Source organism: Clostridium sp. NkU-1 (genome assembly GCA_001312405.1).
Window position 1 is genome coordinate 56611 of the sequence record BBDR01000005.1, and the last position, 55343, is coordinate 111953.

Genomic DNA, 55343 nt, shown 5'->3' on the forward strand with positions numbered 1-55343 from the left:
CTTCCCCTTTTACTCATAGAAAGAATGGTCCGATTTCGGACAGCCGAACAGGCAGCTCTATTAGAAGAGAAAAAAAGCGGGAAAAACAAAGGAAAAAACATTGCGGCCCCGCCATCCCATGCCTGATGATGTAATGGCAGAGCTTCAGAAAGAAAATTTAACTGAGGCTTACGAGGCTTGATGAACTGCGTTCCGGTGATGCCTATATGGGCATGGCTTATTCTCCTAAAAAAAGTACAAAGACCGGCTCTTCCTGACCGGTCTTTTTTAATTCTCGGACCATTTCTTAATAATTCTTAATTCCCCTGAATTTCATTGTTATTCTATCCATAAATGATATAATTCTTCATATTAAAATAATAGAAAAGGAGGCTGCAGTTCCATGAATATATCACAGCAGATACTGGTAGTGGATGACGATGCAGACATCCGGGAGGTCCTTCGCATTCATTTGGAAAACAATGGCTATTCCGTATGGCCAGCAGCAAATGGAAATGATGCGGTCGCAGCCGTCACAGGCAATCCTGATATTGATCTTATTATTTTAGACATCATGATGCCCGGCTTATCAGGAATCGATGCCTGTACCCAGATCCGCCGGATATCTTCTGCTCCCGTGTTGTTTTTGACCGCAAAATCAAAGGAAAGCGATAAAAGGCTGGCTTATGAAAACGGGGGCGACGATTATCTTGTAAAACCATTTTCACAGGCGGAGCTGCTCATGAAGGTCCGGTCTCTTTTAAGAAGATATGTTGTCTATAAAGGGAAAGGAGCCCCCCTCTCCGGCATTTCTGAAATCCGCCTGCAGGATATCCTGATCGACACAGCAGGCCATTTTGTTTACCGGGAAAATCAAAAAATTGAGCTTACGGACACAGAATTCCAGGTTTTGATGTATCTGGTCCGGAACAGGGGAAAAGCCAAAGACGCACAGGCGATCTACGAGGGCGTATGGAACGATAAGTTCCTCCCTTCTTCCACCAATACGGTCATGGTACACATTTTAAAGCTCAGGAAAAAACTGGAACTGGATTTTAATAATCCTGCCATCATACGAACCGTTTGGGGAAAGGGCTATCAGATCGATGAAGCATAAATGGATCTCATCTTTGCGGTATAAACAAATATTTGTATTGATCTTCGGAGCGGTCATCAGCTTTGGGATGTACTTTGCCGCCCTGGCCTTTGGCGATTATCTGGTGTCCAGGAACCATATGAATGAAGATGCCGCCTGGAAACGGCTGACCAATTATCAAAACTCTTTTGAAAATTACATTAATAAATACCATGTATCCGTGAAAAACGTAAGGTCCATTTCCAAATGGGTGAAGAACCATAAATACGTTTACGTGACCATTTTTAACGGCGATGAGATCATCTACGAATCCGGCTTCTGGAATGATGCCTACACGTCCTATGAGCCACCGGTTCCATTGAGGAAAACATCAGGGAGGCCACGCGGGATATCAGATTCAGCGACGGCATTTATTCTGTATCCATCATCGATTCTTCGGAAATAAAATGGTATAACCTGGTATTCTATGTTTCATGGGGAGTTTTTTTTCCTGTTTCTGTTTGTAATCCTGATCATCTATAACCACCGGATCATCGCAAGAATCATGCTTCTGTCAAAAGAAGTATCCCTGATTGAAAAAGGGGATTTGGAGCAGCCGATTTATTATAAAGGAAATGATGAGATTTCCCTTCTGGCAAGAAACGCGGATAACATGAGAAATTCCATTATTACAAGATATAAAAGCGAAAAGGAAGCCTGGGAGGCAAACAGTGAACTGATCACTTCCATATCCCATGACATACGAACGCCTCTTACATCCCTGATCGGCTACCTGGAAATACTGGACTCAAAAAGCTACCATTCGGAAGAACAGCTTGATAAATACATAAAAAGCTGCAGGGAAAAATCCATTCAGTTAAAAGACTTATCCGACCGGCTGTTCCAGTATTTTCTTGTCTTCGGCAAGGAACGGATCTTCATGCAGATGGAGACATTTGATGCAAAGATCCTGCTCCAGCAGCTATTTATGGAGCACGTGTTTGACCTTGGCAATCTTGGATTTGATGTAAAAACTGAATTTGCAGAACAGCCCTGCAGCATAACTGCTGATATCCAATATTTAAGGCGGTTGTTTGATAACCTGTTTTCCAATGTCAAAAAAATATGCCGGCGGGGATGGGCCGGTCATTGTTAAAAGCTATATAGACGGCAATGACCTGATCATCACCATTTCCAATGAGATCCGCAAGGACAGCGTGTTTTTGGAAAGCACCAACATTGGACTGAAAACCTGCCAGAAAATAGCAGAACAAATGAACGGTACCTTTGAGATACAAAAAAACCGGACAAATTTCAAAGTCCGTATATCGTTTCCAATGGAACCAGTCTGAGAGGAGTAAAACCTATGAGAAACGTACTGGAGTATCTTGAACACTCAGCAAACATCTATCCGGAAAAGATTGCTGCACAAGACCTGGAAAAAAGCTGCTCCTATAAGGAACTGTTATTAAACGCCAAACGGATCGGCAGCTTTCTTTCCGGTTTTGAATCGCCGGGAAGCCCTGTTGTGGTTTTTATGGATAAAAGCGTAGAAGCATTGACCGCTTTCATGGGAATTGTATATGCCGGGTGTTTCTATGTCCTGATCAGTCCGGCACAGCCGGCTCCCCGAATCCGGCAAATTCTTCATGTGCTGAATACAGGTTCCATCATTACCATGAGGAATAACGGGGTCCTGCCGGAAGGCGTGGATTTTTCCAGCAATCTGTTTGATTACCATGAGATTGTAAAAAGCGAAATAAAAGAAGAAAACTTGAAGCTGATCCGCAGCCTGTCCCTGGATATAGATCCGCTGTACTGCAACTTTACTTCCGGTTCCACCGGCGTTCCAAAGGGCGTATTGGTCAGCCACCGGTCAGTCATTGATTTTATGGAATATTTTCCTTCCATGTTTGGCATAACCGGGGAGGATATTATCGGAAACCAGGCCCCCTTTGACTTTGATGTGTCTGTTAAGGATATTTATTCCACTCTTAAAGTGGGAGCCACCATGGTCATCATCCCAAAGAAATTATTCTCCATTCCCACGGAGCTTCTTGACTTCCTGTGGGAACGCCAGGTAACAACCCTGATCTGGGCGGTTTCCGCTCTGTGCCTGATCACCCAATTAAAGGGCTTCACCTATAAGGTTCCCTCCAGAATCAATAAGGTCTTATTCAGCGGCGAGGCAATGCCTGTGAAGCATTTAACGATCTGGCAGAAATACCTTCCTGATTCACGTTATGTAAACCTGTACGGACCTACGGAAATCACATGCAACTGTACCTACTACCCTGTGGACCGGATATTTGAAGCTCATGAAACCCTTCCCATAGGAAAGGCATTTCCCAATGAAAAGGTCTTCCTTCTGGATCAGGATGACAAACTGGTCACAGAAAAAGACCGGATTGGAGAGCTTTGCGTATCTGGAACAGCTCTGGCGTTGGGGTATTATAACAATCCGGAACAGACCAAACGGGCATTTGTCCAGAATCCCCTTAACACGCATTGCCTGGAAACGATTTACCGGACAGGGGATCTGGCTTTCTATCATGAAAACGGGGAGCTTTGCTTTGCCGGGCGTAAGGACTTCCAGATCAAGCATATGGGACACCGCATTGAATTGGAAGAAATCGAAACCGTCATAAACAGCTATCCTCTTATTCAGCGGGCCTGCTGCGTCTTTGATGAAGAAAAAAACAGGGTCATTGCATTTTACGTGGGCGATATGGAAGGAAGGGAAATTTCAGTGGGGCTGAGGGAATCCCTGCCAATTTATATGATTCCATCTGCATTTTATTCCCTTCCGGAATTACCGGTTACTGCAAACGGAAAAATGGACAGAAAAAAAATTATTGGAACTATGTAAAGGAAAACGGCCATGAACGAGAAAAAGTTTGAACACGCCATTCATGAATATAAAACTCCCTTCTACATTTTTGATACAGATATCCTGGCCATGCAGGTGAGAAAAATCAGAGATGTTCTTGGAGAGGACGTAGAATTATGCTATGCCATGAAGGCCAATCCATTTGTCATCAAGGATTTAGAAGAAATGGTGGATTCCTTTGAGGTCTGCTCTCCCGGTGAATTCGCCATCTGCGAAAGAGCCGGTATTAACATGGGGAAAGTCGTTATGTCTGGCGTACATAAGAGGCCTGAGGACGTGGAATATGCCTTAAAACACTATGGAGATAAGATCATTTATACTGCTGAATCTCTCTCCCACTGGCAGATTCTTACTGCTTATTCAGAAAACCTTCGTATCCCCATACGGGTCCTCCTCCGCCTGACCTCTGGAAACCAGTTCGGCATGGATGAAAGCCTGATCCGGCAAATCATTGCAGGCGGCACCCATGAATTTATAACAATTGAGGGGATCCAGTACTTTTCCGGTACACAAAAGAAATCCATAACGAAACTGGAAAACGAGCTTCAAATGCTGGACCACTTTTGCCGGGAATTAAACCAGGATCACGGCTTTACCGTCAAAAGACTGGAGTATGGGCCCGGACTTCCCATCTGCTACTTTGAAGAAGAGAAAAATGAAGAGGAGCAGATGTTAAACGGCCTCGCCGGGGTCATCAAAAAGCTTACCTTCGGCGGCAGGGTCGCATTGGAGATGGGCAGATTCCTCACTGCTCCCTGTGGTTCTTACGTGACCAGCGTGGTAGATATGAAGATAAACAAAGGAGAGCCTTACTGTATCGTTGATGGCGGTATCCACCAGCTAAATTATTATGGGCAAATGCTTGCCATGAAAAAGCCATCCATCCTTCATTTTAATCAACGGGAAGGAGAAAGAAGGGAATGGACGGTCTGCGGCTCTCTTTGCACGGTAAATGATGTGCTTGTAAAGCAATGCTCCTTTCAAAACCTTCACACAGGAGACCAGCTCATTTTCCAAAAGACCGGCGCTTATTCGGTAACAGAAGGCATGTCCTTATTTTTAAGCCGGGATTTGCCTCAGATCCTTCTCTATTCTGCAAAAGAAAATTTCCGTGTTGCAAGACCATACGTTCAAACGGATGTTTTAAATTATTTTAAACCTAAGGAGACGAAATTATGGAACAATTATTAGAAATCTTAAATGACATCAACCCAAGTATTGACTACGAAACAGAAACAAGGCTCATTGACGGTGGGCTTTTAGACTCATTTTCCATTCTCTCCCTCATCCCGGAGCTTGAAGATGCATTTTGCATCGAGATCACTCCCATAGATATGGTACCCGCTAATTTTAACTCTGCAAAGGCAATGTGGATATGATCCATCGATTAAAAGAGGAATAAAGGATGGCTTACAATTCACTCCTGTACCTCTTCATCTTTTTGCCGGTTGTATTGCTGGCCTACCAGCTTGCGCCCCAAAGCTTCCGTTATAAAGTACTGCTGATTGCCAGTTATGTTTTCTTCCTTTCCTTTAGCGGAAAACTGCTGGCATATCTGCTTTTTTCTACCCTTTCCATTCACCACATGGGCCTATGGCTTGCTTCCTGCAAAAAAAGACTATATGTCCGCAGCTTACGCCCCGGAAGATAAAAAGGCAAAAAAAGCTGCCTATGAGGCCAAACGCCGCAGGGTCTTATGGCTTGGAATCGGATTGCAGCTTAGCATTTTATTGATTTTAAAATACTCTGGTTTCTTTTTTTGAAAACCTCAACCTGGTATTAAAAGCAATATCCTTTCCAAGGCTTCTGCCTTCCATGAAATTCGCCCTGCCCATTGGGATTTCTTTTTACACCCTGCAGGCGGTTTCGTATCTGATCGATGTTTATTATGAAAAAATAGAGGCTGATGACAATTTAGGCAGACTGGCCTTGTACCTCTCCTTTTTTCCAACCCTTTTGGAAGGCCCGGTCTGCCGCTATTCTCAGACTGCCAAAGTCCTCTGCCAGGGGAAGCCATTGGAATACAAGAACGTTACCTACGGCCTTCAGCGGCTGATGTGGGGATTATTTAAAAAACTGGTAATTGCAGACCGTCTTAATCTGCTTGTGGAAACGATCTTTGATACTCCCAATCATTACGGCGGGATCATCGCCATTGCCGGAGCCATTTTATATACCTTTCAGCTATATGCGGATTTTTCAGGCTGTATTGACATGACCATCGGTACCGGAGAAATGTTTGGGATCACCATACCCGAAAATTTCCGCCAGCCTTTTTTTCTCCAAAACTGCATCGGAATTCTGGAGACGCTGGCATATCACCCTTGGTGCCTGGTTAAAGGATTATATTTTTTATCCCATATCCTTAACTAAGTTCGTCAAGAACCTGGGAAAGAAATCCCGGGCTAAATTCGGAAAGCATTTAGGCAGATCATTTCCTCTTCTGCCGCCCTGTTTGGCGTGTGGATCTTAAACGGGCTGTGGCACGGAACCGGGTGGAATTATATTTTCTTCGGAATGTATTATTTTGTTCTCATTCTATTGGGGAATCTGCTGGAACCGGCCATTCAAAGGTTGACTAATGCTTTAAGGATCAACCGGAACTCTGCCTTGTACAGAAGCTTTCAAACAGTAAAGCTGCTTGTAATCGTGTTTACGGGAGAACTTTTCTTCCGTGCAAATGGCCTGACAGCCGGAATGAATATGTTTCGGTCCATTTTCGCCGGCTTTCACTGGTCAGCGGTCACAGACGGCTCCTTGCTTAAGCTTGGACTGTCCCTTCCTGATTTTATTGCCGTATTTTTAGGTTTTATTGCGGTATACACAGTGGGATTGATCCATGAACAGGGGATCTCCATCCGTGACAGGATTTCCGGCTGGAATATGTTTGCCCGCTGGAGCTTTCTTTACGCTGCTATCCTTCTTATCATTGTTTTGGGAGCTTACGGCGACGGATACTTACCTGCAAAACTTATTTATGCCGGATTTTAAGGGGTGATGAAATGAAAAGCAAAAACAGAATCAAATCAATTTTATTTTTAACCGGACTTTTTTATTTTATTGTACATTACCTCCTACCTGCTCCTCCCCTACAATAACATGGGAGATAGCCTTTATAAAAAGGCAAACGGCATTCTAAAGGAGCCAAAAGACACCATAGATTATGTGGCGGTCGGAGACAGTGAATGCAGCGCCAGCATTTCTCCCATGGAGGTCTGGAATGCTTACGGCTATTCCGGATATAACTGCGGTGTTCCAAGCCAGCAATTACAGGATACTTACTACTTGCTGGAACGGCTGCTTAAAAACCAGCAGCCAAAAGTTGTTTTCCTGGAAACCAATGCATTTTACCGGGATTTTAAATATATCAACACCCTTGAAACTTCCATTGAAGAAACCGTGAAAAAAATATTTCCCATTTATAAATACCATGACAACTGGAAATATTTTCACTTTTACATGCTGAAAACCATAGGCCATAAGGTAAAGCTGGATTCTGCCACTGTTTATAAGGGATATCAATACAGTGCAATCGTAAATCCTTACAAAAGCGGGCCATATGTTACGGAAACAGAGGATGTTTATGTGATCGACGAACAGCCTTTGTTATACTTAAATAAAATCGTAAACCTGTGCAGGGATAAAGATATCCAACTGATCCTCTACAGCGCACCGTCGCCAAAGTGCTGGTCCTACGCCAAGCACAATGCAGCCGCAGACTTTGCAAACGAAAAACAGCTGACTTACATTGACTTAAATTTAGATATCGATACCCTGGGCATTGACTGGGCAAAAGACTCCCGTGATGACGGGGATCACCTAAACTACTTTGGAGCAAAAAAAGTGTCGGACTATATGGGTAAATTCTTGTCAGACCACACGGACCTGACTGATCACCGGAAAGAAGAACGGTTTGCAGGCTGGAACAAAGAGCTGAACAATTATCTTAAGCTTACGGAACAGAATTAACTCTTAAAGAGCATTGGGCAGCCGGAAAACAGGCTGTTTCCAATGCTCTTTTGTCACTATTTCTGTATGTAGCAGGACATGAAATCCGCCAGCTTGTTGCATGCCATTTTCAGCTGTTTTAATTCCGGGAGGTAAACGACCCGGAAATGATCCGGTTTTTCCCAGTGGAACCCGCCTCCATGAGTCAGCAGGATCTTCTTATCCTTTAAAAAGTCTAATACAAACCTTTCATCATCATAAATGTTAAATTTACCGGTATCGATCTTCGGGAACATGTAAAAGGCTGCTTTGGGCTTTACCACCGAAATTCCCGGAATCTCATTTAGCGCCTGATACGTGTATTCTCTCTGTTCGTATATTCTCCCGCCCGGTACCATCAGTTTTTCAGTTTCTTCTTCCATCTCCAGCGCATCCTCGATCACGGACTGGGCCGGGACATTGGAGCAAAGCCGCATGGAGGATAACAGGTTTATCCCTTCCACATAGCCTTTTGCAAAGGATTTATCGCCGCAAAGGCTCATCCAGCCGCAGCGGTATCCTGCGATCAAATGGGATTTAGAAAGGCCATTGAACGTAATGGTCAAAAGGTCCGGTGCCAGGGAGGCAATGGATACATGCTCTAAACCGTCAAAGACAAGCCTGTCATAAATTTCATCTGCAAAAATGATCAGCCCATGTTTCCGGCTTATTTCCACGATCTCCTCCAGGATTTCCTTTGGATACAGAGTACCCGTAGGATTGTTGGGGTTAATGATGACGATGCCCTTGGTCCTGCTTGTGATTTTGTTTTTTATATCGTTGATATCCGGGTACCAGTCTGCCTTTTCATCGCACGTATAATGGATGGCAGTTCCGCCTGAAAGAGTTACGGATGCAGTCCATAACGGATAGTCGGGAGAAGGGACCAAAATCTCATCCCCGCAGTTTAACAGCCCCTGCATGCTTAAGGTGATCAGCTCGCTTACGCCGTTTCCCGTGTATACATCATCCACAGTGACCTGGTCAATCCCTTTTTTTTCTTACAGTATTTGACGATTGCCCTTCTGGCAGAAAGAAGCCCCTTGGAATCCGAGTACCCTTCTGTATGGGACAAATTTTCGTTCATTCGTTTAAGCAGCTCCTCCGGCGCACGAAAACCAAAGGGGGCCGGATTCCCGATATTTAACTTTAATATATCAATTCCCTGGTCAATCATCCGGTTCGCTTCATCCATGACCGGACCTCTGATATCATAACACACATGATCTAACTTACTGGATTTTTCAAAATTCCTCATCACTGCTCTCCTCTTTCTAAGTAATTTAATAGATGAAGGTAATAAAAAAACGCCCTAAACGTCAAAACGTTTAGGCGAATATACAATCCGTGTTACCACCTAAATTCAGAGAAATCTCTGCACTCTCTACGATACCATCATATCGTGTCCCTGTAACGTGGGAATACGTTGAAGCCTACTAAACCATCTTCCTGGAATCAGGGAACATCGTTATTCGGTCCAAAGCTCCGAGACTGCTTCGATATACTAAAATAAAGATTCGCACCAACCATCTTCTCTCTGAAATTCATTGTATATGTACTATTTCTCTTCATTGCCTTTTCACTATTTCCGCAATAATAACACAGGCAGAAGGAATTGTCAATTACTAAAATATTTTAGCATCACCATAGACTGACCCTGTCTCAAATTTCCCCATCTGCAGGAAACCGGATTCCTCCCCTGCGTCTTGCAGTTGTCTGGATCTCGCTTACAAGCAGGGTGTGGTCCAGAAGCTGATAGCATTTTTCCAGATCATTGCCGCTGATCATATCCTGAAATTCCATGAATTCATTTATCATGCGGTGGTCAAAGCTGTCTTCATTTACAAAGGATTTTGTATCATCATTCATGATGATTTCAAAGCTTCTGCAGATGCTGGCAGGCGTATCCTGATGGATGACCCCTTTCTCCCCCTGGATATAATTTGCAACAGGAGCCTTGCAGTCCTTGGCGCCGACGCAGGTGCATTTAAATGTGCCGTAGTCCAATATCAGTATCCCGGAAGTATCGATCCCTCTCTCCACATTTGGGAAATATTCCACCTTAAGCGGCCTGCCGAATAATCCTGCAGCGTAATGGATGTTATAAATATTAATATCCATGAGCGCGCCGCCGGAACGCGCGGGATCAAAGGCAGGCAAAATAAGGCCTTCTTTAAAGCTGTCATATCTTCTGGAATACTGGGAATAGTTTAACTGCACGATTTTTATATTTCCCAGGGACGGCAGCAGTTCTTTTACTTTTTTTATAATTTGGCAGAAAAAGAGTTGTGACCGCTTCAAATAAAAACAGCCTCTTCTCTCTTGCCAGCCCGCTTAATATCAGGGCCTCCTCAAAGGTTGATGTAAAGGGTTTTTCAACAATCACATGCTTACCTGCCTCCAGTGCCTCTTTCGTATACTGGAAGTGCAAATGATTGGGCAGAGCCACATAAACCGTATCCACACCGCTGTTTAGGAAGTCCTGATAATCCGTAAAAATATGCTTTATATCATATTTTTCTCCAAGCTCCCTTCCCACATCCTCACTTCTTTTCGTACAGCAAATGGCCGTCAGCTCCACCTTAGCTAAATAATGAACGATTGGCAGAAACTCCTTCACAATCATTCCTGATCCAACGATACCTAATTTCATGCTTAACACCTCTCAAGTACAATCTAAAGTTTCTTTCATCCCCTTTTGCCTTGCCCTGTCCAATGCCCGCCGGACACATATGGGAACAGCCAGAGGCGGCTTAAATGACCCTTCTTAATTCTCCTGTTACAGAATCTATTACCAATCCGTATACCATGATCTCCTCCGGGACAAAGGGATGGCTGCGTATCAGCTCTACGGACTTTTTGATGGATAAATCCAAATCTTTAAATCCTCCCAGCCATGAATCAAAATCAATGCCATAGTATTTTACCATGTCAATATCCTTTTGTACGATTCCCCGATGTTTCATTTTTTTCTATGATTTTCTTGCTGTCCGTATGTCTGGCTCCGCAATCAGTATGTCCGATTACAAGGATTTCCTTGACATCCAGTTCATAAATTCCAATCAGCAGGCTTCTCATGGCACTTCCAAATGGGTGGGAAATAATTCCCCCGGCATTTTTAATGATTTTTGCATCCCCGTTTTTAATCCCCAGGGCTAAGGGCAATAATTCCGTTAATCTTGTGTCCATACAGGATACGATCGCGATCTTTTTATGGGGGAATTTGTCGGTAATATATTTTTCATAGCCTTTGTTTTCAACAAATTCTTTATTATATTGCAGTATTTCATTAATCATCTTTTATCCTTCACTCTTCTTCCGTATTATTTATTCCGTCCTGGCATTAAAACAGCTTCAGATATTCTCCGTATCCTTCTTTCTCCATATTTTCTTTGGGAATGAATCTTAAAGAAGCGCTGTTAATGCAATAGCGCAGTCCTCCCCGGTCTATGGGACCATCTTCAAATACATGGCCCAAATGGGCATCTCCCAGCTTGCTTCTCACCTCTGTACGGAGCATTCCATATCTCCGGTCCTCAATGTCCTTTATGGACTCTGAATCAATTGGCTTGGAAAAGCTTGGCCAGCCGCAGCCTGATTCAAACTTATCGGTTGACATAAAAAGCGGTTCCCCTGTTGTAATATCCACATAAATTCCATCTTCGAATTTATCAAAGTATTCATTTTTAAAGGGAGACTCTGTAGCGCTGTTCTGCGTGACTTCAAACTGCAGGTCAGTCAGGCTTTCTCTCAATTCACCCTTGGTTTTTATTTCGTATTTTTTTGCTTTTATCCTCTGCCTTCTTTGCCTTTTCAAATTTATCCGCACCAATATGGCAGTATCCGCCCGGGTTTTTATCCAGATATTTCTGGTGGTATTCCTCAGCCCTGTAGTAGGAGGTAAGCGGCTTAACTTCAATCGCTATTTTCTCTTTATAATTTCTCTGAAGCTCATTTATGGAATCCCGGATCACCGGCTCATCTCTGCCATCTGTGAAATAGATTCCTGTCCGGTACTGTGAACCAACATCGCCGCCCTGGCGGTTCACGCTTACTGGATTGATCACATCATAATAAAGCTGCAGCAGATAGGGCAGTCCTATTACGCTGTCGTCATATTCCACCTTCACGGTTTCCGCATGCCCGGTATCATGGCTGCACACTTCCTTATAAGTTGGATTTTCAGTATTTCCATTGGCATATCCCACCTCAGTAAACAGGATGCCCGGAATATTTTCCAGGTACTTTTCTGTTCCCCAAAAGCAGCCGCCTGCCAGATAAATTTCTTTCTTCATAGGAATCACCTCTCTTGAAAATATAAATAACCGCCAGTTACTCTGTCGTGGAATCATCTGATATGATATTGCTCCATCAGATTCACCGCCGACCTAAGGATCTGCGCCGTCATGCCCCATATAATCCAATTTTCATATTTGTAAAATAAGACGTCATAAGTTCCTTTTACCCAAGGGTATTTTACCCCTCCCGGTATCCACTCATACGGAAAATCCTCCGGTGGCTCTGAGATCAGTTTGCTCACAAATCTCTCCGGTTTCTGACTGCGGAAAAATCCAGCGGGATTTTTATGATCTCATCTACTTCATCCCTGCTGAATGTATCCTGATAATCGCTTATAACGCCAATAAAAGGATGGATCATCAGGTTAAAGGGTGACAGATAAATATCTCCCGGACCCATCACCTCAATCTGCCGGGGCAATATGTTCAGCTCTTCAACGGTCTCACGCACCGCACATTCTTTAAGGGTTTCCCCGGCTTCAAGCTTTCCACCTGGAAAACAAACCTCTCCTGGCTGGCGTTTTAACTCATTGGACCTTTTTTTCAAATAATAAATAAGTGACCCCTGAAATGCGGATCAGGGGAATCAGCACCGCATACTTTCTGAATTTTTCTTCTCCGATCATTCCAGGACGCCGGATTGAAAATTGTTCTTTCTCCAAAATAATGGCCTCCCTCCGTTTGCAGATTGGTCCAGGCATGGATTAATCCAAAAATCATGTAATAAAAGCTAAATAAATTTTACACTAATTTTTATATAATAACAATAGTTATTCCTACTTATACACTATATAATCATCCTTTTTTTTCATATCATTGGCCGGTAACCTAATGCAGAACAAACCTATCATTGCCATGATACAGGACAGGAATTTGTTCCTATTCGCTCCCTTTTATGCAAAACCGCCAAAGGTAGTCTCTGGCTTCCTCTGCATAGTCAACTCCCACACGTTTTGTTGCTATGATATTGAAATTTTCGTCTGTACCTTCCTCAAAATATACCTGATCGCCGCATAAGTCTATGCCATTAAAGCTTCTATCCAATGATAATGCAATGCACAGTTTTCCCGGCCCGTTTATGAGACCCTTTCGCTGGCTTTTAGAAAGCTGTTCATACTCTTTTCCAAATCTCTTTTGGGCCATCAGCTGGATTCCCTCTACTGGCTCGGCAGCCCTTATTAAAACTGCCTGCGGAATTCCCTTCTCCCTTGTCACCACATTGAAGCAGCTGTACATCCCATAGATAAGAAACATATAGACAAAACCGGGATCTCCATACATTACTTCCACCCTTGCGTCCTCTTTCCTCCGTAAGAATGGGCAGCCTTATCTTCAATGCCCATATATGCCTCTGCCTCCACGATCTTGGCAGCGATTCTCTGGCCTTCCCATTCGTGGACAAGTACCTTTCCCAATATTTCCCTGGCGACCAGGATTGAATCCCTGTTATAGAATTCTCTGTCTAGTTTTTTTCATCCCATTGGCCTTCCTTTCGAATGTTAGTGATGATGAATTTTGAAAGCAGGTTATGATCCTCCTATTTGAACATTGCGCTGGAATTTAATACTGAAGTACTGTATACAAAAAGCACGTCCTGATCGTCAAAGGTTATATAATCACTGATCAGGTCACTGGAAATATATCGTATATCGATCATGGTCACTTTTGAATACCCGTCAAGCAAAAGGGGCGCCAGGCTGCTGCCAAAGGAATCCCGGAATATCACCAGCTCTTTCCCGTTTTTTACGGAGGGATTGCTGATTTCCAAAAGGGCCGCCGCACCGGATAAATACACATCATACGGATCATTTCCCGAAAGCTTTTCAACATCATACACTGCCGTGGTTTTTCCTGTCTCCCAATTATATACGGTACAGTCATCTATAAGATCACTGGTAAGGTATTTCAGCTTATCCGGTTTCATCGGCAGGGCGGAGTGCCCATAATATACTCCGTAAAAAGGCCGTTCCGTTTCTATTTCCGCATATTCTCCTGATTTTTCTTTCTCTTCTCCTAAAGTACTCTTTATTTTATCCGTCACCCTGGTAAGCCGCTCCTGCTTCCAGTGAATATCCGTCTTATAATAATCATCAATTTCCAGAAGATCTGATATATCGATATACTCCGCAAAGTCTGTATCTGCTTTCATCATTTCAAATAGTTTCGAATAGTCCATAGAGGGATAGCCATTTGCCTTTGAAAGAAAATATCCCTTATCAGGAACAATGGTAAGATAAACGTTTACATTCCTGCCCTCCATGTATTTTTCATAAAGATACCGGAATTTATCCGCTGCTCTTTCAATGGAGGCTTCATTCAAAGGGTATTCCATTTTTACGGCGTACCCATCCTGAATATAGATGCCGTTATTATCCTTCTGTCCCAATGGATAAAACCTGACATACGCCTTTATGGTACGAAATAAAAACCGGCAGGGAAACTGGTCTTTGGCGTATTGCTCAAAATCCTCCATAAAATCTACCGTAACCAGGCTTTTAAGTGTAAATTCCGGAAAACCTGCCAGCTTTCTTCTTTCACTGGCTGATATGTCATGGGTTGGTGAAAGCCATGAAGAAAGCGCCAGAAGAAACCATAGGGTTCCTGTCAGAATCACTATAATCCGATTGATTTTTTTATCTTTCATTCCTGCCCTCCTTAAAAGCGAAAATACAGAAATGGATTAAAAGAAGCATCGATTAAGTATGCCGTTGTCAGTAAAAGCAGCAGCACGCATACAAAAGGCTCTGCCCCGGTAAGGAAAATCCCTCCGCATGGCGTTTCACGAATGCGGCCTATAACCCTTTTTGGCAAATCAGTGCTTCCTGTTACAGCTATTGCAAATATGATAAAATAGCTTCTTAAGTAATAGGCTGACTGGATTCCTGTTAACGGCAGTCCGCTCATCCCGAACATGGAACGAAGCCGTTCCGCTGATGTACCCAGATCAGGAGCGTCAAATATGACAAAGCTTATAATTACAAGAAGCATGACATAAAGGTGGGAAATGCTTTCCGGCATTTTCTTAAGGAAACTGCCAAACCACAGCTTCTCAATCATCAGGAGAAAGGCAAAGAACAATCCCCATATGATAAAATTCCATGCGGCACCGTGCCATAAGCCGGTCAGCATCCATACCAGAAAGATATTAAAGAGCCAGCGCATCCTGCCAACACGGTTTCCTCCTAAGGGAATATACAGATAATCCCTAAACCAGGTTCCCAGAGACATATGCCACCTGCGCCAGAATTCAGTAATACTTTTGGAAATAAACGGATAATTGAAATTTTCCTGAAAATCAAAGCCAAACAACTTGCCTAAGCCAATTGCCATATCACTGTATCCGGAAAAATCAAAATAAATCTGTAAAGTAAAGGCTCCTGCATAAAGCCAGTAAAATAATACGTTTCGCTCCTGGGAATCTGCAAAGATTTTGCACAATTCCCCAAGGGAATTGGCGATCAGGACCTTTTTTTGAAATTCCAAATAAAAACCTGCGAATTCCTATGCGGGCTTTTATAAAGCTATGTTCCCTACGGTCAAGAGCCTGTGCAATATCGGTATATCTTACAATAGGGCCTGCGATCAGCTGAGGAAAAAATGCCACATAGGTGGCCAATGATAATAAGTTCTTCTGTGCTTTTGTGTTTTTACGGTAAACATCTATGGTATAGCTAAGAATTTGAAAGGTATAAAAGCTGATGCCAATAGGAAGAACAACTTTTAACATTGGGACTGAAAATCCGGTCAGGGAATTGACGTTTGCAATAAAAAAATCGGCATATTTAAAATACCCCAGCATTCCCAGAGAAAAGACCACCGAAACAAGCAGCCATCTCCTTCCCCAAACCGAACCGGAGCACCGCTCTATAAGCAAACCAAGAATGTAATTCACCAGTATGGATATGACCATAAATATGATGTATTTAGGCTCTCCCCAGCCGTAAAATATGAGGGAAGAAAAAAAGCAGCACACCGTTTTTCATTTTCTTCGGACAAACAAAGTACACACCTATGACCAAAGGCAAAAAAATAATATAAAAATGTTATACTTGAAAATACCATGCTCTCACCCGGCGGCCCTTCTGATTTCTTTCGTGTTTCAATACTTCTTCTGCGGCTGATCATACTGCTGATCACACTGTTTTGTTTTATCTGATATTATTTTGATAAGGTAAGATCAAAATCCGTACCGCACATTTCCTTAAAGGCATCCACAATCTGCTGGGAGGTTACAGTATCCTTCATGGTGGAAGCAACCATAACAAGCATTACCAGATCATTGTGGGTAACAATCTGAAGATCATCTGCCATGACACAAATCCACTTTCTCTGATCAATTCCATCCCGCATTCCCTTTGCAACGGCTTCCGCATCGGCAGCATCATTTACACGGGCGAGCACCAGGGAATATGCCTGTGAACTGATAAGCGCTTCGGATACAACGGCTTCCTTTACTTTAGACGCATCCTCCAGGCCCATGTTGTATTTCACCATATCCTTGTTTGCTAAATCAATGGATGTATTTTCCACATTCAGATCAACCTTTGCTTTTTCGTAAATCGTTCCAATGACTGAGGTCAAATCTCCTTTCAGGCTTCCGGCTCTTTGCCGCCTCCCTCTGCCTTCCTGCAGCCGGTGACTAAGACCATAAGCATGGCCGCTAAAATAAAAATCGCTGATATTTTAATTCTCATCTTCATATTTTTCTCCTTTATTTAATAGTCAAGCGGATATTCGCAATCCACGACCCTGCTTGCTCACAACGTGCCCCGCTCCGCCGGGTATAACCCAATAGCAGCTATTGCTGCTTGTCAGATGGAGTAAGTCCCCAAAAACTCCATTTCCCGCTGGATTCTATTTCCCTTAAATAAAAATCGTCCTTTTTGAGGACGAACCAGATCTTTATCTGCATCATGTGACTTTGATCCTTGTTATTTTTTTACTTTTCCGCTTTAAATATACCATGAAAGCAGACTCCCGCATAGTAAAAGATTTCCCGACCGGTTTTCCCTTAATACAAAAAAACCCAGCATATGCTGTTCATATGCCGGGTTCCATGATCATTTGTTTTAGCGTTCCATAAGAGAATGCATGATATTAAGAATATTCTGCTTACTCATTGGTTCCGCATGTCCCATCACGCAGATATCAAAATCAAATCCTTCCATCGACGTAATTAAGGAACGCAGTTTTTCTTTATCTAAGCAGGAGTTATTGTAATAATCCACCCCAACCGCATCTCCAATAAATAATACTCTTTCCTGAGGTATCAATATGCATACACAATCCTCACTATGGGGAGATACCACATGATGAAGCTCTGCAGTTATATCTCCCAGATCTATTTCCATCGATTCACCAAATGAAAGATCGGAGGTTTCCACACGTATCTCTGAAAGCAGCGGATATTCCTTGCGGATACAGGTATCGGCAAATTCAATCTCAACCTTTGCTTCCAGCCTTTTTTTCATTTCAGTATCCGTCCATTCCCACTTCGCCATTTCCTCTAATTTAACATTTGTGTTTTTATGAGCAATCGTAATCCCTTCCACCGCATGCATACCAAATGTATGATCCAATGCCAATGGGTAACCGCCGTAATGCCTGGTTTTCTTAATCCTTCCCTGCACAGCGCTTCATAAAATAATTCAACATGTTTTTGGGAATTACCTGCGTCTATCATGAAAGAATATTTCTGTCCATTTATATATCCAAGAACCGGCCTGTCGGCCTCTTTATCAAACATGCTGTAAAAAAACACGATCTGTCAGCTGTCTAAATTCCACAAAAATCCTCCTGACTATTAAACTCTTATATCTACGTGCTGGCCTTTCGCCTGATATTCAGACGGTTGTAAATACATTGAGTTTATATTATCCAAGGGTTTTTCACCATCTGCATCCTCTATGGAACTCCATGTTTACTTCTTCCGTCCCCTGTTTATTATCTTCGGCCTTTGTTTCCTTTGTTACCTTTTCTTCTTCTGCTTTTTCCAATGTTGTTTTAATGTCAGAAGTACGCTTCATCATATCATAAGAGGCATCTTTTATGCGTTCATTCACCTTTGCAAGTTCAGCTTCCTTTCTTTCTGTAGAGCCTCTTCCTTGATCCGTTTTTATTTCTCTTTCCAATACACCGGCTCTGCCTTCCATACCTGTTTTCACGGATTGAGTTACGTTTGCCTGCTTTATTGAGGTATCAGCACGAACCATCGTTTGCATGAAATCAGTTCCCATCGTATGGAAATCCTGCTTATCCCTATCGGGAGAAGCATTTCAGGACCATTAACTTTAGCAGCTGCCTTTTCCCGCTTTTCCTGTTGAATTTCCACTTTTCTTTGGGACAGCTGTTTATTTAAATCCTGAAGCTGCTGCTGCAATTCCTTTTGCCTGTTCATTTTCTCTTCCAAAGATATTTTTTTTCATTATTGGCCAGGCTTTGCAACTGCTTTTGCACATCTTCAATTTGGTCCTGAATCGACTTCAGTCTGCTGTCCTGATTTCCGCTATTGATATTCTGCACCTGACCATAACTGGCCGAATGACCTGATGTAATGTTTGTAATTGTCATGACAAAATCCCCCTATAAATTCTTTTGTAAATACTGCTTATTAATTGATCCCTGCCAGCTTGTAAACCTTCAGCCCTGACTGCTCTGCATGAACCGATCAGCTTTTCTTTATCATGCAGAGATATTGTAAACAGGGAATTCTTTAAGGCAATTTGGCTTATATCCAAATCTTTATTTCCATTCCGGCACGTAACCGAAGGCTTATAATGGTTTACCAAATGTTTATGTTTTCTGTAAAAACATCTTTTCCATCTTTTTCCGCTACAATCCTTAGCTTTGATGGAACAAAACTTTTTCCTTTATATTCAGGAGTACAGGCATATTCATTTATCTTATCTTGTCTTAATAAATCCTCAACCATATTGTCGTATCTATCTTTTATCTCTACTACAACAGGCGGCACAAAAAGTCTGTTTCTCGCAGATTCTTCTCCATTAAAACGCAATGGCATTAAATACAGTGGCCGTAATACTCCCTGGTTTGTTAATTCTATGGCTTTTTCAATAGAATCAATTTCTGAAAAATCTGGTTTTACTTTCTTTTTCTGTTTAAATCCATCAAATAATCCCATAATTTAATACCTCTAAACAAATATCGGCTTTCTTTCTTAATATATAACCTTTTTATGCCTTTATTTTGTTTTTATTACAAGAATGAATGCGCGTATCTAACCGATAAAGTGGAATTTAATTCATAGCCAGACTAAAAGTTCATAATCCATATGTTCTCCTGCAACTTCAGGATTATCAGGATTAATCCTTTTTCGTACAAGTTGAAAACCCATACTTTCATAATTTTTTTTGCGCTGGAATCCTAAAATAAGTCCGTAAGAAACAACCGCTGTCAGTATTATCGTTAACTTTGATAATATTCCATTAGCTCCGACGCAATGGCCGCCAGCCTTTTTTTCAGGCTCTCAGGTTCTATAATCTGAATGGCTTTTCCATAGGATAAAAGAAAATATGGCACATATCCATTCATAACTCTGTCATCAAGTAAAAAAACAGCCTGGTTTAAAGTCCTCTCTTTTAGGTAATGGCCTAAAAACCAGTGAATGCACAAGTCGTCCAAGGCCTCTGACCTGCCCTTGATCACGACTGAAACCATCTTGTCCTTATCCACCAAATCAGGCAGTAGATTCTGTAAAAAGAATTCCCTGGCAGAAAAAGCTTCCGGCCGTTTAAAAGTCATTTCTGTCCGCTTTATCTGTAAAATCCGTTCAGCCCGGAAGCTGCGGATTTTATTCCTCAAGTGGCAAAATCCGATGGTATACCATTTATTGTTCCAATAGATTATACCATAAGGATCAATCACCCTTTGTCTGGATTCTTCCTCACGGCCTGTACGATATTCAATTTCCACGGAATACTCGTTTGCAACAGCCCTCTCCAATTCTACCAATTTCAGCTTGACAGACGAATCAATATCACGGCTTATTACTTCAAAACCGGTTAAATGCCGCTTGAGAATGGTTTCCTGTTCCTGGTTTGAATACTTTTTCAGTTTTTTCGGTTGCCCTTTTTAATGCCTCACTAAAAGGGCATCCTGCTTCTTTTGCAAATACGGCGGCATGGAGAATGGCCTTTTGTTCCTCAACATCAAAAAATAAAGGCGCATTGATAAAATCATTGAGCAGGCTATACCCGCCATTCTGACCTGCATCGGATACAATCGGCACCCCGCTGGCACAAAGAGAGTCAATGTAACGGTAAACAGTCCGTATATTGATCTCCAGCCTTTCCGCTATTTGTTTTGCAGTAATTTTGGCTCCTGAATTCAGCATCCAGAGAATCGCCAGCATATTATCGTTTTTTAGACATAGCCTAACCTCATTTACTCCCTTTTTATAATTTATCATTAGAATCACAGCCCCGTTTTTTTCCCTCTGTAATTAATTTACACAATAAGTATTAAAATTACAAATAAAAACTAATGATCATGATATATATTTACACGCCTGAGCATACTACGCAGCCACTGGCCCTATCCTTGTGCAGCAATCTTCTTAGCCCCACACCCAAAAGCGTTATGCTGCGCCGGCTTACTGCTCTTGGCCGCCCCATTTTGTTATATTAAGGAAAGGTTTCCAATATATTACTACTGTAATGATATCATGAGGTATAATCAATGGCTGTTCCATTAAATCAAGTAGTAAATCCTACAAATGAACAACGGCACGAAATGATCAGAAATTCATTAGAATCGGCTGGCCGGCCGGAAGATTACGAATATATTGTTAATTTACTGAGTCCTCCCCCGGATATCACAAGCTATGCATCACCGGGAGAACTGAAAGGAGTAAGAATTGGCGTCATCGGCGGAGGCCTGGCCGGCTTATCCGCTGCTTTCGAGCTTCGTAAGCTGGGAGCCGATATTACAATTCTGGAAGCCAATGACAACAGAATCGGAGGAAGAGTTTATACCTATTATTTTGATCCGGAAGGAAAATACTACAATGAATTCGGAGCTCACAGAATTCCGGCAACTCATGAAACAACCTGGCACTATATGAATTTGTTTGGACTTAACACCTTGCCTCTGTCAGTAAGGCAGCGCAACAATTTTTTATACGTACATAATACCCGTTTAAGAACATCAGACTCCATCCAGCAGATGCTTTATCCCTTATATGATTTGACTCCTCAGGAAAGAAGCACTCCCTGGGCAGAGCTTGATGATTATGCCTTTTTGTATCTGATGATGCAGCTCCCGCCTGATATCAGGTCAGAGCTAATACAAATTTTACCGGAATATTCTCCGGAATATCTGACTCTCACAAACTATACTGTCCGGCAGACTTTAGAAAATCTGGGATTAAGCCAGGGAGCCATCAGCCTGATCTCAGGGGTCAGTCCAGGTACCGGTGCCCTGCTCAACATCAGTTATGATGAAATCACCCAGGAGGAATATACCCTTGATTACCGCAACACCTATACCATTGAAGGCGGAATCGTAAACCTGCCATATGCCTTTCTCCAATCCTTTCTGTCAGACAATCCGCCCCAGTATCAAGATATTCCAGCTTCCCAGCTTGGTACGGTTACTTATCGTCCCGGCCAGACGGTTACAGGCATTTATCAGCCGCAGAACAGTAGTCAAATACTCCTGGTACAACGCAATGTGAAGAGTCTTAAGAGAACTGCCGATGCTTTTGATTACGTTGTATGTACGATTCCCTACTCCACGCTGAGAGAGGTTGAAATCAAACCATTTTTCAGTAATCCTAAGATGCAGGCCATTTTAGAGCTCAACTATATTAATTCGCAAAAAAACACTTTTTATGTGCAATAAACGTTTTTGGGAACAGGATACGGATTACGGACGAATGGTGGGTGGTTTTTCCCAGACAGATCTGCCGATTCAGTACATCTTCTATCCGGGAGATCATATTCTTTGCCCCGATGTTTCCTCCTGCTCCCCATATGAACCCGGGGTGCTGGTAGCTTCATATAATTATCATTTAAATGCAACAAGAGTAGGTAACATGGAAGAATTACTCCGGTATGAACTCATAAAGGAGAATGTGGAAGAAGTTCACGGATTGCCAAGGGGATTCTTAGATTCCATTGTGGAAGACCACAAGACAGTGGTGTGGGATAATCAGCCCTACAACCGGGGCGGTTTTGCCGCGACGCTCCCAGGCCAGAAAAAAATTATTTGCCTATGAGATGCTGAAACCTGAATTCAATCAAAGGATCTACTTTGCCGGTGAACACCTGTCCACAAAACATGGGTGGATGCAAGGGGCATTGTATACCGGTAAGGAAGCCGCTAATCAGCTGGCAAATTGGTTTCACAGCCAGCTTTCATAATATTATGAAATGGCAGAGGCTGTGCTTCAAAACCAGGGTGAGTTGGTTTTGCAGCACAGCCTTTCCCTGCCTCATCGGGTGACTAAGTTATCACTTAAGAAACAGATTCATAACTTTTACCGTTTGTTCTTTATTTCCATAGGTCATTTTCACCCTGTCCACTTCAATATACCCCATCTCACACCAAAATTTATGCCCTTTGTGGTTCTCTTCTACCACCCCAATCCGTAATGCTCTGCCATGTTCTTCCAAAACCCAGTCTTTTATAAAGTCATGCAATCTTCTTCCCAAACCGCTTCCTCTTACATTTGGGTCGAGCATAAGTAAACCTATGATCATTCCCCGGCTGCTTTATAATCTTTAACCATATCAATTACCGCAATTAAAACACCATTCTTTTTATAAACTCCAAAAACATACTTATCCTTCCGTGTTTTTCCCGGCGGCAAATCAAACAAGATGCTGTTTCCTGCATCTTTTCCAGGCGGCCTGCCTTCCGTTAGTTCAAAAAAATCCGAACATCTTTCGCAAAGATCTTGTACATCAGGCTCAGCCTTTCCCGTCAGTAAACGGATATTGTATTCATGTTGTCCTATTCTTTTATTTCCTATCAAAAGTAACCCTCCTTTCCTATATTTCAACAAAAAACATGTATTTGCTATGTTTCAGGGATATAAAAAATGTGTATTTTATCGGAAGCGGGTATACTTCCTCTGCCCTCTCCCAGCTATAAAAACCGCCTGACTTTTTTTACAGTATGCCGCGTATTTTTCACCGTATATTTCTTTTAACGACTGTTCCTCAAGAAGGATTTGCCGGTTGAAAAGCCATATTCCTGTAAAAACATAAATCAAGATTATCCAATTGGGAATAATTAAAAATATTCCTATCAGAACCAATCCAAATGCCGTGTAAATGGGATTGCGGCTTATGGAAAAGGCACCTGTGGTAACAAGCTCTCCCGGATGGTCTTCATCAAGGCCCACACGAAAGCTTTTTCCAAATGAAATCAGAGCATAGATAAACAGTAAAATGCCTATTATGCATACAGCCACGCCTATCCAGCCGGTAACTTCATGATTAAACAATTCACCCCCTGTTTCAGGCAGACCAAAAGCGCTTGCAAATACCATGTAGAATAGCAGAAATGCAAATGGCAGGATCAGAAAATCCTTCTTATCCTTCCCGCCAAATTGAATGGCTTTAATTCCAAGCCTTTTTAATTGGAACGTCCGTGCTATAACAAGTATTACAAGAGAAACCAGGGTTGCTGCTGCAATATATCTCACTATAGATTTCACTCCTTTTCTAAACCCATCACAGTGCACCGCTCAGTCAGAACAAGCAGGGTTGTTTTACTTTCCAATGGATCACGTTCACCTTGTTTATTAGTCCACCGTCCCTTATTTTCAATCGGCTTCCTCCCTGACCAACCTTTACTTCAAGATAAATACAAACCGCAAAAATAACAATTAAAAAAACAACAGGCAGAACCATCATCAGCTTCTCACTTATTATAGACACCATGGTAAGCTGAATACAGGTAAATAAAAGCATTACCAGAAATCCGATAGCATATAGGTAAATGCTCATTATGCCCTGAAATGCCTGAGTTCTTTGGTAATTCCGCTGATGCCTGGACCTGCCGATGCCAAAGTTGATTCCTGCAAACAGCAGGCCCATTAAAAGCTGGATCAATGGCATAACAGCAAACGTCCCGATGGATTTTGCAGCGTAGCGGTCCACTTCTCCGGCAATGTTGTAATGCATGGGGATTTGCCCAGGCAAAGAAGGATATTTCACTACTGCCGCAAAAACGGCAATGGCAATAGGAACAAGATATAAAAGATACCACGCAGTGCCAATGGTTTTATCAGACCCTTCACTGATCTCTGCAGCTGTCCCGGCATCCAGCTCCCAATCACTTGCCTGTTTCATAGCCTTGACCTCTGAACGCATGAAAAAAAATATATGAAATAACTGACAGCAATATACAGAAATACGCTGCCAAGCTGAATCCACACTGCCCTTTCTGCCGGCATCCAGATATAAAAAGCAGTACTTCCAATTCCCAAAAGCAAACCAGCCGCAAGACTGCTTATGCTGTAATTGCGCCGCAATAATTTGATCTTTGGATCATCATACTCGCTTTCAGGAATGGAAATACCAAAGCAGATATTTTTTCGCATAAAATATGGGGTAAAGGCAGTAGCCGTTAATACAAGAACCCATGCGAGCCCCATAAGCCCTATTATAAAAATCAAACTCTCATTCAAGGCAATTTCCTCCTTCTATGCTCTTCTTAAAACAGTTGTCATACATTAAATCTGACTTTTTGTCGTGGTGACTGCCATCAGTACCATCCCACCTTTTTGCCCAAAACCAGTCTCCCACAGCTCATAAAAAGACAGCCAGCGAAATCCTCCATAGGTTGCAATTTTTACATAAAATTCTTCTTCGAATTCTTCATACCCCACAAGCATAAACCAATGCCAGACCAGATCCTTAAAATTAATATTTTTATGCCGCAGCAGCAAGAAAGGGATTGGGATTCCCTTGTCAATCCGGCTTATGATTTCCATGGCTGCCTCCTTTCCGGGAACCTCTCCCGGACAGCCTGTCAGCCGTATATCCTGATCTCCCACATCTTTTAAATATTTATAAAAGCCGTCCATAAACAATTCCAGCGTATTGATTCCCTGAAAGCGGGGCTTTAGATAGGGCTTCATTATCTTAGAAAAATTTATATAATCTTTTTTTATCAAGTTTTTGTATATCATAGGGATACAGATGGGCTTTATTGTCATGGAGCGCCATATTGATGCAGGCATCGCATGCTGCCGCAGCCCCACAGCCTCCCAGATGCATCATTGGGTCCCGGAACCAATCCTGATTTCCGCCAAAGGAATTTCCGACTCTAAAATAGGGCAATTCTTTTTTCATCTTTTCTCCTCACTTCATTTATATTATAGAAGAATTATAGTACCAGTATTATGTTTCGTAAAGAAAAACAATGTTTTATAAACAAATGACTGCTCAGACTGCGGACATAGCAGCATTATAACACCCATGGGACATGCAGGTGATCTTCCAGGCAATATAAAAAGTCCATGTTTTTCAATATACGAAAAACACGGACCTGTTTTTTGGCTTTAAGCCTGCCGCCATTCTGCTGCTGTCTGCCAAGGTTTACTTTCAGCCAGTTTATGAAAGGTAAAACGCATTTAATAATGATCCCTTCTTAAAATATGTTTACACCCGATATAAGTCAGTCCAAAATAAATGCCATAAATAACAAGGATAAATAATGCCGGAATAAGGATACTGTCCATCATAGTCACACGTTTGAAGGCCTTCATCAAATCATTTACAGCAGTAAGCCCAACAATGGAGTGAGCTATGCCAAGCATAAGAGGCAGTAAAAAGTAAGATAGTATTTGTACAAACAATGCTCTGTCCAGCATTTTCTTTTCGGCCCCCAACTTCCTTAACAGTGCATAACGTTCCTTGTTATCCGCTGCCTGGGCAAGCTGCTGGATTGCAAGAATTGCAGCGCAGGCAACCATAAACACAATGCCAAGATAAATGGCTAAAAAGGATATAATGGCTTTCGCGGCAATGGACGAGGCATAGATCTCTTCTCTGCTTGAATAGTACCAAAAACCTTTCTCCTGATAATCCTCGCTGTTACTATATTGCTTTAGCTTTTCCTGAAGTTCCTTTGATCCTTCTTCTGTTTTGCATGTAATGTTAAGCACATGATCCGATGACTTATGGAAAATTTCAGAAAAGGTATCGTTTACAACAAATATGATACCTGAATCACTGTTGGAAAGTTTTATGTTTTGCACTTCCCCCTTTGGCATGAGAGTATTATCTCCAAGGGAAATTGTTACATTCCTGTCAAGGAACTGCTGTGCAATTTGCTGGTAGACGTCGCCGGAAGCAATGATGAAATACTCATTTTCAAGAAAATCGGCTTTTTCCTTTCCCTGCATTTCTAAAAACTTCTGGTAATCAGAAAACATAACAAAATCAAGAGCTCGTGTTCCCATATCAAAAGACAGGGAAGACTCCTCTACCGGAAGATCCTTGAAACAAAGGTCACCGCGTAAAACACTATATTCATGACGAATGGCATCAATATTTTTTATTGACAAAGGCAAGCTCTCATATATGGTACTATGATTTCCTTCCTCCTTGCTGCCATAAAAGCTGACATCATAAGGTGCAGTATTTTTTAAATCGGCTGACAAAATATTTTTCATGCTGTAACCGGTTGAAAAAAATACCGATTACCAAAAGCAATACAATGCTGACCACTGATATGGATATAAAATTTGTGTTGATCTTACTGGTGAGCTGACGGGTCACAAACATGGTCAGGCCTTTATAATACAGTTTCTTATTTGATTGTACCAGCTTTGTAAGGATTCCCGAAAGAGAAAAGAAAAACAGCAGGGAGCCAACCGTTCCTAAAATAATAGAGCAAAGGAAAATATGATTAATATTGATAATTCCATTTGTCAAAATCAATGCATATGCGGTTCCTAAGAAAACAATGGATACCAGGAAAACCAGTACAGCTACTCTGGTACTTCTGATTTTAAAGCTTTCATTTTTCCGTCCGCCATAAATCAAGTCAATCAGTTTATATTTGCTGACTGCAATTGTATTAAAAATAATTACCGTTAAAAAAATAACTGCGAAATAAAGGATGCTTTTCACCGCTGCATCTGGTGAAAATATGAATTTATAGGCGGTCATATCCGCCTCAAATATTTTTGCAGTAAACACAGACATGAACTGGGAGCCGAAAACACCGATTACCAGGCCGGCAATTAAAGCAAGGAGTCCCATGAGAAATGTTTCAAATACAAAAATGGAAGATATCTTGCCTTTGCTCATGCCCAGGGTCATGTAAATACCCATTTCCTTTTTACGGCGCCTGATGAAAAAAACTATTTGCATACACAATCAAAAAGCCCAGGATCACTGCAACGAATACGGAAATAAAGGATAATATCTTTTTAAGTGCAATCATGGAAGCGTTCACTTCTTCTGTCACTGCCATAATTTCCTGCTGTGCATAGATGGAGTTAAACATATAAAAAATAGAAACGCCAAACACAAGCGTAAAAAAAAGTATACCGTGTAATCCTGCATGCTTTTTCCGACATTTTTAAAAACAAGCTTACTCAGCACTTAAATCACCTCCAAGAAGGGCCATAACCTCCATAATCCGGTCAAAAAAATTCCTTACGTGATTCCTTTCCCCGGATCAGCTCATTAAACAGCTTACCGTCTTTGATGAACAAAATGCGCTTGCAATAGCTGGCGGTAAAAGCATCATGGGTCACCATCAAAATGGCGGCATTGATCTGTTCATTGAGATTTTTGAAGCTTTCCAGGAGCATCTTTGCAGATTTAGAATCCAGAGCCCCGGTAGGTTCATCAGCAAGAATCAGGCTTGGATTGGTAATGATAGCCCTTGCTGCGGCTACACGCTGCTTTTGGCCTCCTGACATCTGATACGGATACTTATGCAATACCTCTGTGATGTTTAAAAGGGAGGCGGCCTGGTGGATCCGCTCATCCATATCTTCTGCCGGAGCTTTCATAATTGCCAGGGCCAGGGCAATATTTTCATGGGCAGTCAGGGTATCCAGAAGATTAAAGTCCTGAAAGATAAAGCCAAGCTTTTCACGTCTGAACTTTGACAATGCCTCCGCTTTCATCTCAGTCACATCTGTTCCGTCAATATAAATATGACCGGAAGTCGCATCATCAATGGTGGAAACACAATTAAGAATGGTGGTTTTTCCGCTTCCCGACGCCCCATGATCCCGATATATTCCCCTTCTGTAATAGTAAAGCTGATATTGTCAACAGCCTTTGTAACATTCCCTTTATTACCGTAATATTTCTGAAGATTTTCAACCTTTAAGATTGTATTCATAGTGTCCATCCTCTCCTCTAGTATTTAGAAATTATATTGGCTAAAATCGTTAAAATATAGATATGGGCCGGATAAAAAGCGTAAAAGAAATATTTCATTCCACGGCCCTTCTGTTTATTGTAGAGCAGCATAAACGGCAAAGCAAATACCATGTACCACTGAATATTATCCAAGAACAGGCTTGTCACACCGATCTCAGGGTTATAAGCCGCTGCAAAGACCAACAAACTGAGCAGGAAATAAAAGATACCTATTTTCTTTTTATCCTGGTTGCATAAATATAATCCGACGCCCAAAACGACCATCATAATACCGCCTTCGCAGAATATGAGGGATGGAACGAAGCGCATGATCCATCTTGTTATAAAGAATAAGTCAGGGTTGGACATGGTCATAAAAACTATGATACTGCTGAAAACAGGAATAAGCATTAAAAATATATATTTTAGAAACGGACGATTCTCTTTCTTACACATGGAAATCCTCTGCATACTGAATATGATCAGACATATTATAAATAATGTGGAAAATATATTATTTATAAGAATACCTCCATTAGGCAATTGGAAGTATGTGTTGACCAGATTATTGCCAAAGTCCATAAATATAAATCCAATCCATAAGCGTATTAAATATTTTACCGGATTTCTTGTGTATCTCATACCATTGGCCGTAGCAAAAATAAATAAAGGTGCTGATAGTCTGCCCAGTATTGTAAACCATAAGGGAATGGGTAAAACACCTGTAAAAGTATAGTGAATATGGTCAAACACCATCAGCACCAAAGCTATTATTTTAATCTGAAAACTATTTAATCCTTTTTGTAACATTTATGATCTCCTTTTCTTTATTTAACTTATATTTATTATAATTTCATCCGCCCCTGCAGCGCCATTGATTTCGCTTACAGGAAACGAACATTTTTGTCACTTTTCATTATTCCGTATAAGCAATGAGCATAGCGCCGCAAAGCGGCATTTGGCGAATGCAGCAGGATCATGGATCCTTGCGCCTATTATACCGGGATCCCTTTATAAGCATTAGGGTTGTAATTATTCGGACTTTTAATCGTCCATACAAGTGCTTTGATCTGGTCATTTGTCAGTTCCAAAGGCTCAACACCGTAATAATGCCTGGCCGCCTGTTTCAGTCCATAACAGCCTTCTCCATAGTAAGCAATGTTACAATAGAGTTCCAGGATTTCATCTTTTGTAAGTTCTCTTTCAAGCTGAACAGCAACAAATAACTCTGCCACCTTCCGCTCATATTTCTTCTCAAAAGAAAAGTACATATTTTTTTGCAAGCTGCTGGGTAATCGTGCTCCCCCCTTGCACAAAGCTTCCCGCAATGATATTATTTGCCATGGCCCTTGCGTGGCAATGGGGTCAAAGCCAAAATGATAATAAAAACGTTTGTCTTCCGATTGTAACACCTGCGCTTTGTATTCTTCCGGTATCTCATCAAATGTGATATAACCATCCTGCTGTTTAAGCTCCTCAATTCTATCCGGCACACTTATGGTTTCTGTTGCAGCCTGATACATTTCATATCCGGCAGAAACCATAGGAGATATTTTTACAATACCCATAAGGAAGCTGATGACAGCAAGTAACAATACACTGATCATGATTATTTTATTTTTCATCAAAATTACTCCTTTCCTGGTTTGCTTCCTCAGTATATCAGGGAAAGGAGTATGGAACCATAGATTTTACTTACAGTAAACGAACAAATTTGTAAGATAAAAGGGCTCCGCTTCAAAAAAGAGCGGAACCCCTTACTGCAGGAAAGACTGTCTGTCTTTTGGAAATGTTATTTTAATTGTTGTACCGTGGCCCACGGATGAGTGGGCTTCTAATCCCAGATACATCTTTTTACAGAGTTCCTTGCACAGATATAGCCCGATCCCCGTGGACTTTGCAAATGCTCTTCCGTTTTCTCCCGTAAATCCCTTTTCAAACACTCTTAAAAGGTCGCTTTCAGAAATGCCAATTCCGTTATCCCGGATAAAAAGAATCATGTTTTCCTGGTTTTCTGAAGCAAAAAACCATAGAGTCAAAGCATCCTTTTTATATTTGATGCTGTTTGCAATAATCTGTCCAATAATGAAATCAAGCCACTTTTCATCGGCATAAACCATATGATCAAGATTGTCCAGTTTGACCTGTGCACCGCACCCTATCAGTTGTTTTGAATGTTTCTTTACAGCAGACTTCACTAAGCTGTCAAGAGAAAGCCTTTTAATGTTGTAGTCAGACGCTACATTTTTGCTTCGGGCATAATAAAGTGCCTGTTCGATATAAGAATCCACCCGTACTGTTTCCTCGGATATTCTCTTTGTTATGTCATTACGGTTATTTTTACAGATAAGATCAATGCAGGAAATTGGGATCTTTATCTCGTGGATCCATGTTTCAATATATTCCCGGTATTCATCCTGGGATATCTTATAGGAAGCAAGTTCGTCGTTCATGGCTTTTGTAACCTGCTTAAGAACCTCACAGAGTACTTCTGCCTCAGCAAAATTTGGTACTTCTAACAGGGAGGCAATATACTGCTTTTGATCCATTGACTCCAGTGTTTTATTCAGTCTATTGTAATATCTGCTGCGGACCAGGTATTCGTATGCCAGCGCACCGATGGAAATTATGACAACGTTCATGCTGATAAGAATAATGGCATAATGGCTGATATGGTAGATATCTAGCAGCAGCACTAAAAAAACAATGATAAAGCCTTGCGCCAATAAAAACAAAATCTTATCTTTTAAAAAGCCTGATAACTTCATATCATATACCCTTGGCCGCGTTTGGTCTTTATTAAATCTGCAGCGCCTATTTCTTCCAGTTTCTTACGCAGACGGTTGACATTGACCGTCAGTGTATTGTCATCAACGAATTCATCCGACTGCCAAAGCTCATCCATCAATTCATCCCGTGAAATGATGCTGTTAGCGTTTTGCATTAAAACAGAGAGAATACGCAATTCATTTTTCGTAAGCTCGGCCTCTTTGCTTTCATAATAAACTGTGCTTTTTGCCATTGACAATGTGAAGCCCTTATATTCTATTTCTGATAAATTATTTATCCGGTTGGTGCGCTTTAATATTGCTCCGATCCTGGCAAGCAAAATCTGAATGTTATAGGGTTTTGTTATAAAATCATCTGCCCCCAGGTTCATGCTCATCAGTTCATCCATATCATTGTTGCGGCTTGTCACGACCATGATTGGCACGTCTGATATCTTGCGGATCTCCCGGCACACGTGATACCCATCATAATATGGAAGGTTGATATCAAGCAGAATTAAATCTGCATTTGAACCCGTTGCTTCCGAAATAATATCTTTAAAGTTATCACTTGTTTCACATGAATAATTATAGCTTTCAAGCAGCGAAATTAATTCTGTTCTCAGAACGATATCGTCTTCTATGATAAACAGCTTCAAATTGAATTTACCTCCCAAATTCCCTTTTATCTTATTGGTATTATACCCATTGCTTATAATAGTTTAGCCATATAATATTCGTCTGCATATGTTCCATCCACAATCATGGAATTTTTCTTTATTCCTTCAACTGCAAATCCATTTTTTTCGTAAAGGTGTTTCGCAGCATCATTGATACACATTACCGTTAATTCAAGTCTGGTAACCCCTTTATCATGGGCCCACTTATCAAGTTCCTTGAAAAATGAGGTGCCGATGCCTTGCCGCTGATAGGATGCACGAATCCCCACAACGATATAAGCAGAATGTTTTACCCTTCTTAAATTGCCTTTTTGCGCAGATATATATCCAACAATTCCATGATCTGCTTCGGCAGCTAAAAACAGGTTATCTCCTATGGCAGCATCATTGATGGCAGATTTTATTCTATCTATATTTTTCGTTCGTTCATTTGGCTCGTACATCATAAATTTCGTCTCAGCATCAAGTGCGGCCATCATCTGCCAAAGGGATTCTGCGTCCTTTGCCTCAATTGGTCTGATGATAACATTCATAGAGTCTTACACCTCCGTTTCATCAACCAAAGCTTGAAAAGAAATCAGAAAACAACTGATCCTGCTCAGGCTTATGGGCAACATAGCCTATGGCAATTTTATTGTTTGTCAGTTCTATTAATTTTTGTGCGCCTTCTTCACCAAAGGCTCCGCATAATTCAACTGCTCCAACACCTTCACTTTCTAAGAAAATGATTTTATCGCATGCCTCTTTAAAATTTCTAACTGTAAAAACATAGCTGATTTGTTTTTCTGTTTCAAAACAAGCCTGATGCTTTTCCGGACTATAGTGACTTCCCATCAGCAAAAATGCAAACTTTTTCTTCATTTTACTCGCTCCTAATATAAATGTTTTTTAATTCAAAACTGCCAGTGATATAAGCCAGGATTTATTTTTTTTCAAATCCGCTCCCAACGCCAGTGATTAAACAGCAAGTGACAATAAAGCCTGAAAGATATCATCTTGATATCTCCCAGGCTTTCATCCTTCCGCACCCCAATTATAAAACTATGAGCTTTCCCCTGGCTACAGACCGGTCAACATTTTAATCTGGTTATTATTATATATTTTCTTAGGTTATTCGTCAATATTCTTTGTATGCGGTTCTGGCAAACACCCTTTTTATAGGCATATTCTTCTTTGTTTCAAACACAGCCTTTATTTATAATCAGTTAATTTTTATTTAGCAGCTGCAGCTTCAAAGGTGATGATTTCTTCGGAAGCTGATGGATATCTTCCTGATTTATAGTCGGAAGATATCACGATATCTTTAAATCCGATGCTTTCAAGCACTAATCGAAACTCTTCTACTCCGTACCACCGTAACGGAAAACACTCTAATTCCGTCTGCACGAGCGTACCTTCACGCCACTTTTCATATCGTCCATGGGAAATTGTATATTGATTGATATAATCAACCTCTACAATTTTATTTTCTAATGTAATGATATCTCCACTGGGGCACTCCCAGGTTCTTGTGGAAACTCGCTCTGTGGAAATATCCTTTTGCAAAAATATATCAACGATTAAGCGGCCGCCGTCGGATAGATGCTCATAAAAGTTTTGTAACGCTTTTATGGAGTCTTCCCTTTTATATAGTAACAGAAATGTTCCCGTCGGCACGATAATAGCCCCATATTTTGTATCCAGTGAAAAAGATTCCATCTTTGCCTCAAAAAGTTTAGGATTCAGGCCCCTTTTTTTACAGTTTTCATGACAGATACGCAGCATATCCGTTGAACTGTCAAAGCCTTCGACATGGAAGCCTTTTTCCAAAAGAGGAATCAATATACGTCCGGTTCCGGTTGCAGGTTCAAGAACCGGACCCTTACACGACTTTAACCGATCCGCATAAAATTCTATATCTCCAAAAGATCGGCCCACAGGCTTATCCATATCATACACTTCTGAAGACAATCTGCCATAATAGCTTAACATTTGTTATCACCTTTCCTTCCTGATTATTCCGTTATTGCACTTTTAACAGGGATATAAATATCCATGACCGTATCCTGCCTATGATGACAGCGTTCATCGTAGAATTCAAAATCAAGTTTCCTTTCGTCGTAAACATAACCGCTGTCTTTAAACCAATCTTCAAAAATATATTTCCACGTTCCTGCAATGACCTTTGCAAACTCTTTCTGCTCCCAATCACCGGTGGTATCCACAGGATTGGTCGTAAAAACAGCGTACTCGGCATCTGGAATTTCTACTGTCAGCATATCTTCTCCGGTATTTGAAAAATCTTCTACAATCACACCCAATAGATAGATTGCTTTGCCATCTTCTGATAAAGGAACATACACCCCCACTTCCCCGTGCTTTGCAGGATTTAAAATTTTGTACATTTTACTTTCTAAATTTTCACCGTTATAGTTGCTCCAGAAAGAAGCAATATCCTTTGTATAAGCTGCTCCGGTAATATCGGTTTTAATTCCATAGCCGGCAACCTTAAATGCAGGTCTTTTTACAATAACAGGACGCCCGCTTTTTGCATCAGAATATCCGGACAGCCGTTCCACATACTGTGTGGGAGTATAGCCAAAGGCTTTACGGAAGGCTTTGGTAAAGCCGCTGGATGTCTCAAACCCGTAATCCACAGCAATGTCAACGACTTTCCTTCCCTTAGATAGTTCCGTGGCTGCTAAGGACAACCTGCGCTCCCGTATGTATTCCATGACAGATGCACCCATGCACAGATTGAAAACCCTGCAAAAGTGAAAAAGAGAGTAGCCGGATTGATTCGCAATTTCTTCTATCGTAATATTTTCTTTGATATGGTCTTCCATGAACTGAATACTTTTTTTTCTATATGTTCTCTGTAATTCAATGCTTACCCCCACCTGACATTTATTTAATAATGATTTAATTATAGCATTAATTTTTTTTAAAAAGATGTTCCTGCATTGCGGAATATCAAGATCGATTCTATTAATAATCACATTTGATATAAGCAGAAGTTATGTTATATATAAAAAGCATTAAGTTTACCAATACCAATTATCATGTTATAATAAAGTGAATTAAATACATCCCATCAGTTTTATCATGGGTTTTAAAGGAGAATCATGCATATGGAGAGATTAATAGGAACTGTTTCAAGAGGTGTACGTGCTCCCATTATCCGACAGGGAGACGACATTGCTGAAATAGTTATTTCAAGTGTAATTGATGCAGCAAAAAGTGAAAATTTTGAATTGCGTGACAGAGATGTTGTCGCTGCTACCGAGGCCATTGTTGCCCGTGCTCAGGGAAACTATGCTACTGTGGACCAAATAGCTGCTGATATTAAAAATAAATTCGGTAATGAAACCATCGGTATTGTATTTCCTATTTTAAGCCGTAACCGTTTTTCCATTTGCCTTAAGGGCATTGCAAGAGGTGCTAAAAAGATCGTGATCATGTTAAGCTATCCTTCCGATGAAGTAGGCAATCACCTGATCGATCTTGATGCTTTGGATGAAAAGGGCATTAATCCCTGGACTGATATTTTGACAGAGGCACAATACCGTGAACTTTTTGGCTACCGTAAGCACACCTTTACCGGAGTTGATTATATTGAATACTACAAGGAGCTTATCCAAAAGGAAGGCTGCGAGGTAGAAGTTATTCTTGCAAATGACTGCCGGACAATCTTAAATTATACAAAGCATGTTCTTAGCTGCGATATTCATACCCGTTTTAGAACAAAACGTTTATTAAAGGCTGCCAATGCAGAGACTGTGTTTGGTCTTGATGATATCTTAACCGCATCAGTTGATGGCAGTGGATATAATGAAAATTATGGCTTGCTTGGCAGCAATAAAGCGACTGAAGACACTGTTAAGCTATTCCCCCGCAATTGCGACCCAATCGTTAAGAAGATTCAGGATGGCCTCCTTGAAAGAACTGGAAAGCATATTGAAGTTATGATTTATGGTGACGGCGCTTTCAAAGATCCTATGGGCAAAATTTGGGAATTGGCTGATCCGGTGGTTTCTCCGGCATATACGGAAGGTCTGGAAGGCCAGCCCAATGAAGTGAAATTAAAATATCTTGCTGATAACGATTTTGCAGATTTAAGCGGAGCGGAATTAAAGGCTGCCATTTCAAATTATATTCAGAGCAAGGACAACAATTTAGTGGGCAGCATGGTATCTCAGGGAACTACCCCCCGCCGCTTAACCGACTTAATCGGCTCCCTCTGTGACCTTACTTCCGGAAGCGGTGACAAAGGAACACCTATCGTATTAGTACAGGGCTACTTCGATAATTACACCAAATAACTCAAAAGGCAATGGCTAAACGCCTGCGTCCAATATAGATGTTTTCAGTTTTTGAGAAAAGCCGTAGGATTTTAAGTCCTACGGCTTTTCTCTTGCCATAAACCCTGTCCACAATCGCCATAAAACCGCCGGCTGGTTCCTGATTTTTTTTACTTTCATAATGAGCCTCCTTACCATACTAAAAAAAATGCAGACATGGTATTGCATTTTGGTTCGTGTCATGATAATATTTAAATTACACCGTAATATTACACTGTAATTTATACATAAGCGAGGTGATAGAACATGTCAAGGGACTTTCAGCAAACTCACGAAAATCTGTTGGTTTGTGCAAAGAAACACTTCTTAGAGTTTGGCTTTGAGCGAGCCAGCATCCGAGAAATTTGCAAAGATGCTCATGTGACCAACGGGGCTTTCTACAACCACTTCGCCGATAAGGAGGCGTTGTTCGGCGCTCTGGTAGACCCGGTCGTCCTGGCCGTTTCCAAAATCTATTCCGATTCTGTAGAAAAGCATTTTGAGATGGCAAGAACTGACGAGCTGAAACAACTGTGGAAATTATCAGAAGAAACGATTCTGGAAATTATTGAGTACATCTATACTCACTTTGATGTCTTTCAGCTGTTGCTGATGCGCTCTGATGGCACGAAATATGCGGATTTTCTGGACAATGTGGTGGGTTCTGAAGTGCAGGAGACAAGGAAATTGGTTGACGAGCTAAAAGCAAGAGGTGTTCCAATCCGTGACTTAGAGGAAGGTGAGTGGCATATGCTGGTTCACTCTTACTATGCTTCCATCGCTGAAGTCGTTATGCACAACTACCCAATGCCAGCAGCCCTTAAATATGCTCATACCTTAGCTGCATTTTTCAGTTCCGGCTGGCAAACCGTTTTGGGGATTTAATCCCCAAAATTTTTGGCCGCAAGTTAGTTTAGCCTAACTATGTAATGTGACAGAAGTAATATCGGCACGATTCTCCTTGCCAGGGATATACAAATTTTTCAAAAGAGAGGAAAAAAATTGAAATGGAAAAAAAGCAACAAACTTACAGGTAAGGATTTAATCAACGTCGGTATTTATACCGCAATGACCCTTGTAATATTCTTTATTATTGGACTACTGACAGCGCTACCGGTAGTGTACCCGTTCCTGTTTATCATTTGGCCGGTTGTTTGCGGTATTCCAATGATGCTGTACTATACTAAAATCAAAAAAAATTGGTATGTTGACCATCACCGGAATCATAAGCGGAATTTTCTTTTACCTTATTGGCTACGGTTGGATTGGCTTGCTTGGCTGGATTTTGGGCGGCATTCTAAGCGATCTTGTTCTGAAAGCTGGTCATTATCAGAGCTTTAAGGTTACCGCACTGAGCTATGCGTGCTTTTGCCTTGGTATCATGGGCTGCCCTGCTAACCTCTGGTTTGCCGGTGAGTCATATTGGGAGAACATTCACAGCTCCATGGGTGATCAGTATGCAAATACTTTACAGTCACTGATGCCATCCTGGATGTTGTATGCAGGTTTTGCGCTGTTGTTTGCAGGCGGTATCTTGGGCGCATTGCTTGGACGCAAATGCTGAAGAAGCATTTTGAGAGAGCTGGAATTATCTGATGGAACAGCTTCAAGCAGTTGCAGGCACAAAAAAAGGCCTTTACCTCGATCCTCGGACAAAGTTGCTGCTGATGGCCGTCGTTGCTACCGCTGAATTTTTGTATAATCATACCGCCTTTATGATTGCGGTGGCACTAATTCCTTTTGTGCTTTTGCTTACCAACCGGCAGTATAAGACCGCCATTACCTTTTTTTGTCCTGTTCACTATGGGACTGGTGGTACAGTCGGTTCAAAATAACATCCAATTTCCTATGGTCATCAATATGATCATTGTGCTTTTGGTTGGACTGGTTCTGCGGCTATTTCCTGCCTTTATGATGGGGGCGTATTTCATAAAATCCACCACTGCAAGCGAATGCGTTGCATCGCTGGGCCGGATGCACATCGGACGGCAGATTACCATTCCACTGTCTGTTCTGTTTCGTTTTATCCCCACCATGCAGGAAGAATCTGCGGCCATCAAGGATGCCATGCAAATGCGAGAGGTACAGTTTGGCACTCAAAAATTCTGGAATAACCCAACTGCCCTAATCGAGTACCGCTTCATCCCACTGATGATTTCAGTAGTTAAAATCGGAGAAGATCTTTCAGCAGCAGCATTGACGCGTGGGCTGGACAATCCAGTAAAACGGACAAACATCACAAAAATCGGATTTACACTCTGGGATGTACTTACCGTATTGATCGCTGCAGTTATGTTGTTTCTCACATTTTTTTGTAATCAGATGGTAAGGAGGCCGGAAAATGATAGAACTAAAGAATATTTCTTTTACATACGAAAATGGAGAATCTGAAAACAGCCTCCAAAATATCGACTTGACGATCAAGGACGGGGAAACAATCCTGCTCTGCGGGGAATCCGGCTGCGGCAAAACAACCCTGACCCGGCTGGTAAACGGGTTGATTCCGCATTATTATCAGGGAAACCTAATGGGCGAAGTGCTGCTGGATGGACAGGAATTAAAAGAATATCCGCTGTATGAAATTGCCAAGCGGGTGGGGTCGGTATTTCAAAATCCCCGGACGCAGTTTTACAATGTGGAGACTACCAATGAAATCGTATTCGGCTGCGAAAACATGGCTTTGCCAGTTCCGGATATGCTAAAGCGGCTGGAAGAAACTACGAGAAACCTCAAGCTGGAGAAACTATTGGATCGGAGCCTGTTTGCCCTTTCCGGTGGCGAAAAGCAAAAAAATCGCCTGCGCATCAGCAGACACAATCCGCCCTGAGATTTTTGTTTTAGATGAACCATCTTCCAATTTGGATATTGCTGCCATAGAGGATTTAATTGGTGTTATTCAGCATTGGCAAGCTAAAAAAAAGACGATCATCGTGGCAGAACACCGCCTATATTACCTTGTCCCATATGCTGACCGCATTATTTACATGAAACATGGGACCATCTGCCGGCAGTTCACCCGGCAGGAACTCCAGGCATTAAGGCCAGAGGAATTGCAGGCAATGGGGTTGCGGGCGCTTGATCCATTTCACCTTCAGCCTGAAGCTGCTGCAAAACCAGATGCACCAGCTCTGCACATCAAGAATTTCTTTTTTACTTATGAAAAACATGGCCCTGCCAATGTGGATATTCCGGCTTTAATACTGCCCCAAGGCGAGATTATCGGCATCATTGGAACAACGGTGCGGGCAAGTCAACCTTTGCCCGGTGCTTATGCGGCCTGGATAAAAAGGCGAAAGGAACTCTGGAATTGAACGGCGCTGTGTATGACAGGAAAAAGCGCCTCCGCGCTTCTTATATGGTCATGCAGGATGTGAACCACCAGCTGTTCACAGAGGATGTGCTGGATGAACTGTTGCTGAGCATGGCTGGTAAAGATGAGGAAATGGACACTGCACAAGCCAATAAGATTTTGTCCAGTCTTGATTTGCTGGATAAAAGAAGTTGCATCCTATGTCTTTGTCTGGCGGCGAAAAACAGCGGGTAGCTATTGGCAGTGCCATCGCCTCCAATAAAGAAGTTATGGTGTTTGATGAGCTACTAGCGGCCTTGATTACCGGCACATGGTTGAGGTTTCCGAAAATCTGAATCGCTTGAAAGAAATGGGGAAAAGTCTGTTTTTGATTACCCATGATCCGGAACTCATTTATAAATGTTGTACCTATTTGTTGTTTATTGAGAATGGCAAGGTGCTATGGCACCGGACCATGGATCATGAGGCGGTTATACTTTTGCAAACCTTTTTTTCGCATGAACAAGCTGCGGGGGAGGCAAATGTCCCGTAATGCGTGAATCAATCGCAGCATGTACAAAGGACATTCCTTACTTAATGCAATCAAAATAATCAGGATAGTCTGGCTGCAAAATTACCCTGCGGGCAGTCCCGACTAAACAAGGAGAACGCCAGACACTTGACTGTGCCTGGCGTTCTCCTTGTTTAGCTATAAATTAATTGGTCTGTAACAAATTCATCTGTCATCTGAAGGGCCGTTTCATCAATGTTGTTTTGCTTTGGCATACTCCATTGCTTCCTTGCCGGTTATGTGTTCAATGTCAATAGCAATAATATAAGCATGTGTGCATCCAGCTATTTCCTTATTCCTGGCATCTTCAGGCTGATCGCCTGAATACTTACTTACCAGGCCTTAAATGCTTCCAGGCTTTCATAGCCTTCCACAATTCTGGCCTTTCCAAAAGCGATAACACTGCGGAAGTAAGAAGTATATTCCTTACTTACAATCGTATCTTCATCAATTACCGAAAAAGATACCTTTGGATATTTTGTGATCGCATCAACTTTATGCCCGGCCTTTGCAGAATGGAAATAAATCTTGTCATTGAAATATACGTAGCTCAACGGAACAGCGTACGGATAATCTTCATCCCCTAAGCATGCCAGGACACCATTGGTGCATCTGTCCATTACCGCAATTGTATCTTCAGGCGATAATAATTGTTTGTTTCTTCTCATTTCTCTAAACATTTGGTATTTTCCCCTTCCTTATATGTATTGATGCAAATTGATATTATTTAACCGAATCAAGTAAGTCCTCCGCTTCAAATGCGAAAAGCATAGTGTGACCATATGCCCAAACCATGTTCTCACCTCCAGAATAAAATTTAAGCCTGAATGATATCATCTTGATATCTCCCAGGCTTTTATCCTTCCGTGACACAGCTGTGAAACTGTGAGCTCTCTCCCGGTCACAAACCAGTTAAACTGCGGAACCCCAGATAACATTATTATTTACTTTTTAATAAGATCATGCACTTTCAAACTAAGCTTGATTATATACTCGTTTTCCCAGTAAGTCAACGTTCTTTCGCTTTCGTAAGGGTGAATAGATTACCATTTTTACGTTTCATTTCAGCATGACATTGTTATGAAAATCACTGTTCAAACATTTCATCCAATTTATTCAGTGGAAATGGTGTCATAGCAAGGGGCTTAACTGCTATGGACATGAGCATGGCCGGATTATCATCTGCTGCAATCCGATTTGAACTCAAGGTGCCGCACAACCGGCATCTGTGGATAATTGCCCATTCGCCGTTCTTACGCACCCAGACACTGACCTGCTCCATAATTCCTCCCCTCGCAAAGGTTAATTGTCAGCGGCACGAAACTATGCTTTGAGCGGCTGCCATGCCATCGTAAGCTCACTTTCTTTTGTTTCTTCCTCAATCTGTTCCCTCAGGACCGCGAATCCCTCTCTCAAATAGAATCTGACTGCCCTCTCATTTCTTTTATAAACATTTAAAAGAAGTTTGTTATGTCTTTCTTTGGCATAACCAAGCAGTTCACTGCCGATTCCTTTGGATTGGTATTGGTCATCAACAAAAATCCCCTCAATGTAATCTCCATTCAGCCCAAGAAACCCCTGGATCTGGTCATTGGAATCATAGACATAAACGGTTGCCTGAGGCAGAATCTTCCCTACTGCGGCATAGCTGTTTATCCAATAGCTGCTGTCAATAAAATAATGGGCTTTGATATTGGTATTAAGCCATATCTTCATAATTTGTCCGATATCGGTTTCTTTAACATCTCTGATCATAATAAAATATGCTTTCTCCTTTTGATCAAAATAATTTATTTTAACAGTATACTATTCTGAACAATAAAAAAAGCAGGTAACTCTGTCACTTAGAGATATCTGCTTACTTATTATACACTAACACAAAGAAACAAGCCTTGCTGGTTTCTCTCGTTATTGCGGCAGTCACCAGGTGAACATGGATTTATATTCATCTGACTCATTGCCTGCGTAAATAAAACCTATAATTTTTTTCAATCAAATTAAAGGCAGCCTGAGCTTCATATATCCGCAAAATAAGTACAACAAAAACCCCCTCGTGAAATGAGAGTTAAATTTTATTGTTCATTATCTTAGCGAATAGACGACATCAAGCCACCTCCCTTTGTATAATTAAGATCATCATAACGAATTTTTCTAAACTTTGCAAGATGTTTTTTGTGCTGTGCTGTTTTTCTATTGTTTTATGCGATTGATTAAGCATGCACTGAACTTAAAACAGCCATATTTATGACACTACTTTTACCACAGGATCCGCCAGCTCTATGGCAGGCAGCAGAGCATGGTTTATCAGATGGCCAGGTTTTGGGACCATTTCACCGCTTTAGACAAGTTTTCCTCTAAGCTTTTCTTGGGTTCTACAAAATCTATTTCACTGAGGAATTCATTCCCGGAAAGCTCTTTCTTTAGTTTTGTAAAACACTTTTGGGCTCCGCCCCCTCCATGGCTGGCAAACAGGGCGATCCGTTTGCCCTGGATTTTATATTGGCTGAGCAGGCTTTTTATGGGCGGCGTAAACGACCCGGCCAGATGGGGGTACCGATTATAATCGTATCATACTTGTTTAAATCAATGGGTTTATTTATCAGCTTTGGCTTCTCGCCAAAAATAACGCTCTTTCCTCCCCAGAAGTACTTTCCAAACCCTTCTGCCGGATAGTTCTTGCTTATTTTTAACTCCGTAATGTCGGCGCCTGTTGTTTCTGCAATCTTTTCTGCAATGAATTTCGTGCTCCCGGTAAACGAAAAATATACAACCAGAGTGCTCATAGCTAATCTCCTCATATCATAAGTTTATAGCCAAGAAATATTGGTTATAAGCTTATTCTTTTTTGTGATATAGATGAATGGGCAGCTTCATGGGGTTTCACTCTCTCCCTTATCTCATCTATGGGGTTAATAGTTACATATCAAATATAATTGTCCTGTTATTTATCATCTTCTTTCTCATTTATAATTTTCTTTGCCTCAACGGCCCAATCCCTCATTGCAGAATAAATATAAACGCCGCAAAGTGCGGTCAGACGGCTGTAGGAGCAGTCAATATCCTGCTCCTTTAATTGCCCGCAAAGCTCCATATAGCCGTTCATTTCTTTGACCAGCTTATCATTCCTTCTGATAAAATTGTCCAGATGGCCAAGCAGCACCTCTGGTTCTGTGTTCTCACCAAAGGAAACCTTGAGCAATAATTCGTATCTTATCTTCTCGATCTCCGGCTCCTCCCGCAGCCAATCGGAAAGCTCTTTCCTGCCTGCGTCAGTAATGCTGTATACGATCTGTCCACGCCCATTACCAGTCTGCGTATTCTTAGAGGTGACGGCGAGCCCCTCAGCCACCAGTTTTTTTGAGAGTCGGATAGATCTGGCCGTAACTCTCCTGCCAGAAATGGCTGTATTCGTTCTCTATCCATTTTTTTAATGGTATAACCGGTCTGAGGCATTCGGGCAAGCATGCCCAGCATTACATATTTTGATTTTCCTGTATTTTCTTTCATCTGTACACCTTCTGTTCGTTTTATATATCATAATAATATATCATTATGATATATTATGTCAAGACTTTTTGATTGTAAAAATACATTGCTGTTCTCGAATCGGCCTCCAGTCAACGGAAAAAGCCCACTTGCAGAAAAGCAAGTGAGCTTTTTATCCTTCAGATATCACATAGAATTATTTGCAGTATATCTCTACCGCATCCCGCAGAAACACTGCGCAGCCGGGTGCGATCTTATCGTAATACGCAGTAAAGCGCGGATCATCCACATACATCTGGGTTACGCCTTTATGGGCTTCTTTGCTGTAATCGTTCCAATAAAAGCAGAGCCATTTTTTTATGCAGCTCACAGGCTTTCTGCGCCAATTCGCCGGCAGGGTCGCCTTGCTCAAAAGCTGCCTTTAATGTCTTATTCAAATCTTCTGTCAGCTCTTCCAATTCAATATACTGTTCCTTGCTCATGTTTAAAACCTTGGTGTTGGAGCGGTCGATGGGTTCATCCCCGTATTTTGCCCGGGCCTCCTCTCCATATTGACGCTCGTTATTGTCTACCAGTTTTTGAAGAAAGCCTTCAAACTTTTCCTGATCACTCATTATCATTTCTCCTTTCATGGTCTTGATGGTCTTCTCGACATTGGCGACCAGCAAATTCAATTGCTCCCGCCTGGCAAGGAGGGCAGATAAATGGCTCTCCAGCGCCAAAAGCCCGTCAAAATCCTTTGAAGCAAGAATATTTCGGATTTCTTCCAGCGACACGCCCAGTTCACGGTAAAAAAGGATTTGCTGCAGCCGATCGATCTCCTTTTGTCCGTAAATCCGGTATCCATTGGAACTGATCCGGGCGGGCGAAAGCAATCCCAACTCATCATAGTACCGCAGAGTTCTTGTACTGACACCCGCCAATTTCGCCAGCTTGTTGATGGTGTATTCCATCTTTTCACCCCCTTGCAAAAACCACTATAAACTATTACGCCGCGTTAATGTCAACCGTTTTATAAAAAGATTTATGTAAAAAAATTCAGGCTGATGTTAAAACTTTCTTTACCCGCCTCATTCAAAGACCTTTCAATCGTAAACAACAAACCTGTGTACTGGCATAAATTATACCGCCATTGCTACCGGCATATAATTACCGGCAAATTTTACATTCTTTAGGCAAACTCACATACAAGTTTGAAAGCCTATGCGTCTGACAGACATTGTTGACAAAATAGACTATGTACTATAAAATGATAACATAAAATTTAACAGAAAAGGTGATGGAAGTCCGGCATATCTGATGCCACATAATCGGTGGTATGGATATAACTGGAAAAGAGTAAATAAAATCAATTTAATAGGTTTAAGAACAAGCTGTCCTCGCAGTTTTGTTTTTGTACCTGATTTTTGATTTTATTTTACTCTATACTTCTCTTTTATCTTAGGAAGATTAGTCGTAGAGTAAAATCCACGGCTATTTCTTTTGCTCAATTTCGAAAGGAGAAAACATTATGTTCAAAAGCTTAATTTCAATTTTAGAAAGGCCGCCACTATACACTAAAACAAAAGTTCCTTTTTGGGATGATGAACATATATCAAAGCAAATGCTCAAAGCCCATCTAGATCCTATCTTTGAAGGTGCAAGCAGGAAGTTAGCATTCATAGATAAATCTGCTGTTTGGATAAAAGAGATTGCACCACCGTCAAGGTACAGGCAGCTTCTTGACCTTGGCTGTGGTCCTGGAATATATGCTGAAAAATTTACAAAAATGGGCTATCAGGTGACAGGAATTGATTTTTCCAAACGATCTATAAATTACGCCATGGAGTCTGCCAAAAAAAGAAGCTTAGATATTCGCTACTTATATCAGAATTATTTAAATATGAATTTAAATAGTAAATATGATTTTTCGACAATGATTTATTGTGACTACGGTGCGCTGTCAACAGCAGACAGGCAAATTTTAATGACTACGGTATATCATCATCTAAAATCTGGGGGAAGGTTCTTGTTGGATGTTTTTTCAATGGTTAAGTATAACGATTTTGATGAAAAACAAACATGGGAGATTTGTCAAAATGGTGGATTTTGGCACAAAGAAAAATATATAGCATTTAACGGATGCTATAAGTATCCGGATAATGTAACATTAGAACAAACTTCTATTGTTTATGATACAGGGGCTACCTCTTACTATTTATGGAATACCTACTTTACCAAGAAAGCGCTGATTAAAGAAGCAATTAATGCAGGTTTTAAAGTATGTGAAGTGTTTGGAGATGTTGCAGGCAGCACTTATCATACAGATAACACAACTATTTCTATACTGCTAGAAAAATAATATCCTATCCCATCATTTCTTAAGCGGCACCCTGCCGAATAAAAAAACTGTGATTCGGCAGGGTAGTTTATGAATGGCGGTTTGAAGATAACCGCCATATATGTGCATCTATTTTCTTACGGTAAAATGTTCCCGGCACTAAGATAAATCTCGTACCATTCTTCCCGTGTCAACTGAATATCAACAGCCTTGGCACAATCTTTTAAACGCTCCACATTCATGGTCCCGGTCACAGGCTGCATATGGGCTGGATGGCGCAGCAGCCACGCCATTGCAATGGTCGTGTTGCTGACCTCATATTTAGCGGCGATTTCATCAATCTTAGCATTAAGTTTTGGAAACTTTTCATTGCCCAGGAATACACCCTCAAAAAAATCCGTACTGGAACGGAGACCAGGGCTGAATGGTGATATCATTGATACGGCAGAAATCAATTACGCTGCCATCCCGGTTCACTGCCAGATCATCAAGCATATTGACATGAAGCCCCTGGGAGATCATACTGGCGTTTGTAATGCTTAACTGAAGCTGATTCGCGACAATCGGCTGTTTAACAAACTTCTTCAGCAGCTGTATCTGCATGGGGTTTTGGTTGGAAACGCCAAAATTACGCACCTTACCTGTGCTTTGCAGGATGTCAAAGGCCTCGGCAACCTCTTCCGGCTCCATCAGCGCATCCGGACGATGGAGCAATAATGCATCCAGATAATCCGTTTTAAGCCTTTTTAAGCTGCCATCCACTGATTCTAAAATATGCTTTTTGGAGAAATCGAAAGCAATACCTGGACGGATGCCGCATTTGGATTGCAGGAACATCTTTTCACGCACGCCAGCGTTCATTTGTACCGCATCTGCAAATATCTCCTCACATACGCCGCCGCCATATATGTCCGCATGATCAAAAAAAATTAGTACCTATATCCAGTGCTGCCTGTACGAAACGCTCCGCTTCGGACTTATCCAGTTTATTGATGCGCATACAGCCGACTGCAATCGCCGGTACCTGCAAATTCCCTAACTTAACTGTTCTCATGACATTGAACCTCCTTATCAGATGTCAAGCGGATATTCGCAACCCGCTCCGCTACTTGCTCACAGCGTGCCCCGCTTCACCGGGCATAACCTCTCTTCCAGGTTCCCGGCATATAATTTCAGACTTTTTTTCTATTGCGCCAGCTTATAAATCTCCAGCACATCCTGCCAGTAGAGCTTTTTCAAGCCCCCAATTGGCTGCTCATTTCCAAATGCAGCCCCTGTGGCCTTTTTGGCCATTAATTCAAGCTGGCCGGCATCGATGCCAAGCTCTCCAAGGGTTGCCGGAAGCCCCATCTTGTTGAAAAATTCCCTCAGGCGCAAAATAGCTTCCTGAATCATTGCATCCGGATCGCGGTAGCTGCCCTTCACACCCATGACATTGACTGCAAACTGCACGAACATGTTAACATTGTCCTTATAAACATACTGCATCCACGCAGGTGTCAGCACGGCCAGACCGGCTCCGTGGGCCACGTCGTAGATGGCACTGAGTTCATGCTCCATGCCATGCAGGCCCAGTCCTGTTCACGGCCCATACCCACTAAACCGTTATGGGCAACTGTACCTCCAAAACCCACCTCGCACCAGGCATTGTAGTTTTGTGGATTTTCAAGGACAAGAGGGGCGTTCTTTATGATGGTTCTTAATACTGTTTCGCATAAGCCATCCGTTAAATCAGTATGAGTCGTATTGGTAAAATAGCGTTCAAAAACATGGCTCATCATGTCAGCCACACCATTGGCGATCTGATTCTTTGGCAGAGTATAGAACAATTCCGGATTCATAACGCTGAGCAAAGGCCGAAGATGAGGGCTGCCATAGCCGTATTTCAATTGTTTTTCCTCATTGGTGATCACAGTATCGCCGCTTGCTTCGCTTCCTGCTGCAGGAATGGTAAGAATCGTGCTACCGGCAGCGCCTTTTTGATCGCCTTGCCCTGTTCATAAATCTCCCAGACATCACCATCATAATATACACCATTGCAATGGCCTTGGCAGAATCAATAACGCTTCCTCCGCCCACAGCCAGGATTAAATCCACCTTTTCTTCTTTGCACAGGGCAATTCCTTCATGAACCAGTGAAAGACGGGGATTTGGCACCACGCCCCCAAGCTCTGCATAAGAGATCCCGCTCTCCTTCAGAGAAGTGATCACTGTGTCATATAGCCCGCTCTTTTTGATGCTTCCCCCGCCGTAATGCAGCAGAACCTTGCCTGCATAGGGTTTTAAAAGCGCACCAATCCGATTTTCCATACCTTTTCCAAAGCGTATACGTGCCGGTGAATAAAAGTCAAAATTGAGCATTTGTTTTCTTCCTTTCTATTGGGTTTATTTTAATTTCGTTTTTTTGCTTTACCATGTGATCGTATCAGGATCAGCAGAATATCCACAGCAGCCTTTTAAGTCTGCAATTACCTGTACATCCTCAGGAGATAACTGGAAATCAAACACATCGGCATTTTCCCGGATGCGTTCAGGCGTAATGGATTTGGGAAGGGGCAGATATCCCCGTTCTAAGCTCCACCGCACGCAAATCTGGGCGATGGACTTTTTGTACTTTTGCGCCAGTGACTGCATTTGCGGAACTTCAAAAATCCTGCCTACGCCAAGGGGGCTATATGCTTCCAGAAGAATGGAATGTGCCCTGCAATAATCTACCACCTTATCCTGTGTATCGCCGGGGCAAAGCCGGATCTGATTGACCATTGGCTGGATGGCTGCAGTCTGCATAAGCGCTTCAAGATGATGAGGATGGAAATTACTCACACCTATTCCACGAATAAGCCCGGCTTTGTGCAGCTCTTCAAATGCTTTCCAGGTGCCGGCATTGGCTTCCTGCCACTGACTGCGGTACTTGATTGGATTAGGCCAGTGAATCAGATAAAGATCCAAATAGTCCATATCAAGATTTTCATCGTCTGTTTAAAAGCTTCCATGGTATTTTCATATCCATGCATATCATTTTGCAGCTTGCTGGTAATAAAGATATCCTCCCGGGCAATACCGCTTTCCTTTACTGCCATGCCAACGCTTTCTTCATTGCCATAACCTGCGGCGGTATCAATATGACGATAACCGCATTTCAGAGCTTCCTTCACCGATGCAACAGCATATCCCCGTTATGTATCTGCCATGTTCCAAAGCCAATACATGGAATTTTAACGCCGTCTGAAAGTTCATAATAATCTGTTAATGTTTTCACTATATTCTCCCCCAATCTGCAATTTGACAAACTGCTGCTTTGATAGTATATTGGTATCATAAACCTTAACCTTAACTCTAAGTCAATATGAAAATGCAATAATTTCACTATTTCAAACAACAACAGGAATTTCAAAATAAGGAGAGGAAATCTACATGGGTTACACAATCAAGCAGGTATCGGAACGCACAAATCTAAGCGCACATGTACTGCGTTATTATGAAAAAGAAGGTCTTTTATTCAACATCAACAGAAGCAAAAGCGGCATCCGCTGTTATACGGAAGATGATCTGGAATGGCTGGGACTTATCTGCTGTCTTAAGAACACAGGCATGTCCTTAAAACAAATCAAGGAATTTGTGGAGCTAAGTGCAGAAGGCAGAGACACACTCAAACAGCGGTGCCATATTTTAATTGAACATAAGAAGAATGTGGAAGCCCAGATTCAGGAAATGAATAAGCATCTTGAAAAGGTATCCCATAAAATCGACTATTATACAAAGCAGTATAATGAATACAACCATGGCGGATCTAAGCAATAACCATGGCATTTTTATAATAAGGGCCTGCCCCTATTTATACGGGACAGGCTCTTGCAGTCTGAAGGACGGATCGGCATCGTATATAAGCACCTTAGAATCTAAACTTGCGGCCGCTGATGACTATTCTCTGTCTTTTTGGCATAAATGCTTTTTAATTTTTTTGAAAAGTCTCATCGCTTATGATATGTTCCATTTGGCATGCCTCTTTATCTGCAATTTGAGGGTCAATTCCAGCCGTTACAAGCTGATTTTTAAAGAAGCAATGGTAATAGAAATTCCATGATAGTGGGATAAGGGGAAAGTTGTGGATGTGGTTTCATTGGTAAGCCGATTGATCTCAAATATATCAGGATGGGGAAGCTTATTCTTATTTTGTCTATCCCGCATATGAAAATCATTATAAAACAGTTCGATGCCAGGTAAGATTTGATATCGGGTAATAACACCCTCTCCAGTTCCATTTTGCCTCTTGTATATGGAACAGCCATCCTCACTTGCTGTCTTTTGTACCTCCGGATCAAAAAAATCCGTAAAATTCTTGTTATTCATTCTATGACATCGCCTTTGCTTTAGCCTGAGTCTGTTTCTTATATCTTTCTGTATTTGTGCTGCGGTCTTCCAACCTTTCCATATTCAACTAATTTATATATCTTCTCTTCCTTTTCCATCAGCTCCAGATATCTTCTTACAGTGACTCTGGCTATCTGCAGCATTTCTGCAAGATTTTCCGCAGTATAATACTCTTCCCCGCCCTGCTCTATTTTTTCCCATATAGCATGATAGGTATATTTATTAAATCCCTTGGTAAAATCCGCTTCATTCTGGGCGGCGATCTGGCCTGATAAATACCGGTCTAAATCCTTCTGCTCGATCACTTCGCTGTTTTTAAAGCTGTCATACCTGTCCTTGAACTGCAGTAAGGCTTCCTTAAAACGCTCAAAGCGAAAAGGCTTAATCAGATAATCCACCACTCCATACCGGAATGCCTCCTGGATTCGTTCTATGGATTTATCCGCTGTAATTAAAATAATATCCGCATTAAGCCCCTGGTTTCGGATCCATTTTAAAAAAATCCATTCCATTTTCATTGGGAAGATACACATCAAGCAGAATCAGATCCGGCTTTTTAGAAAGCATCGCTTTTTTTTGCTTCCTCCAGATTTGATGCCGCTTTGTACAGGGAAAACCCTTCCACTCTTCTTAAAAATTTCGAGTTGATTTCCATAACCATTGGATCATCTTCCACAATCATGACTCCAATCAAGTCGGTTCCTCCTTTCCATTGGAATTGTAATATCCCATTGCACCCCTTCTTCTGACGTTAAATGGATTGCTCCCCCGCATTCCTCAACGATCTTTTTCACTATGGATAATCCCCAGCCCCGCTGCCCTTCCTTGGTGGAAAAGCCCTGATCAAATATTTTTTTCCCGCAGCTGCAGAATGATTCCATTCCCATTATCCTTTACCCGGATCGTAAGGAACTGTTTCTCCTCAGCAATCCTGATGTATATACGGCCCGTCCCGTCATTTTTCACCTCATCCAGTGAATTTTCAATCAGATTTCCGATAACAGAGCCAGGTCTTGTGAATTCATGCCACAAGGCAGTTTATTCAGTCTGGAGCTTTCATCAATGGTTAACTTTATTCTGCATTCCTCCGCTTTATTATACTTGGATAAAAGCAGAGCAGAAACGGCTGAATCCTTGATGTGATCAGTGAGAATATGACTCATTTCCGTTCTTATCCTGGCAACATCAGATATAAACTGCAGGGCTTCTTCATATTCCTCAAGCTGTATGAGTCCTGCAATGGTATGAAGCTTATTCATAAATTCATGATTTTGTGCCCGCAGGGACCAGGCCAGCTTTTTTTACTCCTGTCAGCTCTTCCGCCAGTTTTGTTACCTCGGTTTTGTCCCGGAAACTGGCTATGACCCCGATCACCTGTCCCCGGTTCATAATAGGGATCCGGTTGGTAACAATAAGAGTATCATGAAGCCTCTGTTCATCATCAAATTCTGCCTTCTTTGTACTTAATATATTTGTCATACGGGTATTGGGGATTATCTCTTCAATACTGCGTCCAATTACCTGATGTTTCATTTCATCTTTATCAAATCCAAGAATCTGCAGGGCCGAATCGTTCATCAATGTGATCCGCCCCTCCCGGTCAATGGCTACCAGCCCTTCATGAATGGCATCCAGCATTCCCATTTTCTCATGATAAAGCTTTGCGATCTCATCCGGCTCCAATCCCAGCAGCATCTTCTTGATATTGTTAGCCAGTAAAAAGGCTCCTGCGCTTCCCGCCGACAATCCTCCAAAGCCGATTAACATGATATAGAAAACAGCCATGTGCTTTGCCTTTTCAATCCGCTCAATCAGCGTGCCAACAGAGACAAAACCGATTTCCTCATTGTGTTCATTATAAACCGGCGCAAAAGCACGGAGAGATTTTCCCAGGGTTCCGGTTGCTTCGGATACATAAGTCTCTCCCATGTGTACCACCCGGTACTCATCTCCTCCCTCAAACGCTTTTCCGATCATTTCGGGATTGGGATGGGAATAACGCATTCCCTGGTTATCCGCCACTATAATATAATCTACAAGCTCCAGATTTTTAAGCTGCATATCAATATAAGCAGCAATCACCTGGGTATCCTTTTTTTCCAGTGCATCGATCACTTCGCTGGAATGTGCAACAAGCTCCGCCACATTCATGACATTGGTCTTCGCTTCTTTTTCGATGTTCCTGGTCATCCAGGGCGCAACAAAAGAGATAATAATGGTAATTGAAATAAAAACAACTGCAATGACTAATAAAATCAGCATGTTCTGCAGCTTCATCGGTTTTTTTCTATCCATAGCACACAGTTAATCCTTTCTCCCTTTATTTTACCAAATAATCCGGCGGATCACAATGTCCTTTCTTTTGCACAAAAGAATACTCCCACGGGCTGCAAACATGTTTTATTCAAAGTCTGCCTCCCTGGGAGCATCGTATTCATGAATGGTTCTTAAACCGTTTTTATCCGGCCGTCTCAGTACTTCTGTTATTTTTAACTGTACTCAACTGATTCCTTCCAAGCCTTTTAAATACAAAGGATACAATAAACGGACAAACGATCGCCGATACCACGCAGGCTGCGGCTACTTGTGCTGTTGCTGCCGCTGCAACCACGGCAAGGGTCGGATCGGCTGCTGCAACCGCCTCAGGTGTTGCCACCGCATTCCCTGCCGTAGAACCGGTCGCCAGTCCAATGATAGGTTCTTCTTTAAACAGCTTAAGGAGTATATATGCCCCGATTCCGGTAAATGACGCCACGATTCCAAGCAAAATGCCGGGGCCTCCTGCTTTCACGATTGTTTCCAGATTCATTCCGGCTCCCAGAGGGAAGGAAAAGAACGGAATCAGCAGTAATTTACTGCTACCTAAAAAGGCTCTCATATCGGAATCCAGATTTCCTAAAATCATTCCGATCACAATCGGGACCAGCACTGCTATTAAAGCCTTAAAAGGAACCTGTGCCAGGCCGGAAGCTCCAAGCGCCACCAGGGTAAAGAAGGGGCCATCCTTAATTGACAGCAGGGCATATGCTCCCACATCAGTCTCATCCCCATATTGTGAGGCAAGGGAAGCATAAAGGCCTCCGTTGCAGTTGGTTAATCCCGCAAGAATGGCTAATGGAGAAAGTCCAAGTACTCCGGAGGAGCCAAAGACCTTTCCGACAAAAATACCAATTCCCGCTCCTACGATAAATTTTCCTGTGATCAGCAGGGCGCCTTTTTTTATTGCCTTTGGAGCCAGCTTAAAATGAATTTGTGAACCGATCAGAAACATAAAACATGCTAAAATCGGCGTTGACGCGGATTTACTGAATAAGGCAGTAGTAAATCCTCCTATTTCAAGGAACTGGGGGAAAAAGGTGTTGACCAGAACCCCTAAAAATAAGGGAACCACCATCATACCTCCCGGTATTTTATCCAGCGTTTTTTTGATTGGAATCTGCATATTTCAAACCTCCTATTTTTATACAGGCCTTTCCTTCTATGTTTTGCGTCTGCTCTTCTATATTCTGGCTGCACCGCTTTCCCTGGCCGCCTTTTTTTACGCTTCCGCCACGTTCTCTGAAACCTTTTTATCCAATGCATTAGGAATGACATATTCCTCATTTAACTCCTCATCGGAAATCATGGAGCAATGGCATATGCCGCCGCAAGCTTCATTTCCTCATTGATTTCCCTGGCTCTTACCTCTAAGGCGCCTTTGAAAATACCCGGAAAAGCCAGAACATTATTCACCTGATTAGGGAAATCCGAACGGCCGGTTCCTATGACTCTGGCACCTGCTTCTTTGGCCTCCTCCGGCATAATTTCAGGCGTTGGGTTTGCCATGGCAAAGAGGATGGCATCCTGGTTCATGGAGCTTACCATTTCTTTGCTTACAATGCCAGGGGCAGAAACTCCGATAAAGACATCCGCACCCTTTAATGCATCCTTTAAATCTCCCTTTAACTGATCCGGATTTGTTATTTCTGCCAGTTCCTGCTTGGCATGGTCAACTCCTTCTATTCCCCGATATAAAATGCCGACTTTATCACATGCAATCAGGTTAGAAACGCCGCAGGCAAGCAAAAGCCTGGCAATGGCAGTTCCTGCCGCTCCTGCACCGTTCACCACAACCTTAATTTCTGTGATGTCTTTGCCTACTACCTTTAACGCATTGATGATTCCTGCCAGCACCACAATGGCGGTTCCATGCTGATCATCGTGGAATACGGGAATATCAAGCTCTTTTTTTTAACCGTTCTTCTACTTCAAAGCACCTTGGTGCTGAGATATCCTCCAGATTGATGCCTCCAAATCCCGGCGCAATCCATTTGACTGCTGTTACAATTTCATCCGTATCCTTGGTATCCAGACAGATCGGAATCGCATTGACATCTGCAAATTCCTTAAACAAAATTGACTTTCCTTCCATAACAGGAAGACCTGCCTTTGGCCCGATGTCCCCAAGCCCAAGCACTGCCGTTCCGTCAGTAACAACTGCCACCAGATTTCCTTTTGAGGTATACTTATATACCTCCTCCTCATTGGCATGAATTTTACGGCATGGCTCCGCTACTCCAGGAGTATAAGCAAGGCTTAAATCCTCTCTGGTTACTACAGGAACCTTAGCTCTGATTTCAATTTTTCCCACATGACGTTCATGTAATTTTAAGCTCTCTTCAAAATAATTCATTATGGATCCCCTTCCCTCTCAACACTTCTTTTGGTTGTTTTGTCTACAAACCGTAGGATAACACAAACGAATTATAACGAAAATATTATAAACATAAAGAACTCATAAAGTTCATATTGTATATTTTGTTAAATAATAAACGTTTTTTATGGTGATTTCATATATTTTAAATAATCAATATGGCCCGGCACATTTCCCTGCTGTACTCTCCCGGAATAAACTTTCATTCAAGTTTCATTGGGACGTTTCTTAAGGCTATCGCTGTATCAGCCGGAAT

Annotated in this window: 66 protein-coding genes, 13 pseudogenes and 1 other annotated feature (1 of these 80 running past the window's edge); of the genes and pseudogenes, 23 read left to right on the forward strand and 56 right to left on the reverse strand. The window is 41.9% G+C overall.

The features are described 5' to 3' along the window. The 8 genes from JCM10519_RS09750 to JCM10519_RS09785 all read left to right on the forward strand — a co-directional run. On the forward strand, positions 1-126 hold the final stretch of the coding sequence (locus tag JCM10519_RS09750; RefSeq protein ID WP_347843735.1) for a hypothetical protein. The gene continues 159 nt to the left of window position 1, outside the view; 126 of the gene's 285 nt are visible here — the last part of the coding sequence; the start codon falls outside the window, past its left edge; the stop codon is at positions 124-126. 256 nt (positions 127-382) lie between these two features. Then, positions 383-1096 carry a response regulator gene (locus JCM10519_RS09755; protein ID WP_054738878.1) on the forward strand — a complete coding sequence of 238 codons (714 nt, stop codon included), beginning with the start codon at positions 383-385 and terminating at the stop codon, positions 1094-1096. Continuing rightward, positions 1086-1520, forward strand: coding sequence for a hypothetical protein (locus JCM10519_RS09760; protein ID WP_054738881.1), 435 nt, complete (start codon positions 1086-1088; stop codon positions 1518-1520). Before JCM10519_RS09755 ends, JCM10519_RS09760 begins: the two co-directional genes overlap by 11 nt. 21 nt (positions 1521-1541) lie before the next feature. Continuing rightward, positions 1542-2210, forward strand: a complete 669-nt coding sequence (locus tag JCM10519_RS09765; protein WP_054738883.1) for a histidine kinase dimerization/phospho-acceptor domain-containing protein — start codon at positions 1542-1544, stop codon at positions 2208-2210. Beyond that, a complete protein-coding gene (locus tag JCM10519_RS09770; protein WP_054738885.1) occupies positions 2167-2406 on the forward strand; it encodes a GHKL domain-containing protein in 240 nt (79 codons plus the stop codon). The genes JCM10519_RS09765 and JCM10519_RS09770 overlap by 44 nt, the downstream gene beginning before the upstream one ends. 14 nt (positions 2407-2420) lie before the next feature. Continuing rightward, on the forward strand, positions 2421-3923 hold the full coding sequence (locus JCM10519_RS09775; RefSeq protein WP_054738888.1) for an amino acid adenylation domain-containing protein: 1503 nt from the start codon (positions 2421-2423) through the stop codon (positions 3921-3923). 12 nt (positions 3924-3935) lie between these two features. Further along, positions 3936-5135 (forward strand): alanine racemase, encoded by a 1200-nt coding sequence (locus tag JCM10519_RS09780; protein WP_054738890.1) that lies wholly within the window; start codon positions 3936-3938, stop codon positions 5133-5135. Continuing rightward, complete coding sequence (locus tag JCM10519_RS09785) at positions 5120-5323, forward strand: acyl carrier protein (RefSeq protein ID WP_347843736.1); 204 nt, start codon at positions 5120-5122, stop codon at positions 5321-5323. Before JCM10519_RS09780 ends, JCM10519_RS09785 begins: the two co-directional genes overlap by 16 nt. A 38-nt stretch (positions 5324-5361) precedes the next feature. Here JCM10519_RS09785 and JCM10519_RS28495 read toward each other — a convergent pair whose 3' ends face one another. Then, a complete protein-coding gene (locus JCM10519_RS28495; RefSeq protein ID WP_347843737.1) occupies positions 5362-5529 on the reverse strand; it encodes a hypothetical protein in 168 nt (55 codons plus the stop codon). Between the two features lie 230 nt (positions 5530-5759). Between JCM10519_RS28495 and JCM10519_RS09795 the strand changes: the two genes are divergently transcribed. The 3 genes from JCM10519_RS09795 to JCM10519_RS09805 all read left to right on the forward strand — a co-directional run bounded on the left by JCM10519_RS09795 (position 5760) and on the right by JCM10519_RS09805 (position 7913). After that, complete coding sequence (locus JCM10519_RS09795) at positions 5760-6317, forward strand: MBOAT family O-acyltransferase (protein ID WP_054738893.1); 558 nt, start codon at positions 5760-5762, stop codon at positions 6315-6317. Between the two features lie 87 nt (positions 6318-6404). Beyond that, positions 6405-6935: a hypothetical protein gene (locus tag JCM10519_RS09800; RefSeq protein WP_054738894.1), complete on the forward strand. Its 531-nt coding sequence runs from the start codon at positions 6405-6407 to the stop codon at positions 6933-6935. Positions 6936-7004: 69 nt separating this feature from the next. Beyond that, positions 7005-7913, forward strand: a complete 909-nt coding sequence (locus tag JCM10519_RS09805) for a hypothetical protein (protein WP_347843738.1) — start codon at positions 7005-7007, stop codon at positions 7911-7913. 56 nt (positions 7914-7969) lie between these two features. On the opposite strand, the pseudogene JCM10519_RS09810 reads toward JCM10519_RS09805, so the two are convergent. From JCM10519_RS09810 to JCM10519_RS09885, 18 genes and pseudogenes are all read right to left on the reverse strand, one after another. Next, positions 7970-9189: pseudogene (locus JCM10519_RS09810) on the reverse strand (aminotransferase class I/II-fold pyridoxal phosphate-dependent enzyme). Positions 9190-9257: 68 nt separating this feature from the next. Beyond that, positions 9258-9512: a binding site (T-box leader), on the reverse strand. An 81-nt stretch (positions 9513-9593) separates the two neighbouring features. Further along, positions 9594-10151 carry a hypothetical protein gene (locus tag JCM10519_RS28500; protein WP_347843739.1) on the reverse strand — a complete coding sequence of 186 codons (558 nt, stop codon included), beginning with the start codon at positions 10149-10151 and terminating at the stop codon, positions 9594-9596. After that, positions 10114-10584 (reverse strand): Gfo/Idh/MocA family oxidoreductase, encoded by a 471-nt coding sequence (locus JCM10519_RS28505; protein ID WP_347843740.1) that lies wholly within the window; start codon positions 10582-10584, stop codon positions 10114-10116. Before JCM10519_RS28505 ends, JCM10519_RS28500 begins: the two co-directional genes overlap by 38 nt. A gap of 100 nt (positions 10585-10684) precedes the next feature. Continuing rightward, a pseudogene (locus JCM10519_RS09820) lies at positions 10685-11228 on the reverse strand (carbonic anhydrase). A gap of 46 nt (positions 11229-11274) precedes the next feature. Beyond that, positions 11275-11685 carry a peptide-methionine (R)-S-oxide reductase MsrB gene (gene msrB / locus JCM10519_RS09825; RefSeq protein WP_054738896.1) on the reverse strand — a complete coding sequence of 137 codons (411 nt, stop codon included), beginning with the start codon at positions 11683-11685 and terminating at the stop codon, positions 11275-11277. Between the two features lies 1 nt (position 11686). Next, on the reverse strand, positions 11687-12226 hold the full coding sequence (msrA, locus tag JCM10519_RS09830) for a peptide-methionine (S)-S-oxide reductase MsrA (protein ID WP_054738898.1): 540 nt from the start codon (positions 12224-12226) through the stop codon (positions 11687-11689). 53 nt (positions 12227-12279) lie between these two features. Further along, positions 12280-12471, reverse strand: a complete 192-nt coding sequence (locus JCM10519_RS28510; protein WP_347843741.1) for a hypothetical protein — start codon at positions 12469-12471, stop codon at positions 12280-12282. Continuing rightward, a complete protein-coding gene (locus JCM10519_RS28515; protein ID WP_347843742.1) occupies positions 12468-12776 on the reverse strand; it encodes a CoA pyrophosphatase in 309 nt (102 codons plus the stop codon). The genes JCM10519_RS28510 and JCM10519_RS28515 overlap by 4 nt, the downstream gene beginning before the upstream one ends. Continuing rightward, positions 12757-12891, reverse strand: a complete 135-nt coding sequence (locus tag JCM10519_RS28520; protein WP_347843743.1) for a hypothetical protein — start codon at positions 12889-12891, stop codon at positions 12757-12759. Before JCM10519_RS28520 ends, JCM10519_RS28515 begins: the two co-directional genes overlap by 20 nt. 217 nt (positions 12892-13108) lie before the next feature. Further along, positions 13109-13665: pseudogene (locus JCM10519_RS09840) on the reverse strand (DNA-3-methyladenine glycosylase). 101 nt (positions 13666-13766) lie between these two features. Next, positions 13767-14873, reverse strand: coding sequence for a DHHW family protein (locus JCM10519_RS09845; protein ID WP_054738901.1), 1107 nt, complete (start codon positions 14871-14873; stop codon positions 13767-13769). Between the two features lie 11 nt (positions 14874-14884). After that, the gene (locus JCM10519_RS28525) at positions 14885-15712 is read right to left on the reverse strand and encodes an MBOAT family O-acyltransferase (RefSeq protein WP_347843744.1); all 828 of its coding nucleotides are present in this window, start codon (positions 15710-15712) and stop codon (positions 14885-14887) included. A 675-nt stretch (positions 15713-16387) separates the two neighbouring features. Next, positions 16388-16810 carry a hypothetical protein gene (locus tag JCM10519_RS09855; RefSeq protein WP_054738902.1) on the reverse strand — a complete coding sequence of 141 codons (423 nt, stop codon included), beginning with the start codon at positions 16808-16810 and terminating at the stop codon, positions 16388-16390. A 488-nt stretch (positions 16811-17298) separates the two neighbouring features. Next, positions 17299-17859, reverse strand: a complete 561-nt coding sequence (locus tag JCM10519_RS09860) for an MBL fold metallo-hydrolase (RefSeq protein WP_347843745.1) — start codon at positions 17857-17859, stop codon at positions 17299-17301. Between the two features lie 258 nt (positions 17860-18117). Next, a complete protein-coding gene (locus JCM10519_RS09865; protein WP_347843746.1) occupies positions 18118-18465 on the reverse strand; it encodes a hypothetical protein in 348 nt (115 codons plus the stop codon). A 157-nt stretch (positions 18466-18622) separates the two neighbouring features. Continuing rightward, positions 18623-18799, reverse strand: coding sequence for a hypothetical protein (locus JCM10519_RS28530; protein ID WP_347843747.1), 177 nt, complete (start codon positions 18797-18799; stop codon positions 18623-18625). A gap of 211 nt (positions 18800-19010) precedes the next feature. Next, positions 19011-19370, reverse strand: a complete 360-nt coding sequence (locus JCM10519_RS09880) for a hypothetical protein (RefSeq protein ID WP_054738911.1) — start codon at positions 19368-19370, stop codon at positions 19011-19013. Between the two features lie 284 nt (positions 19371-19654). Next, positions 19655-20657 (reverse strand): annotated as a pseudogene (locus JCM10519_RS09885) (YafY family protein). A 269-nt stretch (positions 20658-20926) separates the two neighbouring features. Here JCM10519_RS09885 and JCM10519_RS09890 point away from each other — a divergent pair. The 3 genes from JCM10519_RS09890 to JCM10519_RS28540 are packed head-to-tail and all read left to right on the forward strand — an operon-like array spanning position 20927 to position 22611. Beyond that, complete coding sequence (locus tag JCM10519_RS09890; protein WP_347843748.1) at positions 20927-22090, forward strand: FAD-dependent oxidoreductase; 1164 nt, start codon at positions 20927-20929, stop codon at positions 22088-22090. Then, positions 22080-22466: a hypothetical protein gene (locus JCM10519_RS28535; protein ID WP_347843749.1), complete on the forward strand. Its 387-nt coding sequence runs from the start codon at positions 22080-22082 to the stop codon at positions 22464-22466. Before JCM10519_RS09890 ends, JCM10519_RS28535 begins: the two co-directional genes overlap by 11 nt. Before the next feature lies 1 nt (position 22467). Continuing rightward, positions 22468-22611, forward strand: a complete 144-nt coding sequence (locus tag JCM10519_RS28540) for an FAD-dependent oxidoreductase (protein WP_347843750.1) — start codon at positions 22468-22470, stop codon at positions 22609-22611. 90 nt (positions 22612-22701) lie between these two features. Here JCM10519_RS28540 and JCM10519_RS09895 read toward each other — a convergent pair whose 3' ends face one another. The 19 genes and pseudogenes from JCM10519_RS09895 to JCM10519_RS09970 form a co-directional block, all read right to left on the reverse strand. After that, complete coding sequence (locus JCM10519_RS09895) at positions 22702-22950, reverse strand: GNAT family N-acetyltransferase (RefSeq protein ID WP_054738913.1); 249 nt, start codon at positions 22948-22950, stop codon at positions 22702-22704. Then, a complete protein-coding gene (locus JCM10519_RS09900; RefSeq protein WP_054738915.1) occupies positions 22947-23225 on the reverse strand; it encodes a hypothetical protein in 279 nt (92 codons plus the stop codon). The genes JCM10519_RS09895 and JCM10519_RS09900 overlap by 4 nt, the downstream gene beginning before the upstream one ends. Before the next feature lie 75 nt (positions 23226-23300). Next, the gene (locus tag JCM10519_RS09905) at positions 23301-23900 is read right to left on the reverse strand and encodes an isoprenylcysteine carboxylmethyltransferase family protein (protein WP_347843751.1); all 600 of its coding nucleotides are present in this window, start codon (positions 23898-23900) and stop codon (positions 23301-23303) included. A 46-nt stretch (positions 23901-23946) separates the two neighbouring features. Next, positions 23947-24549, reverse strand: a complete 603-nt coding sequence (locus tag JCM10519_RS09910) for a DUF1648 domain-containing protein (RefSeq protein ID WP_054738917.1) — start codon at positions 24547-24549, stop codon at positions 23947-23949. Continuing rightward, positions 24546-24887 (reverse strand): hypothetical protein, encoded by a 342-nt coding sequence (locus tag JCM10519_RS09915; protein WP_054738919.1) that lies wholly within the window; start codon positions 24885-24887, stop codon positions 24546-24548. The genes JCM10519_RS09910 and JCM10519_RS09915 overlap by 4 nt, the downstream gene beginning before the upstream one ends. A gap of 45 nt (positions 24888-24932) precedes the next feature. Continuing rightward, the gene (locus JCM10519_RS28545) at positions 24933-25286 is read right to left on the reverse strand and encodes a hypothetical protein (protein WP_347843752.1); all 354 of its coding nucleotides are present in this window, start codon (positions 25284-25286) and stop codon (positions 24933-24935) included. A 58-nt stretch (positions 25287-25344) separates the two neighbouring features. After that, positions 25345-25554, reverse strand: coding sequence for a hypothetical protein (locus JCM10519_RS28550; protein WP_347843753.1), 210 nt, complete (start codon positions 25552-25554; stop codon positions 25345-25347). Positions 25555-25835: 281 nt separating this feature from the next. Beyond that, entirely contained in the window at positions 25836-26879 is a 1044-nt protein-coding gene (locus JCM10519_RS28555) for an FtsX-like permease family protein (protein WP_347843754.1), read from the reverse strand. After that, positions 26833-27543, reverse strand: coding sequence for an FtsX-like permease family protein (locus JCM10519_RS28560; protein ID WP_347843755.1), 711 nt, complete (start codon positions 27541-27543; stop codon positions 26833-26835). Before JCM10519_RS28560 ends, JCM10519_RS28555 begins: the two co-directional genes overlap by 47 nt. A 7-nt stretch (positions 27544-27550) precedes the next feature. Continuing rightward, entirely contained in the window at positions 27551-27685 is a 135-nt protein-coding gene (locus JCM10519_RS28565; RefSeq protein WP_347843756.1) for a hypothetical protein, read from the reverse strand. Between the two features lie 120 nt (positions 27686-27805). After that, positions 27806-28570 (reverse strand): annotated as a pseudogene (locus JCM10519_RS09930) (ABC transporter ATP-binding protein). Between the two features lie 17 nt (positions 28571-28587). Continuing rightward, positions 28588-29400: a TraX family protein gene (locus JCM10519_RS09935; protein ID WP_054738922.1), complete on the reverse strand. Its 813-nt coding sequence runs from the start codon at positions 29398-29400 to the stop codon at positions 28588-28590. Between the two features lie 185 nt (positions 29401-29585). Next, the gene (locus JCM10519_RS09940; RefSeq protein WP_054738923.1) at positions 29586-30215 is read right to left on the reverse strand and encodes a transglycosylase domain-containing protein; all 630 of its coding nucleotides are present in this window, start codon (positions 30213-30215) and stop codon (positions 29586-29588) included. A 132-nt stretch (positions 30216-30347) separates the two neighbouring features. Continuing rightward, positions 30348-31358 carry an ATP-binding protein gene (locus tag JCM10519_RS09945; RefSeq protein ID WP_054738925.1) on the reverse strand — a complete coding sequence of 337 codons (1011 nt, stop codon included), beginning with the start codon at positions 31356-31358 and terminating at the stop codon, positions 30348-30350. Continuing rightward, entirely contained in the window at positions 31355-32017 is a 663-nt protein-coding gene (locus JCM10519_RS09950; protein ID WP_054738926.1) for a winged helix-turn-helix domain-containing protein, read from the reverse strand. The genes JCM10519_RS09945 and JCM10519_RS09950 overlap by 4 nt, the downstream gene beginning before the upstream one ends. Before the next feature lie 53 nt (positions 32018-32070). Further along, positions 32071-32571, reverse strand: a complete 501-nt coding sequence (locus JCM10519_RS09955) for a GNAT family N-acetyltransferase (RefSeq protein ID WP_054738928.1) — start codon at positions 32569-32571, stop codon at positions 32071-32073. Between the two features lie 22 nt (positions 32572-32593). Further along, on the reverse strand, positions 32594-32899 hold the full coding sequence (locus tag JCM10519_RS09960; protein WP_054738930.1) for a DUF6506 family protein: 306 nt from the start codon (positions 32897-32899) through the stop codon (positions 32594-32596). Between the two features lie 351 nt (positions 32900-33250). Continuing rightward, on the reverse strand, positions 33251-34009 hold the full coding sequence (locus JCM10519_RS09965; RefSeq protein WP_054738932.1) for a methyltransferase domain-containing protein: 759 nt from the start codon (positions 34007-34009) through the stop codon (positions 33251-33253). A 23-nt stretch (positions 34010-34032) separates the two neighbouring features. Next, entirely contained in the window at positions 34033-34863 is an 831-nt protein-coding gene (locus JCM10519_RS09970) for an effector binding domain-containing protein (protein WP_054739120.1), read from the reverse strand. Positions 34864-35148: 285 nt separating this feature from the next. On the opposite strand from JCM10519_RS09970, the gene JCM10519_RS09975 reads away from it, so the two are divergent. The 7 genes and pseudogenes from JCM10519_RS09975 (at position 35149) to JCM10519_RS09995 (ending at position 40199) form a co-directional block, all read left to right on the forward strand. Continuing rightward, complete coding sequence (locus JCM10519_RS09975; protein WP_054738935.1) at positions 35149-36339, forward strand: coenzyme F420-0:L-glutamate ligase; 1191 nt, start codon at positions 35149-35151, stop codon at positions 36337-36339. A gap of 285 nt (positions 36340-36624) precedes the next feature. After that, positions 36625-37242: a TetR family transcriptional regulator gene (locus tag JCM10519_RS09980; RefSeq protein WP_054738937.1), complete on the forward strand. Its 618-nt coding sequence runs from the start codon at positions 36625-36627 to the stop codon at positions 37240-37242. Between the two features lie 117 nt (positions 37243-37359). After that, positions 37360-37524 (forward strand): annotated as a pseudogene (locus JCM10519_RS28570) (MptD family putative ECF transporter S component); the annotation flags it as partial. Between the two features lie 37 nt (positions 37525-37561). Then, positions 37562-37921: an MptD family putative ECF transporter S component gene (locus JCM10519_RS09985; RefSeq protein WP_347843757.1), complete on the forward strand. Its 360-nt coding sequence runs from the start codon at positions 37562-37564 to the stop codon at positions 37919-37921. A 31-nt stretch (positions 37922-37952) separates the two neighbouring features. Then, entirely contained in the window at positions 37953-38192 is a 240-nt protein-coding gene (locus JCM10519_RS28575) for a hypothetical protein (RefSeq protein WP_347843758.1), read from the forward strand. Next, a complete protein-coding gene (locus JCM10519_RS28580; RefSeq protein WP_347843759.1) occupies positions 38161-38748 on the forward strand; it encodes an energy-coupling factor transporter transmembrane component T in 588 nt (195 codons plus the stop codon). The genes JCM10519_RS28575 and JCM10519_RS28580 overlap by 32 nt, the downstream gene beginning before the upstream one ends. Beyond that, a pseudogene (locus JCM10519_RS09995) lies at positions 38699-40199 on the forward strand (ABC transporter ATP-binding protein). Before JCM10519_RS28580 ends, JCM10519_RS09995 begins: the two are co-directional and overlap by 50 nt. Before the next feature lie 210 nt (positions 40200-40409). Here the strand turns inward: JCM10519_RS09995 and JCM10519_RS10000 are convergent. The 6 genes and pseudogenes from JCM10519_RS10000 to JCM10519_RS10025 all read right to left on the reverse strand — a co-directional run bounded on the left by JCM10519_RS10000 (position 40410) and on the right by JCM10519_RS10025 (position 44656). Next, positions 40410-40897, reverse strand: a pseudogene (locus JCM10519_RS10000) (pyridoxamine 5'-phosphate oxidase family protein). Positions 40898-41304: 407 nt separating this feature from the next. Beyond that, on the reverse strand, positions 41305-41499 hold the full coding sequence (locus JCM10519_RS10005) for an RNHCP domain-containing protein (RefSeq protein WP_347843760.1): 195 nt from the start codon (positions 41497-41499) through the stop codon (positions 41305-41307). A 41-nt stretch (positions 41500-41540) separates the two neighbouring features. Further along, positions 41541-41972 (reverse strand): GNAT family N-acetyltransferase, encoded by a 432-nt coding sequence (locus JCM10519_RS10010; protein ID WP_054738939.1) that lies wholly within the window; start codon positions 41970-41972, stop codon positions 41541-41543. Between the two features lie 761 nt (positions 41973-42733). Next, positions 42734-43000 (reverse strand): flavodoxin, encoded by a 267-nt coding sequence (locus JCM10519_RS28585; protein ID WP_347843761.1) that lies wholly within the window; start codon positions 42998-43000, stop codon positions 42734-42736. 158 nt (positions 43001-43158) lie between these two features. Next, entirely contained in the window at positions 43159-43566 is a 408-nt protein-coding gene (locus JCM10519_RS10020; RefSeq protein ID WP_347843762.1) for a PadR family transcriptional regulator, read from the reverse strand. 333 nt (positions 43567-43899) lie between these two features. Continuing rightward, a pseudogene (locus JCM10519_RS10025) lies at positions 43900-44656 on the reverse strand (MerR family transcriptional regulator). A 557-nt stretch (positions 44657-45213) separates the two neighbouring features. On the opposite strand from JCM10519_RS10025, the gene JCM10519_RS10030 reads away from it, so the two are divergent. Then, on the forward strand, positions 45214-46044 hold the full coding sequence (locus JCM10519_RS10030) for a methyltransferase domain-containing protein (protein WP_054738940.1): 831 nt from the start codon (positions 45214-45216) through the stop codon (positions 46042-46044). A gap of 116 nt (positions 46045-46160) precedes the next feature. Here the strand turns inward: JCM10519_RS10030 and JCM10519_RS10035 are convergent. The 3 pseudogenes from JCM10519_RS10035 to JCM10519_RS10045 all read right to left on the reverse strand — a co-directional run bounded on the left by JCM10519_RS10035 (position 46161) and on the right by JCM10519_RS10045 (position 49178). Next, positions 46161-47077: pseudogene (locus tag JCM10519_RS10035) on the reverse strand (aldo/keto reductase). 131 nt (positions 47078-47208) lie between these two features. After that, a pseudogene (locus JCM10519_RS10040) lies at positions 47209-48384 on the reverse strand (iron-containing alcohol dehydrogenase). 48 nt (positions 48385-48432) lie between these two features. Beyond that, positions 48433-49178 (reverse strand): annotated as a pseudogene (locus tag JCM10519_RS10045) (aldo/keto reductase). 259 nt (positions 49179-49437) lie between these two features. Here JCM10519_RS10045 and JCM10519_RS10050 point away from each other — a divergent pair. Beyond that, positions 49438-49824 (forward strand): MerR family transcriptional regulator, encoded by a 387-nt coding sequence (locus JCM10519_RS10050; protein ID WP_054738943.1) that lies wholly within the window; start codon positions 49438-49440, stop codon positions 49822-49824. A 237-nt stretch (positions 49825-50061) separates the two neighbouring features. Here JCM10519_RS10050 and JCM10519_RS10055 read toward each other — a convergent pair whose 3' ends face one another. From JCM10519_RS10055 to JCM10519_RS10075, 9 genes and pseudogenes are all read right to left on the reverse strand, one after another. Next, complete coding sequence (locus JCM10519_RS10055; RefSeq protein ID WP_054738945.1) at positions 50062-50373, reverse strand: hypothetical protein; 312 nt, start codon at positions 50371-50373, stop codon at positions 50062-50064. 38 nt (positions 50374-50411) lie between these two features. Then, positions 50412-50912 (reverse strand): response regulator, encoded by a 501-nt coding sequence (locus JCM10519_RS10060; protein ID WP_347843763.1) that lies wholly within the window; start codon positions 50910-50912, stop codon positions 50412-50414. A 38-nt stretch (positions 50913-50950) separates the two neighbouring features. After that, a complete protein-coding gene (locus JCM10519_RS28590) occupies positions 50951-51088 on the reverse strand; it encodes a hypothetical protein (protein WP_347843764.1) in 138 nt (45 codons plus the stop codon). Next, a complete protein-coding gene (locus tag JCM10519_RS28595) occupies positions 51060-51275 on the reverse strand; it encodes an ATP-binding protein (protein WP_347843765.1) in 216 nt (71 codons plus the stop codon). Before JCM10519_RS28595 ends, JCM10519_RS28590 begins: the two co-directional genes overlap by 29 nt. Beyond that, positions 51238-51360, reverse strand: a complete 123-nt coding sequence (locus JCM10519_RS28600) for a hypothetical protein (RefSeq protein WP_347843766.1) — start codon at positions 51358-51360, stop codon at positions 51238-51240. Before JCM10519_RS28600 ends, JCM10519_RS28595 begins: the two co-directional genes overlap by 38 nt. 20 nt (positions 51361-51380) lie before the next feature. Continuing rightward, positions 51381-51653: a hypothetical protein gene (locus JCM10519_RS28605; RefSeq protein WP_347843767.1), complete on the reverse strand. Its 273-nt coding sequence runs from the start codon at positions 51651-51653 to the stop codon at positions 51381-51383. A gap of 4 nt (positions 51654-51657) precedes the next feature. After that, positions 51658-52689, reverse strand: coding sequence for a PAS domain-containing protein (locus JCM10519_RS28610; RefSeq protein ID WP_347843768.1), 1032 nt, complete (start codon positions 52687-52689; stop codon positions 51658-51660). A gap of 163 nt (positions 52690-52852) precedes the next feature. Then, the gene (locus tag JCM10519_RS10070) at positions 52853-53836 is read right to left on the reverse strand and encodes a 2-keto-3-deoxygluconate permease (RefSeq protein ID WP_054738947.1); all 984 of its coding nucleotides are present in this window, start codon (positions 53834-53836) and stop codon (positions 52853-52855) included. A 96-nt stretch (positions 53837-53932) separates the two neighbouring features. After that, positions 53933-55066 (reverse strand): annotated as a pseudogene (locus JCM10519_RS10075) (malic enzyme-like NAD(P)-binding protein). Between the last annotated feature and the right edge of the window lie 277 nt (positions 55067-55343).

What these genes read in the sequence shown, in the direction of transcription:
- JCM10519_RS09755 (WP_054738878.1), top strand. Translation starts at nt 383, where the DNA reads ATGAATATATCACAGCAGATACTGGTAGTGGATGACGATGCAGACATC.
- JCM10519_RS09760 (WP_054738881.1), top strand. Translation starts at nt 1,086, where the DNA reads ATGAAGCATAAATGGATCTCATCTTTGCGGTATAAACAAATATTTGTA.
- JCM10519_RS09765 (WP_054738883.1), top strand. Translation starts at nt 1,542, where the DNA reads ATGTTTCATGGGGAGTTTTTTTTCCTGTTTCTGTTTGTAATCCTGATC.
- JCM10519_RS09770 (WP_054738885.1), top strand. Translation starts at nt 2,167, where the DNA reads ATGTCAAAAAAATATGCCGGCGGGGATGGGCCGGTCATTGTTAAAAGC.
- JCM10519_RS09775 (WP_054738888.1), top strand. Translation starts at nt 2,421, where the DNA reads ATGAGAAACGTACTGGAGTATCTTGAACACTCAGCAAACATCTATCCG.
- JCM10519_RS09780 (WP_054738890.1), top strand. Translation starts at nt 3,936, where the DNA reads ATGAACGAGAAAAAGTTTGAACACGCCATTCATGAATATAAAACTCCC.
- JCM10519_RS09785 (WP_347843736.1), top strand. Translation starts at nt 5,120, where the DNA reads ATGGAACAATTATTAGAAATCTTAAATGACATCAACCCAAGTATTGAC.
- JCM10519_RS09795 (WP_054738893.1), top strand. Translation starts at nt 5,760, where the DNA reads ATGAAATTCGCCCTGCCCATTGGGATTTCTTTTTACACCCTGCAGGCG.
- JCM10519_RS28505 (WP_347843740.1), bottom strand. Translation starts at nt 10,584, where the DNA reads ATGAAATTAGGTATCGTTGGATCAGGAATGATTGTGAAGGAGTTTCTG.
- msrA (WP_054738898.1), bottom strand. Translation starts at nt 12,226, where the DNA reads ATGAAGAAAGAAATTTATCTGGCAGGCGGCTGCTTTTGGGGAACAGAA.
- JCM10519_RS09845 (WP_054738901.1), bottom strand. Translation starts at nt 14,873, where the DNA reads ATGAAAGATAAAAAAATCAATCGGATTATAGTGATTCTGACAGGAACC.
- JCM10519_RS09865 (WP_347843746.1), bottom strand. Translation starts at nt 18,465, where the DNA reads ATGGGAACTGATTTCATGCAAACGATGGTTCGTGCTGATACCTCAATA.
- JCM10519_RS28530 (WP_347843747.1), bottom strand. Translation starts at nt 18,799, where the DNA reads ATGACAATTACAAACATTACATCAGGTCATTCGGCCAGTTATGGTCAG.
- JCM10519_RS09880 (WP_054738911.1), bottom strand. Translation starts at nt 19,370, where the DNA reads ATGGGATTATTTGATGGATTTAAACAGAAAAAGAAAGTAAAACCAGAT.
- JCM10519_RS09890 (WP_347843748.1), top strand. Translation starts at nt 20,927, where the DNA reads ATGGCTGTTCCATTAAATCAAGTAGTAAATCCTACAAATGAACAACGG.
- JCM10519_RS28535 (WP_347843749.1), top strand. Translation starts at nt 22,080, where the DNA reads ATGTGCAATAAACGTTTTTGGGAACAGGATACGGATTACGGACGAATG.
- JCM10519_RS28540 (WP_347843750.1), top strand. Translation starts at nt 22,468, where the DNA reads ATGCTGAAACCTGAATTCAATCAAAGGATCTACTTTGCCGGTGAACAC.
- JCM10519_RS09895 (WP_054738913.1), bottom strand. Translation starts at nt 22,950, where the DNA reads ATGATCATAGGTTTACTTATGCTCGACCCAAATGTAAGAGGAAGCGGT.
- JCM10519_RS09910 (WP_054738917.1), bottom strand. Translation starts at nt 24,549, where the DNA reads ATGAAACAGGCAAGTGATTGGGAGCTGGATGCCGGGACAGCTGCAGAG.
- JCM10519_RS28545 (WP_347843752.1), bottom strand. Translation starts at nt 25,286, where the DNA reads ATGGACGGCTTTTATAAATATTTAAAAGATGTGGGAGATCAGGATATA.
- JCM10519_RS28550 (WP_347843753.1), bottom strand. Translation starts at nt 25,554, where the DNA reads ATGAAAAAAGAATTGCCCTATTTTAGAGTCGGAAATTCCTTTGGCGGA.
- JCM10519_RS28555 (WP_347843754.1), bottom strand. Translation starts at nt 26,879, where the DNA reads ATGAAAAATATTTTGTCAGCCGATTTAAAAAATACTGCACCTTATGAT.
- JCM10519_RS28560 (WP_347843755.1), bottom strand. Translation starts at nt 27,543, where the DNA reads ATGGGTATTTACATGACCCTGGGCATGAGCAAAGGCAAGATATCTTCC.
- JCM10519_RS28565 (WP_347843756.1), bottom strand. Translation starts at nt 27,685, where the DNA reads ATGGCAGTGACAGAAGAAGTGAACGCTTCCATGATTGCACTTAAAAAG.
- JCM10519_RS09935 (WP_054738922.1), bottom strand. Translation starts at nt 29,400, where the DNA reads ATGTTACAAAAAGGATTAAATAGTTTTCAGATTAAAATAATAGCTTTG.
- JCM10519_RS09940 (WP_054738923.1), bottom strand. Translation starts at nt 30,215, where the DNA reads ATGAAAAATAAAATAATCATGATCAGTGTATTGTTACTTGCTGTCATC.
- JCM10519_RS09945 (WP_054738925.1), bottom strand. Translation starts at nt 31,358, where the DNA reads ATGAAGTTATCAGGCTTTTTAAAAGATAAGATTTTGTTTTTATTGGCG.
- JCM10519_RS09955 (WP_054738928.1), bottom strand. Translation starts at nt 32,571, where the DNA reads ATGAATGTTATCATCAGACCAATTGAGGCAAAGGACGCAGAATCCCTT.
- JCM10519_RS09960 (WP_054738930.1), bottom strand. Translation starts at nt 32,899, where the DNA reads ATGAAGAAAAAGTTTGCATTTTTGCTGATGGGAAGTCACTATAGTCCG.
- JCM10519_RS09965 (WP_054738932.1), bottom strand. Translation starts at nt 34,009, where the DNA reads ATGTTAAGCTATTATGGCAGATTGTCTTCAGAAGTGTATGATATGGAT.
- JCM10519_RS09970 (WP_054739120.1), bottom strand. Translation starts at nt 34,863, where the DNA reads ATGGAAGACCATATCAAAGAAAATATTACGATAGAAGAAATTGCGAAT.
- JCM10519_RS09975 (WP_054738935.1), top strand. Translation starts at nt 35,149, where the DNA reads ATGGAGAGATTAATAGGAACTGTTTCAAGAGGTGTACGTGCTCCCATT.
- JCM10519_RS09980 (WP_054738937.1), top strand. Translation starts at nt 36,625, where the DNA reads ATGTCAAGGGACTTTCAGCAAACTCACGAAAATCTGTTGGTTTGTGCA.
- JCM10519_RS09985 (WP_347843757.1), top strand. Translation starts at nt 37,562, where the DNA reads ATGTTGACCATCACCGGAATCATAAGCGGAATTTTCTTTTACCTTATT.
- JCM10519_RS28575 (WP_347843758.1), top strand. Translation starts at nt 37,953, where the DNA reads ATGGAACAGCTTCAAGCAGTTGCAGGCACAAAAAAAGGCCTTTACCTC.
- JCM10519_RS28580 (WP_347843759.1), top strand. Translation starts at nt 38,161, where the DNA reads ATGGGACTGGTGGTACAGTCGGTTCAAAATAACATCCAATTTCCTATG.
- JCM10519_RS10005 (WP_347843760.1), bottom strand. Translation starts at nt 41,499, where the DNA reads ATGGAGCAGGTCAGTGTCTGGGTGCGTAAGAACGGCGAATGGGCAATT.
- JCM10519_RS10010 (WP_054738939.1), bottom strand. Translation starts at nt 41,972, where the DNA reads ATGATCAGAGATGTTAAAGAAACCGATATCGGACAAATTATGAAGATA.
- JCM10519_RS28585 (WP_347843761.1), bottom strand. Translation starts at nt 43,000, where the DNA reads ATGAGCACTCTGGTTGTATATTTTTCGTTTACCGGGAGCACGAAATTC.
- JCM10519_RS10030 (WP_054738940.1), top strand. Translation starts at nt 45,214, where the DNA reads ATGTTCAAAAGCTTAATTTCAATTTTAGAAAGGCCGCCACTATACACT.
- JCM10519_RS10050 (WP_054738943.1), top strand. Translation starts at nt 49,438, where the DNA reads ATGGGTTACACAATCAAGCAGGTATCGGAACGCACAAATCTAAGCGCA.
- JCM10519_RS10055 (WP_054738945.1), bottom strand. Translation starts at nt 50,373, where the DNA reads ATGAATAACAAGAATTTTACGGATTTTTTTGATCCGGAGGTACAAAAG.
- JCM10519_RS10060 (WP_347843763.1), bottom strand. Translation starts at nt 50,912, where the DNA reads ATGAAAATGGAATGGATTTTTTTAAAATGGATCCGAAACCAGGGGCTT.
- JCM10519_RS28595 (WP_347843765.1), bottom strand. Translation starts at nt 51,275, where the DNA reads ATGGAATCATTCTGCAGCTGCGGGAAAAAAATATTTGATCAGGGCTTT.
- JCM10519_RS28605 (WP_347843767.1), bottom strand. Translation starts at nt 51,653, where the DNA reads ATGAATAAGCTTCATACCATTGCAGGACTCATACAGCTTGAGGAATAT.
- JCM10519_RS28610 (WP_347843768.1), bottom strand. Translation starts at nt 52,689, where the DNA reads ATGGATAGAAAAAAACCGATGAAGCTGCAGAACATGCTGATTTTATTA.
- JCM10519_RS10070 (WP_054738947.1), bottom strand. Translation starts at nt 53,836, where the DNA reads ATGCAGATTCCAATCAAAAAAACGCTGGATAAAATACCGGGAGGTATG.